The organism is Mesorhizobium sp. B2-4-17 (assembly GCF_006441275.1).
Lineage (GTDB): Bacteria > Pseudomonadota > Alphaproteobacteria > Rhizobiales > Rhizobiaceae > Mesorhizobium.
Genome location: NZ_VFUX01000032.1, coordinates 1 through 56595 on the forward strand (window position 1 = coordinate 1; position 56595 = coordinate 56595).

56 protein-coding genes and 1 pseudogene (1 of these 57 only partly in view) are annotated in these 56595 nt (G+C 63.4%); 29 read left to right on the forward strand and 28 right to left on the reverse strand.

Features of this window, described 5'->3' with window-relative positions; genetic code table 11:
• The 4 genes from FJ548_RS23285 to FJ548_RS23300 form a co-directional block, all read left to right on the forward strand.
• Positions 1–861 (forward strand): alpha/beta hydrolase (locus FJ548_RS23285; RefSeq protein ID WP_140779058.1); only part of this gene is annotated, 861 nt, incomplete at its 5' end.
• Between the two features lie 179 nt (positions 862–1040).
• Entirely contained in the window at positions 1041–1571 is a 531-nt protein-coding gene (locus tag FJ548_RS23290) for a DUF1003 domain-containing protein (protein WP_140759602.1), read from the forward strand.
• Positions 1572–1847: 276 nt separating this feature from the next.
• The gene (locus FJ548_RS23295) at positions 1848–2147 is read left to right on the forward strand and encodes a DUF982 domain-containing protein (RefSeq protein WP_140759599.1); all 300 of its coding nucleotides are present in this window, start codon (positions 1848–1850) and stop codon (positions 2145–2147) included.
• An 18-nt stretch (positions 2148–2165) separates the two neighbouring features.
• The gene (locus FJ548_RS23300; protein WP_348640947.1) at positions 2166–2450 is read left to right on the forward strand and encodes a DUF982 domain-containing protein; all 285 of its coding nucleotides are present in this window, start codon (positions 2166–2168) and stop codon (positions 2448–2450) included.
• Positions 2451–2932: 482 nt separating this feature from the next.
• Here the strand turns inward: FJ548_RS23300 and FJ548_RS23305 are convergent, their stop codons facing one another.
• Both FJ548_RS23305 and FJ548_RS23310 read right to left on the reverse strand, forming a co-directional pair.
• Entirely contained in the window at positions 2933–3151 is a 219-nt protein-coding gene (locus FJ548_RS23305; protein WP_140607161.1) for a hypothetical protein, read from the reverse strand.
• 704 nt (positions 3152–3855) lie between these two features.
• On the reverse strand, positions 3856–4350 hold the full coding sequence (locus FJ548_RS23310; protein WP_246678743.1) for an inorganic diphosphatase: 495 nt from the start codon (positions 4348–4350) through the stop codon (positions 3856–3858).
• A gap of 147 nt (positions 4351–4497) precedes the next feature.
• Between FJ548_RS23310 and FJ548_RS23315 the strand changes: the two genes are divergently transcribed.
• From FJ548_RS23315 to FJ548_RS23325, 3 genes are all read left to right on the forward strand, one after another.
• Positions 4498–4764 carry a hypothetical protein gene (locus FJ548_RS23315; protein ID WP_140779059.1) on the forward strand — a complete coding sequence of 89 codons (267 nt, stop codon included), beginning with the start codon at positions 4498–4500 and terminating at the stop codon, positions 4762–4764.
• Positions 4765–4982: 218 nt separating this feature from the next.
• Positions 4983–5201 carry a hypothetical protein gene (locus FJ548_RS23320; protein WP_140607163.1) on the forward strand — a complete coding sequence of 73 codons (219 nt, stop codon included), beginning with the start codon at positions 4983–4985 and terminating at the stop codon, positions 5199–5201.
• Positions 5202–5917: 716 nt separating this feature from the next.
• On the forward strand, positions 5918–6214 hold the full coding sequence (locus tag FJ548_RS23325) for a DUF1236 domain-containing protein (protein WP_140607164.1): 297 nt from the start codon (positions 5918–5920) through the stop codon (positions 6212–6214).
• Positions 6215–6957: 743 nt separating this feature from the next.
• Here FJ548_RS23325 and FJ548_RS23335 read toward each other — a convergent pair.
• Complete coding sequence (locus FJ548_RS23335; RefSeq protein ID WP_246678745.1) at positions 6958–7446, reverse strand: invasion associated locus B family protein; 489 nt, start codon at positions 7444–7446, stop codon at positions 6958–6960.
• A gap of 118 nt (positions 7447–7564) precedes the next feature.
• Positions 7565–8016, reverse strand: a pseudogene (locus FJ548_RS23340) (YadA-like family protein); the annotation flags it as partial.
• A gap of 198 nt (positions 8017–8214) precedes the next feature.
• On the opposite strand from FJ548_RS23340, the gene FJ548_RS23345 reads away from it, so the two are divergent.
• The 5 genes from FJ548_RS23345 (at position 8215) to FJ548_RS29990 (ending at position 12291) form a co-directional block, all read left to right on the forward strand.
• A complete protein-coding gene (locus tag FJ548_RS23345) occupies positions 8215–9663 on the forward strand; it encodes a phosphatidylserine/phosphatidylglycerophosphate/cardiolipin synthase family protein (protein ID WP_140779061.1) in 1449 nt (482 codons plus the stop codon).
• A gap of 97 nt (positions 9664–9760) precedes the next feature.
• The gene (locus tag FJ548_RS23350; RefSeq protein WP_140607168.1) at positions 9761–10561 is read left to right on the forward strand and encodes an endonuclease/exonuclease/phosphatase family protein; all 801 of its coding nucleotides are present in this window, start codon (positions 9761–9763) and stop codon (positions 10559–10561) included.
• 117 nt (positions 10562–10678) lie between these two features.
• Positions 10679–10996 carry a hypothetical protein gene (locus FJ548_RS23355; protein WP_140607169.1) on the forward strand — a complete coding sequence of 106 codons (318 nt, stop codon included), beginning with the start codon at positions 10679–10681 and terminating at the stop codon, positions 10994–10996.
• 176 nt (positions 10997–11172) lie between these two features.
• A complete protein-coding gene (locus FJ548_RS23360) occupies positions 11173–12021 on the forward strand; it encodes a hypothetical protein (RefSeq protein WP_181168882.1) in 849 nt (282 codons plus the stop codon).
• Between the two features lie 75 nt (positions 12022–12096).
• Positions 12097–12291, forward strand: a complete 195-nt coding sequence (locus FJ548_RS29990; RefSeq protein WP_181168884.1) for a hypothetical protein — start codon at positions 12097–12099, stop codon at positions 12289–12291.
• Positions 12292–12307: 16 nt separating this feature from the next.
• Here FJ548_RS29990 and FJ548_RS23365 read toward each other — a convergent pair whose 3' ends face one another.
• The 9 genes from FJ548_RS23365 to FJ548_RS23405 all read right to left on the reverse strand — a co-directional run bounded on the left by FJ548_RS23365 (position 12308) and on the right by FJ548_RS23405 (position 26250).
• The gene (locus tag FJ548_RS23365) at positions 12308–13822 is read right to left on the reverse strand and encodes an aldehyde dehydrogenase family protein (RefSeq protein ID WP_140779062.1); all 1515 of its coding nucleotides are present in this window, start codon (positions 13820–13822) and stop codon (positions 12308–12310) included.
• A 183-nt stretch (positions 13823–14005) separates the two neighbouring features.
• On the reverse strand, positions 14006–15280 hold the full coding sequence (locus FJ548_RS23370) for an RNA polymerase sigma factor (RefSeq protein WP_140779063.1): 1275 nt from the start codon (positions 15278–15280) through the stop codon (positions 14006–14008).
• The gene (locus FJ548_RS23375; protein WP_140607173.1) at positions 15277–15651 is read right to left on the reverse strand and encodes a YciI family protein; all 375 of its coding nucleotides are present in this window, start codon (positions 15649–15651) and stop codon (positions 15277–15279) included. The genes FJ548_RS23370 and FJ548_RS23375 overlap by 4 nt, the downstream gene beginning before the upstream one ends.
• Positions 15652–15749: 98 nt before the next feature.
• The gene (locus FJ548_RS23380; protein WP_140779064.1) at positions 15750–16841 is read right to left on the reverse strand and encodes a DNA topoisomerase IB; all 1092 of its coding nucleotides are present in this window, start codon (positions 16839–16841) and stop codon (positions 15750–15752) included.
• Between the two features lie 102 nt (positions 16842–16943).
• Positions 16944–17882, reverse strand: a complete 939-nt coding sequence (locus tag FJ548_RS23385) for a glycosyltransferase family A protein (protein WP_140779065.1) — start codon at positions 17880–17882, stop codon at positions 16944–16946.
• Between the two features lie 146 nt (positions 17883–18028).
• The gene (locus tag FJ548_RS23390) at positions 18029–18913 is read right to left on the reverse strand and encodes a transglutaminase family protein (RefSeq protein WP_140779066.1); all 885 of its coding nucleotides are present in this window, start codon (positions 18911–18913) and stop codon (positions 18029–18031) included.
• Positions 18914–18972: 59 nt separating this feature from the next.
• Entirely contained in the window at positions 18973–21378 is a 2406-nt protein-coding gene (locus FJ548_RS23395; protein ID WP_140779067.1) for a circularly permuted type 2 ATP-grasp protein, read from the reverse strand.
• 6 nt (positions 21379–21384) lie between these two features.
• Complete coding sequence (locus tag FJ548_RS23400; RefSeq protein WP_140779068.1) at positions 21385–24744, reverse strand: transglutaminase family protein; 3360 nt, start codon at positions 24742–24744, stop codon at positions 21385–21387.
• Between the two features lie 309 nt (positions 24745–25053).
• Entirely contained in the window at positions 25054–26250 is a 1197-nt protein-coding gene (locus tag FJ548_RS23405; RefSeq protein WP_140779069.1) for an acyl-CoA dehydrogenase, read from the reverse strand.
• Between the two features lie 102 nt (positions 26251–26352).
• Between FJ548_RS23405 and FJ548_RS23410 the strand changes: the two genes are divergently transcribed.
• Entirely contained in the window at positions 26353–27264 is a 912-nt protein-coding gene (locus FJ548_RS23410) for a LysR family transcriptional regulator (RefSeq protein WP_140779070.1), read from the forward strand.
• On the opposite strand, the gene FJ548_RS23415 is transcribed toward FJ548_RS23410, so the two are convergent.
• The 8 genes from FJ548_RS23415 to FJ548_RS23450 all read right to left on the reverse strand — a co-directional run bounded on the left by FJ548_RS23415 (position 27265) and on the right by FJ548_RS23450 (position 37881).
• Entirely contained in the window at positions 27265–29589 is a 2325-nt protein-coding gene (locus tag FJ548_RS23415; RefSeq protein ID WP_140779071.1) for a Tex family protein, read from the reverse strand. It abuts the gene before it with no gap.
• A 128-nt stretch (positions 29590–29717) separates the two neighbouring features.
• A complete protein-coding gene (locus FJ548_RS23420; RefSeq protein WP_140779072.1) occupies positions 29718–30899 on the reverse strand; it encodes a serine hydrolase in 1182 nt (393 codons plus the stop codon).
• Positions 30900–30933: 34 nt separating this feature from the next.
• The gene (locus FJ548_RS23425; protein WP_140779073.1) at positions 30934–32130 is read right to left on the reverse strand and encodes a serine hydrolase; all 1197 of its coding nucleotides are present in this window, start codon (positions 32128–32130) and stop codon (positions 30934–30936) included.
• 63 nt (positions 32131–32193) lie between these two features.
• On the reverse strand, positions 32194–33228 hold the full coding sequence (locus FJ548_RS23430; protein WP_140759556.1) for an extracellular solute-binding protein: 1035 nt from the start codon (positions 33226–33228) through the stop codon (positions 32194–32196).
• A 23-nt stretch (positions 33229–33251) separates the two neighbouring features.
• Positions 33252–34052: an ABC transporter permease gene (locus FJ548_RS23435; RefSeq protein WP_140607184.1), complete on the reverse strand. Its 801-nt coding sequence runs from the start codon at positions 34050–34052 to the stop codon at positions 33252–33254.
• A complete protein-coding gene (locus FJ548_RS23440) occupies positions 34045–34965 on the reverse strand; it encodes an ABC transporter permease (protein ID WP_140607185.1) in 921 nt (306 codons plus the stop codon). Before FJ548_RS23440 ends, FJ548_RS23435 begins: the two co-directional genes overlap by 8 nt.
• Positions 34965–36059: an ABC transporter ATP-binding protein gene (locus tag FJ548_RS23445; RefSeq protein WP_140690299.1), complete on the reverse strand. Its 1095-nt coding sequence runs from the start codon at positions 36057–36059 to the stop codon at positions 34965–34967. The genes FJ548_RS23440 and FJ548_RS23445 overlap by 1 nt, the downstream gene beginning before the upstream one ends.
• A gap of 142 nt (positions 36060–36201) precedes the next feature.
• Positions 36202–37881: an amidohydrolase gene (locus FJ548_RS23450; protein WP_140779074.1), complete on the reverse strand. Its 1680-nt coding sequence runs from the start codon at positions 37879–37881 to the stop codon at positions 36202–36204.
• Positions 37882–38141: 260 nt separating this feature from the next.
• On the opposite strand from FJ548_RS23450, the gene FJ548_RS23455 reads away from it, so the two are divergent.
• Positions 38142–38795, forward strand: coding sequence for a TetR/AcrR family transcriptional regulator (locus FJ548_RS23455; RefSeq protein ID WP_140779075.1), 654 nt, complete (start codon positions 38142–38144; stop codon positions 38793–38795).
• A gap of 24 nt (positions 38796–38819) precedes the next feature.
• Positions 38820–39851, forward strand: coding sequence for a histone deacetylase family protein (locus tag FJ548_RS23460; protein ID WP_140779076.1), 1032 nt, complete (start codon positions 38820–38822; stop codon positions 39849–39851).
• A 72-nt stretch (positions 39852–39923) separates the two neighbouring features.
• Here FJ548_RS23460 and FJ548_RS23465 read toward each other — a convergent pair whose 3' ends face one another.
• Positions 39924–41117 carry a TMEM43 family protein gene (locus FJ548_RS23465; RefSeq protein WP_246678744.1) on the reverse strand — a complete coding sequence of 398 codons (1194 nt, stop codon included), beginning with the start codon at positions 41115–41117 and terminating at the stop codon, positions 39924–39926.
• Between the two features lie 504 nt (positions 41118–41621).
• Between FJ548_RS23465 and FJ548_RS23470 the strand changes: the two genes are divergently transcribed.
• Both FJ548_RS23470 and FJ548_RS23475 read left to right on the forward strand, forming a co-directional pair.
• A complete protein-coding gene (locus FJ548_RS23470; RefSeq protein ID WP_140607191.1) occupies positions 41622–42332 on the forward strand; it encodes a helix-turn-helix transcriptional regulator in 711 nt (236 codons plus the stop codon).
• A complete protein-coding gene (locus FJ548_RS23475; RefSeq protein ID WP_140779078.1) occupies positions 42329–43099 on the forward strand; it encodes a helix-turn-helix transcriptional regulator in 771 nt (256 codons plus the stop codon). Before FJ548_RS23470 ends, FJ548_RS23475 begins: the two co-directional genes overlap by 4 nt.
• A gap of 24 nt (positions 43100–43123) precedes the next feature.
• Here the strand turns inward: FJ548_RS23475 and FJ548_RS23480 are convergent, their stop codons facing one another.
• From FJ548_RS23480 to motA, 6 genes are read right to left on the reverse strand one after another with little or no spacing between them, the layout of a single operon-like run.
• Positions 43124–43558, reverse strand: coding sequence for a hypothetical protein (locus FJ548_RS23480; RefSeq protein ID WP_140607193.1), 435 nt, complete (start codon positions 43556–43558; stop codon positions 43124–43126).
• The gene (gene flhB, locus FJ548_RS23485) at positions 43555–44637 is read right to left on the reverse strand and encodes a flagellar biosynthesis protein FlhB (RefSeq protein ID WP_140779079.1); all 1083 of its coding nucleotides are present in this window, start codon (positions 44635–44637) and stop codon (positions 43555–43557) included. The genes FJ548_RS23480 and flhB overlap by 4 nt, the downstream gene beginning before the upstream one ends.
• Positions 44638–44640: 3 nt before the next feature.
• On the reverse strand, positions 44641–45651 hold the full coding sequence (locus FJ548_RS23490; RefSeq protein WP_140607195.1) for a flagellar motor switch protein FliG: 1011 nt from the start codon (positions 45649–45651) through the stop codon (positions 44641–44643).
• Between the two features lie 46 nt (positions 45652–45697).
• The gene (gene fliN, locus FJ548_RS23495) at positions 45698–46084 is read right to left on the reverse strand and encodes a flagellar motor switch protein FliN (protein WP_140607196.1); all 387 of its coding nucleotides are present in this window, start codon (positions 46082–46084) and stop codon (positions 45698–45700) included.
• A 17-nt stretch (positions 46085–46101) separates the two neighbouring features.
• Positions 46102–47049, reverse strand: coding sequence for a FliM/FliN family flagellar motor switch protein (locus FJ548_RS23500; RefSeq protein WP_140607279.1), 948 nt, complete (start codon positions 47047–47049; stop codon positions 46102–46104).
• A 32-nt stretch (positions 47050–47081) separates the two neighbouring features.
• Positions 47082–47957 (reverse strand): flagellar motor stator protein MotA, encoded by an 876-nt coding sequence (motA, locus tag FJ548_RS23505; RefSeq protein ID WP_140607197.1) that lies wholly within the window; start codon positions 47955–47957, stop codon positions 47082–47084.
• Positions 47958–48104: 147 nt separating this feature from the next.
• On the opposite strand from motA, the gene FJ548_RS23510 reads away from it, so the two are divergent.
• The 12 genes from FJ548_RS23510 to flgH form a co-directional block, all read left to right on the forward strand.
• Positions 48105–49226 (forward strand): DUF1217 domain-containing protein, encoded by a 1122-nt coding sequence (locus FJ548_RS23510; protein ID WP_140607280.1) that lies wholly within the window; start codon positions 48105–48107, stop codon positions 49224–49226.
• Positions 49227–49228: 2 nt separating this feature from the next.
• Complete coding sequence (gene flgF / locus FJ548_RS23515) at positions 49229–49954, forward strand: flagellar basal-body rod protein FlgF (RefSeq protein ID WP_140607198.1); 726 nt, start codon at positions 49229–49231, stop codon at positions 49952–49954.
• A 1-nt stretch (position 49955) separates the two neighbouring features.
• Entirely contained in the window at positions 49956–51356 is a 1401-nt protein-coding gene (gene fliI / locus FJ548_RS23520) for a flagellar protein export ATPase FliI (protein WP_140779080.1), read from the forward strand.
• A complete protein-coding gene (locus FJ548_RS23525; protein WP_140779081.1) occupies positions 51337–52119 on the forward strand; it encodes a hypothetical protein in 783 nt (260 codons plus the stop codon). Before fliI ends, FJ548_RS23525 begins: the two co-directional genes overlap by 20 nt.
• 145 nt (positions 52120–52264) lie before the next feature.
• On the forward strand, positions 52265–52645 hold the full coding sequence (gene flgB, locus FJ548_RS23530; RefSeq protein ID WP_140690327.1) for a flagellar basal body rod protein FlgB: 381 nt from the start codon (positions 52265–52267) through the stop codon (positions 52643–52645).
• A 1-nt stretch (position 52646) separates the two neighbouring features.
• Positions 52647–53063, forward strand: coding sequence for a flagellar basal body rod protein FlgC (flgC, locus tag FJ548_RS23535; RefSeq protein ID WP_140607202.1), 417 nt, complete (start codon positions 52647–52649; stop codon positions 53061–53063).
• Positions 53060–53383: a flagellar hook-basal body complex protein FliE gene (locus tag FJ548_RS23540; protein ID WP_181168881.1), complete on the forward strand. Its 324-nt coding sequence runs from the start codon at positions 53060–53062 to the stop codon at positions 53381–53383. Before flgC ends, FJ548_RS23540 begins: the two co-directional genes overlap by 4 nt.
• 11 nt (positions 53384–53394) lie before the next feature.
• Positions 53395–54183, forward strand: a complete 789-nt coding sequence (gene flgG, locus FJ548_RS23545) for a flagellar basal-body rod protein FlgG (RefSeq protein ID WP_140607203.1) — start codon at positions 53395–53397, stop codon at positions 54181–54183.
• A gap of 6 nt (positions 54184–54189) precedes the next feature.
• The gene (gene flgA / locus FJ548_RS23550) at positions 54190–54726 is read left to right on the forward strand and encodes a flagellar basal body P-ring formation chaperone FlgA (protein ID WP_140779082.1); all 537 of its coding nucleotides are present in this window, start codon (positions 54190–54192) and stop codon (positions 54724–54726) included.
• 149 nt (positions 54727–54875) lie between these two features.
• Positions 54876–55964 (forward strand): flagellar basal body P-ring protein FlgI, encoded by a 1089-nt coding sequence (locus FJ548_RS23555; protein WP_226890705.1) that lies wholly within the window; start codon positions 54876–54878, stop codon positions 55962–55964.
• Between the two features lie 3 nt (positions 55965–55967).
• Positions 55968–56552 carry a MotE family protein gene (locus FJ548_RS23560; protein WP_140759523.1) on the forward strand — a complete coding sequence of 195 codons (585 nt, stop codon included), beginning with the start codon at positions 55968–55970 and terminating at the stop codon, positions 56550–56552.
• Positions 56549–56595: the 5' end (the start) of a flagellar basal body L-ring protein FlgH gene (gene flgH / locus FJ548_RS23565; protein WP_140779083.1), read on the forward strand. Its footprint extends 661 nt past the window's final position; only the first 47 of its 708 coding nucleotides appear in the window; it begins with the start codon at positions 56549–56551; its stop codon lies off the right edge, out of view. Before FJ548_RS23560 ends, flgH begins: the two co-directional genes overlap by 4 nt.

Sequence of the window (56595 nt, forward strand, 5' to 3'; positions counted from 1 at the left end):
CATGTGGTGGAGATCGATGGTGCACGCCTGCATTTTTTGGAAGCCGGCACTGGCGTGCCGTTGCTTCTGCTGCATGGCAACGGGTCGATAGCGGAGGATTTCACGTCGAGCGGCATCTTCGAGCAGGCGGCAAGGACCTACCGGGTGCTGGCATTCGATCGTCCGGGATTTGGCAGAAGCTCACGATCGCGGGGCCGGCGCTGGTCGGCTTGCGATCAGGCCGACCTCATACATGCCGCCGCCGCCAAGCTTGGCATCGAGGAATATCTGGTGATCGGGCATTCCTGGGGAGCATGGATCGCAATCGAACTGGCGCGCAGGCATTCCGCATCGGTCGCCGGTATCATTCTGGTGTCCGGCTACTACTACCCGCAGCCACGGCTGGATCTTGCACTGGCTGCACTCCCGGCCCTACCGTTGGTCGGCACCGCGTTTCGGCACACCCTGCTGCCATTGCTTGTGAGATCGGCCTGGCCTTGGGCGATGAAGGAGATCTTCCTCCCGGCGGTGGTCGCCAGCGAGTTTGCCGCACTCGCCAAAGAAGTCGCCAGCCGCCCTTCACAGCTACGCGCAGTCTGTTCGGAGACGGCTTTCATGTTGGCCGCGGCCCTGTTTGCGAAAGCCGCCTACGAGGACATTGCCGTTCCCACCGGGATCGTGGCGGGCGCGGCTGACCGGCTGTTCGATGCGGAACGAAATGCGCGACAACTGCACGCGGAGATCGGCGGCTCTCTCCTCGATATCGTTCCGGGCGCCGGCCACATGGTTCATCAAAGTGCGCCGCAGTCAGTCCTCGCCATGGTCGACAGGATTGCGCAAATGCATTCCTGGTCGCGACCAGGTCCCTCCTGCGAGGCTTGAGTAGGCGACGAGATCAGGCAGTTCGGCGGGTATTGCCGATCGGACCTGGGCCGACAGCATCGGGCGCGGTGCCGTCCAGATGGTCCGAACCTTGGGAACTGATGGGAACCGTCGATGGAACCTAAGCTAGCGCCGGACGTATCAAGCGGGGGGCGAGCAACGTCGCCGGGGGTGGCACCATGACCGCTCGACACTTTGCCGACATGCAGCCGATCCTTCATCAGAACATACAGGCCTTGGTCGACCACAGGCAGCAACAGGAGGAGCATCGCGGAATCCAGATGCGGATTGCTGGCGCCATTTCGCGTTTCGCGGGAAGCATGACCTTTGTGTATTTGCATCTTGCGGCGCTGGTTGGCTGGATCCTCGCGAACGTGGGAGCAATCCCAGGCATCCCGGCCTGGGACCCGACTTTCGTGATCCTGGCCATGGTCGCGTCAGTCGAGGCGATTTTCCTGTCCACTTTCGTGCTGATCAATCAGAACAGGATGACTGAACAGAGCGAACGCCGAGCCGAACTGGATTTGCAGATCAGCCTTCTAAACGAGCATGAAACCACGCGGCTGATTGAAATGGTGGCTGCTTTGACGGCGCGCTTGAACGTCGCGACGCCGGCCGACGAGGAGCTGCCGCAACTGGCCGAGAACGTCGATCCGCGAAAGGTAATGACCCAAATCCAGGAAGCCTCTCGAGATCGGCGGAAACCTTGAACAAATGTTTCGCATCCAAATGGCAATTCGAGCTTGTCCGTCGGCCGAACTCTGCGGTTAGCTGTTCGAGCCTTGCTCCGCTGAAACGAGCGGCAACAACAGCCGCGCATCGGAGCCGTCTGAGAAGTCCGCGTGTCCCGCCCCCTTCATCAGTCCTGCCAGATGTCCGGCTGTCTTGACACCTGAAAAGCTCGAACACATATCGTTCTGCGGTGCGAGCCAGCCCGGCCTGCACCAACCCGAAAAACTCAAAACTCGTTCAACTTGGAGGATCTGATGAACGATCGGATGTTCGATAGCCCCGTATTCGTGAAGGGCGGGGAAAACACCATTCAAGAGATTGCGTGCCTCGAAGACGCCCTGGAATTTATGTACGAGTGGCCGAAGAATAGACGCGGCCCGATTTACGACACAGCGCTTCGCGCCTGCCAGCGAGCGTTTGATCGGGACTATCCGCTGTCTGCCGCGCGCAACGCTTTCGCGGGTTTTGCCAAGTCGGCCAAAGTTATCGAAGAGGTCAGCGCGCCTCTGGCGTGGATGACCGGCAAGGCCAGCCAAGGCGGCGTGGCGGCTTAGCAGTGCTGATGGGAGGTTATGATGCTTTCGAAGCCTTTCAAAAAGCCAATCCGTGTATGGGTTGGTCTCGGCTTTCCTCGTCAACTCAACACCGTTGTCGATGCCTACCAGTTCGCCATGGACTATTGCGGCAACAGTCCTGAACAGAGAGCTGCAATTCGAGCCTGCAACGCGGCACTAACCGGTGATATCGATGCGGAGACGGCGCGCGGCGTTTTCGTGGCGTTTGCCGAGAAAAAAGGCTTGGTGGCCGACGAGTGGGTGCCGCTGCCCGTCAAGAACGAAAGGCGCAACCACGCCTGATAATTGGGGCGGTCGTTCTCACGCGGCCGCCTCGCCTGCTTCGGGGCACCGCGGCCCCGGCACAGGACACGGGCCAGGAGGGGACTAGTCCTCGCGCTCGCCCAGCGACGCCGTTGCGCGTCTATTCGACCTCGAGGTTGCTAGCTCCCCAGAAGACTGAGCCGCCCAAGTAAACCTTACGTTGAATATTGTTGATCATTGACCGCGGATTTGGGGAGAAGAGTGCGAGGAAGCGCAGATGGCAAAGCGCAAATCAAAGCGAATCAGGGTTCTATCCCTGCCTTCGCCCGAGCTCATCGTCGAAGCCACATTTTTTGCTCGAAAGTGTGGGATCACCACCGACGAGGCGTCGGCTCTCATCGCCCGAGCTAACAAAGCCGAGAAGATTCGGGACCCTGAGCGCTAATCCGTGGCCCTTGATCAGCCTCATCGCTCGCGGAATCGCCAATTTCAATCTCCAGTGGAATCCAGCGTGCCGGCGCCTAATCGAGGCGCTTGATGCGGCCCTTCTCGAGGCGGAATACTCCGGCATTGCCGCCTTGTTTCTCAAAATCGGTCTGCAATTCATCCCAGGTGCCAAGGTGCTCCCCACAGTCGGCACACAGGATCCGTGTCTCGGGTCGCGCATCACGCGGTATTCTCAGCCGGATGGTGAGGCAATAAGGGCACTCCAGCCGGTGATCGAGAAATTCTTGCGACATCGCTCAGCCCTCCTCGCTATCGGACCCCGCGTATCAACGCTTTCGGGAAGATCCGCTAAATTGGGGTCGTGGAATGGAAAGGTTGACCAGCATCTCAACAGATCGGTGCGTCTGATGCAACTCACTCCTGCCAGGCCTTGCCTTGCGGTCGTCTTCAGCGCTGTCGCCTTCTCGATTTCCCGCTGGATATGCGGGCGATAAGACCAAGTGCCGGCGCCGCCGCCGCAGGGACGCCTTTCGCAGTCTCGGCATATCCGTGCTCCTAGCTGGCCTGGTTCTTTCGAACCGCTGGGCGACAACAGCAGGGGCACGGGATCTGGAAGTTATTCGCTGTAACGTCAGGTACCGTATCTGACTTCAAGAGCGTCAGCTATTCGCTCGCAAAGCAACTCCCCCGTTGCTACATTTAGGTGAAGGCGCAGGCGCTCTCCTCGATTGTCAACGACAATTATCGCGATGCCTTCATCGGTGTAGTCGGCACCCGATTCAACATCCACCAGCCTGAAATTGCGAGGGACCGTATGCGGATCGGTGGACATATTCGTACCCCATCGGCGGCTATTCGGCAGCTGACTGTCGGATTATCCCACGTCAAGCCCTGCCATTGCAATGAGACGGACAATCACGGGACTGAACGCTTGAATTGTGCCGTATCCGATCCGGCAAAAACACCTCGGAATGACCGACGCGTCATGACCCAGGGATCACTTCAATACCTTTTGTTTTCGCTGAAAGGCCTTGGCACCCTTGATGAGTGATTTGGCCGCCTCGCCGGCGTCCTGCCAGCCCTTCAGCTTGACTATCTTGCCCGTGCCCAGCACGGACGACAAGAAGAACTGCTCTATCTCCTTGCGCAAATCCTGCGGCACGTGGTCGGCGGCGATGGGCTCGTCAAGGGCGTCCTCCCTGCGCGGGCAGAAAATATAGCGATCGTTCCTGAGCACGGTTCCGTGCGGATCCTTCTGCTGCACCCGCAGCGCACCGAGCAGGTCGCATTGAATGACCACGCCTGGGGCCGTCGCCGCCTGGTGGATCACCATGCCGTCAAGCGGATCACCGTCATCGCCGAGGGTGGAGGGTACGAAACCCCAATCATACGGGTATGTGTTGCCGACCGGCAGCGGCCTTGAATATTGAAAGACACCCATCTTCGGCTCGTAGGCGAGCTTTGCCGCAGCTCCCCTTGGCGTTTCGATCACGACGCGAAACAGGTTCCGGGACTTCGTCGGTAGTTTCAAGAAGTTTGTCATAGCCATACATCCGAAAGCGCCATCGCAGTAGCACGCGCGACGAAGCAAAAGGTTCCCGTTTTGCCAGCCGACAAATGGAACCAGCTTTGGAAGCGAATGTTCAACATTGCAGCGAAAAGGGAGAGTTTGATGGCTAAGGTTTCACCGCATGCGCTGAAAGGCGCCGGCTACGGGATTTCAACCATAAGCGTCATATTGCTGGCGGTGGTCAGCTGGAAAAGTGCCTCGCAGGATCCGATGCTTGCCGCATGCCTGTTTGGTGGTGCCGTAACCTCGATAGCTGGCATGTGTTGCCGCTGGACTTCCTATGCGATCGAAAAGCGCCACAAGCGCATGCAAAGGGATGCTTTGGGGAGCGTATGACTGTTGGTCGACCTCAATGACTCCCCGCGCCGGCGCAGCCAGTTGCCGCTGCCGTGCCCGTGATCCAAAGATGCCAAAGCGCCTGAAAATACCTCGCCGACAACGGCATGAATGGTTTGATTGATTGCCAGGGCGCCCGCCGACGATAGGCCCCACGACGCCCTTGTGTTTGCATCTCGCCCGCCCGATAGTCTCTTCGGGACGCTCTGAAAGTAGCCATGGCCAGCGAATATCTGAACCACCTTTTGGAGTGCCCCTTTTGCGGCACTATCCGGTTGCGGATTCCCAGCGACGCCCAGCCGTTGACGCCGATCACTTGCGCCGATTGCGGCAAATATCTCGGCACATGGGATGAGTTGCAAACCGATTTCGAGCTGCAAGGCGGCACCGATGGGGTGTTCCGTCTCGACAAGGGGCGCATCAAGAAGCTCGACTAAAGCGCGTCGCGTCGAAACGGATTCATGCGACGTCTTAGGTCTTTGTTTTTACGCACGTCGTTCGCCCAGAACCGAGGTCACTTTTGGGCGACATGCATTAACCCAGAAAGAGCAATCTCCGCTCGCTCGTGTGAGTGAGCGCTCATCCATTTTCAGCCTGCCGTAAGGCTTACGAGCAACACGGCCACCAAGATCGATAACGGCACCGCCATGAACAGTGCTGCCTCCAGAAAACGGGTTTCCTTGTCTCTGAACATTAGGCCAAACCTCACATCTCGGTGCCGTACGCCCGGGGGATTGAGGGTTCGCTCGCCGCCGCATCGGAGCGGCGTGCGAACCCTATCGGCGCAGGAAGGGACGTTAGCTGCGCCAATCTGCATAACCTTCGTGGTCGATTCTCCTGGAGGGTCAACTGAGGACAATGCCAACCACCAAGAAGGTGATGGCCACCGCGAATATTGGTGCGAGCAACCAGCGCGCTTGTCCGACACTCCTATCCATCACCTTCCTCCCACAAACTTGCAGCGAACAACGACCGCAAAAGGCGGCTGTTCCCGGTAAGGGGTTTGGCAGGACTTTTGCGTTTCGCGATCGGACCTAAGTCCGGTATCCGCCCGACCGAAGCCCTAATTCGGGAACGTTTGACCTCGGGCCAAGTTCGGTCCGGGCGCGGCAATGGAAGTCGTACCGCGCTTATTTTTGCGAAGGAGGAACTCATGAGAATGCATCTTGCCGCCGCCGCTGCGGCTCTGTTGCTTGCGGGTATTGGCGCAGCCGCGGCGGAGGACGTCGTCATCCAGCCCGAGCAGGAAACAGTCATCAAGGAATACGTGAAGAAGCAGCCGCTGGCTTCAGTGAAGGTTCCCGGTGTGGAACTCAACGTCGGCACGGCTTTGCCCGATACCGTCGAACTCCACGAAGTTCCCAATGTCAAATATCGCTACACCGTGATCGACAATCGGACGGTTGTCGTGGATCCGGGCACCCGCAAGATCGTCAAGGTCATCCAGTAGGGGCGATCGCAGCATTTGGCCCGCCGCCCGGCGAGGCGGCGGACCAGATCCACAAAAATCTTTAACATGGTGTGAGAACTTGGATGCCGCTCTCCGCAGCATTGTTGACTTGCAAAATGACATTCCAATGTCCCGAATGCGGTTTCGCATTCGTAAAGCACGGTAGCTGGTTTCAGAGTGTTTCGTGGTATGAGTGCGAGGGTTGTCGACGCCGGATCCGGATCACCTATCCCGACAAGCTCAAACTCTTCGCCAGGTATCAGCAGGCGCCGGGCCCGACGACAGAGCGTCCCCGGCTGCGGCACAGAATGGACGTGGCAACTACCCGATGAAGTGAATGACGAACCGGCTTTTGCGCAATTTGCATCGCAAACCGACGCCTGGGGGTGCGTCGAGGTTTCGCCCAACCTTGGCAGGACGCTTTGACTTCTGAAAATGCCGTCAATCTCGGTCCCCGCTCCGTCGAAGTTACCGGAAACATGGGCGAATGATTTGTCCGCCTTGTACGCGGCGGCAAAAGTTACATCCTGGTTTTCGAATTCGAGTCTTGTGCCCGCGCCTATGCGGAAGGCCAGCGAGCGGCTCTGGTCCGCCATCGAAGGCCGCCTCGCGCCAATGACGCGCGGCCACCGCCGCGGCGCGCGCACGGGCTCGATCACCCTTCGCCGATCCGCCTCGACATTCGGACTGCCGTGTGTCGCGGATATGAACGAATCCTGTTGCTGGCTCATGGCGATGCCTCGTTACTTGATTGGCGCAAGGGCTTCCGACAGCCCTTTGAGCGTTGCGGTCACGGTGATGGTCTGGCCGTCGACGGTTGCATAGGAGATCGCCGGCGTTGCCTTCTGCGCTATCTGCTGGCGCATCAGCGGCCCCACCGGCAACATGCCGACACAGACCATTTCGTTGCAGCCGTCGAGATGCACGTCGATCGGCTGTTTGCCATCGAACTTCAGCGACACCGGGCCGTCGCTCCTGGCGTTCGGCGCGGTGCGCACGATCATGTACGGCTTGCCGTCCTGGGTGGCGGCAAGCGACCAGTTGAAGGCCATCTTGCCGGCTCGGTCTTCGATCACCTGCGAGATATTGCACACCTTCTTGCGGGCCTTCAGGTTCTCGTCGCAGATCGGCGTCCAGTTCTCGAAGGGACGGATGGTGCGCTGGTATTGCCCGAGCTTCACGTCGGGAGGCACGACCACATCTGAAGGCTTGATCCTGTAGGGCGGAGCCATCTGCGCGGCAACCGGCGCCGGCCCGCCGGCAAGCGCCAGGCAGGTCAGCACGGCCATGGCAATTGCATCTAGGCCGGCATGGCCTGTTCGCCTGTCCATTCCCGCCTCAAATCCCCCTTCAGTTCAGCGTGAAGCTCAGGCCGGCGCCGACGCCGACGTTTCCACCGGCGGCCGTGCCCAACACATTGCCGCGGATGCGGCCATCCTCGCTGCTGTAGCCCGCGCCGAAGGCGAAGGCGCTCGAATCCCGCCAGAAACCGCCGCCACGCTCAGCTTGCCGGGATGATCGTCGTAGCGCAGCGAGGCCGCAGCAAGGCCGATTGCCGCCGCCTGCCGTGCCTCGTCCCTGATGCCGCTAATGTCCGAATTGAGCTGGCTGAACTTCTGGTCGGTATAGTTGTTAGCCTGCTGCAGGGTCGTGACCGCCACCTGGTCGGTGTAGCTCTGGGATTGGGCCAGGTTCAACTGGTTGACGTTGACCGCGTCGGTGCCGGTAACGCCGGGGCCGACATTGGAGATAACGACAGGCGCATTCGGGTCGCCGCCTTGCAGCGTCATCTTATTGGTCTTGGTTGTCGATCCGTCGGCCCTATGCTTGACCTGAGGTCACGCTCCGCTCTCCTGGATGGAGTTCTATCGGCGCTTGATTCGCTCAATCTGTCTCAGGAAACGGAATTCTTCGCTGAGCGTCGCGACCGTCATCCGGCAGAAGCCCAGGCATAAGCGCCTGCATTGCCTTCTGCGACCACCCGCTGGATAGTCCGCAAAATGTTCGAGACCCTGGCGACTCACTGGCCCCGAATCCTGGCGATCATCTCGGTGATCATGGCGACCGTCGGCATTGCCCACGCCGTCATGACCAAGGAGGACGTTCGTGCCGCCACCGGCTGGGTCGGCGTCATGCTGCTGTCGCCGATCATCGGTGTGCTGATCTATGCCGTGGCCGGCATAAACCGCATTCGCCGCGCCTCGATCAGCGCGCAGCGGCCACTTGCCGGTGACGCTTCCGTTCGCGACGCCGCCGTCGAGGAGTTGATCGGCAAGCAATATGGCCAGCGCTTCACCGGCCTGAAGACGCTGGGCGACCGGGTGGCACGGCGCGCGCTCACCTCCGGCAACACGATCACCCTGCTTAGAACCGGCGACGAGGCCTATGCGGCGATGTGTCTGGCCATAGACAGGGCCAGGCACAGCATCCTTCTGGAAACCTATATCTTCGACAATGACGCCGTCGGCCTGCTCTTCGTCGAGTCGCTGGCACAAGCCGTGAAGCGCGGCGTCACCGTCCGCGTGCTGATCGATGCCGTCGGCGCCCGTTATTCCGTGCCCAGTATCCTTGGCCATCTGCGCCGCGCCAACATCACCGCCGATCTCTTCAACGGCAACATCGTCATGGGCCTGCGCCTGCCCTACGCCAATCTGAGGACCCACAGGAAGATCCTGGTCATCGACGGCGCGATCGCCTTTACCGGCGGCATGAACATACGCAAGGGATTCTCGGCCGAGTTCGCCGGCCTTGGCAGCGCCAGGGACACGCATTTTCAGGTCAGCGGGCCTGTTGTGACCGACCTGTTCTCGGTCGCTGCCGAGGATTGGCGTTTCGCCGGCAATGAGAGGCTGAAGGGCGATGCCTGGCGGATCACACCCTTTTCGTCCACCGCCGGCCAGTCGATGATGGTGCGCGCGGTCGCCTCGGGGCCCGATGCAAGCAACGAAACCAACCACAAATTGCTGATCGGCGCCTTCTCCATCGCCCGCAAGTCGATCCGCATCATGTCGCCCTATTTCCTGCCGGACCGCGAGTTGATCAGTGCGCTGATCACCGCTGCCAGGCGCGGCGTCGAGATCGACATCGTGGTGCCGGCGAAGAACAATCTCTTCCTCGTCGATCGCGCCATGACCGCGCAATTCGACCAGATGCTCAAGAATTATTGCCGGATCTGGCGTACCGCAGGGCCGTTCGATCATTCCAAGCTGCTTTCGATCGACGGGCTGTGGGCCTATGTCGGGTCGTCCAACCTGGACGCCCGCTCGTTGCGGCTGAATTTCGAGATCGATCTCGAGATTCTCGATGCCGGCTTTGCCGAGGAGATCGAGGCTCGCATTGAAGCAGCGATCGAAACGGCCACACCCGTGACGCTGGAAGCGTTGCAGGCCCGCCCGTTCATCATCCGCCTCTTCGATCGTATATTGTGGCTCGGTTCACCCTATCTTTAACAAAACGACGTGTTTGGCGGATAGCGTGCACCCATGGAACATCGGCCGGAAGACTCTATTTGAGGTGCATGGTGAGAAAAGCAGGGACAGGCATGCCATGCGGATGAACGGGCGCAGCCTGCCGGCGAGCATGCTTTTGTCCATCCGTGACCGGCGCATGCGCAAGGCCAATGCCGCGTCGCCCAAAAAGGCCGGCGCCACCGGGACGCTGGTCGCTTCCTACAACGTCCACAAATGCATCGGCGTCGACCGCAGGTTCGATCCCGACCGCACCAGCCGCGTCATTCGCGAAATCGACCCCGACGTCATTGCGCTGCAGGAGGCGGACAACCGTTTCGGCGACCGTGACGGCCTCCTCGACCTGCCCCACCTCGAACGGGAAACAGGCCTGGTGCCGGTGCCGATCGCAGCCAATGGCAAAGGTCATGGCTGGCATGGCAACGTCCTGCTTTTCAAGAAGGGCGTCGTTCGCGACGTGCATCAGATCAGGCTTCCGGGCCTGGAGCCGCGCGGCGCGGTGGTGGCCGAGATCGATCTCGACGGAAACCGGACATTGCGCGTCATCGCCGCCCATCTCGGCCTGCTGCGCCGCTCACGTTCGCAGCAGGCCCAGGTCGTGCTGGATATCATGAACAGCCCCGACGAAACGCCGACGCTGCTGCTCGGCGACCTAAACGAATGGCGGCTCGGCAACCGCTCCGCGCTGAACACGCTGCACTTGACCTTTGGACCGCTGCCGCCGGCCGTTCCCACCTTCCCGTCGAACCTGCCGCTCTTGGCACTCGATCGCATCATGGGTAACCGGCACGGCATGATCTCGGCTGTGGAAGCGCATGACACGCCGCTTTCGCGTGTGGCCTCCGACCACCTGCCGTTGACGGCCTTTGTTCGGCTGTAAGGTCCCGGCCGCTCCGACCGGCTTGGCGTCCGCTGCGACGAGTAGCTTACCGATTGGTATTGGAACGCTAAGTCTTTCCACGAGTTGATATGGCTTAGAACCGCAGGAGGACGAAACATGAAAAAATTCATTTTGGCTTCCGTGCTGACTTTGGCCGCAACAGCCGCAGTCATCGCGCCGACGCAAGCCGCAAGTCTGGTTATCCAATCCGACGACGACAACCAATATTCGGATGACCAATCCGATAGTGGAATCGTCATTCGCCGCCACCATCACCGGCACTATAATCAGTATGGTGACGAGAATGTGCAATATGACGACTATGGCAATGGCGATTATCGCCGCTATCATCGGCGCCACCGCTGCCATATCGAAACGGTCGTGCACTGGCGCCACCATCACAAGGTGATCGAAGACGTTCGCGTCTGCGGCTGACCGCTTAGGAACTCATCTCGAAGATCACATAAGGCCTATCCCGTATCAGTCGGGATAGGCCTTATGTGCTTGACTGGCCCTGTACGCCGCTTTTGCTATGTCTGGACACAAATGTTGAAGGCTGGAAAATAGGGAACGCAACCTCGCCATCCGAGGTGGTTCAAAGCATCGGGAGAATAGCCCTGCATCTGGAAGACATAGCCGCCCATCCGGCCTTGCACCGCTACGTTCAGGAACAGTCGCAGTCCCTGATCCGAATCTATGAGGAAAGCCCCCGACTGGCTTCCATCTTTGCCACGCAGCAGCGCTGGCTGATGGGTCATGTCGGCCTTGCCATGCATTTCAGGCGCGACCCGAACGACCGCCGCAAGGAACTGACGGTATCGCGTTTCATCGAGGTCGTGCACCGCAACGCGGTGGCCAGCCGCAATACGGCCGACGCCTTCATCAAGGAGATGCTGCACTACAATATCGCCGAGTATGTGGCGGGCGGGGATGGCCGCACGCATCCGCTGCAACCGACGGCGGCCACCATCGAGAGGTTCATCGGCTGGGTCATCGCCCATCTGCGCACGCTTGACCATATCGACGGCGGCGACCGGTTGGCCAGATACCTGGAGCGGCCCGACATGCTTGCCACGCTGCAGCCCCTGGTCGCCGACGGCCTGCTCGCTTCAAAGCCGGTGCGCGAGCCCAACCAGACCTTTTCCCTGTTCATCTGGCTCAACAATGGCGGCATCGTCATGGACTGGCTGATGTCGGGCATCGATCCCGATCATGCTGGCCTCGAGCGGATTCCGACCAGCGTGGTTTCGATCGGCGACTTCGCCAAATGGCTCAAACTGTCGCGGACCCATCTCGGCCGCAAACTGCGCATGGCCGAGGAACTCGGCAGCATTGGCTGGCTTGGTCAGCGCGGCCATTCAGTGATGTGGGTATCGCACCGGTTCTATGAGGAATACATGATCGTCCAGGCGGCCAAGCTTGCCGTCGTCGACAGCGCCTTCGAAGCCTGCTTTGGCTGATATCGGGCGTCGATCCCGAGCATGCCGGCCTCGACCCAATCCCGACCGGCATCGCCTCGAAAAGTGATTCGCCAGATGACTGAAGCTGTCGCGGTCCCGCTGGCACGCAAGCTGCGCGATGCCGGCGATCTCGGCTGCGTTGGCTGGCTCGGCCAGCGTCGCAAAGCCGACGCTGGACCAACGTCAGAAGCTGTCCAGTGTTACAGCGGCGTGTACGCCTTCCACCTGTGTCGATTGATGCTCGCCGAGCCTGAACGACACTGGCTTTAGCTAAGCCCCGGCGCTCTCAATCGATGTCGAACGAGACACCCTGGGCAAGCGGCAGCGCCTTGGAATAGTTCACCGTGTTGGTGGCGCGCCGCATGTAGGCCTTCCACGCGTCGGAGCCGCTCTCGCGGCCGCCGCCGGTTTCCTTTTCGCCGCCGAAAGCACCGCCGATCTCGGCTCCCGATGTGCCGATGTTGACGTTGGCGATGCCGCAGTCCGAACCGTCGACGCCGAGGAAGCGCTCGGATTCCTGCAGGTCGCGGGTGAAGATCGATGACGACAGGCCGGCGCCGACCGCATTGTGTTCGTCGAGCACGGCGTCGAAATCCGAGTATTTCATCACATAGAGGATCGGCGCGAAGGTTTCTTCGGTCACCGGCGAAACCTGCTTCGGCATCTCGACCAGCGCCGGATGGACATAATAGGCATCCGGGTGGCCGTTCTCGACCCGCGTGCCGCCGGTCACCTTGCCGCCATGGGCGGTGGCTTCCTGCAGCGCCTTCTGCATGGCGTCGAAGGCGGCCTTGTCGATCAGCGGACCGACCAGCGACGTGGTCTCCAGTGGATTGCCGACCGAAACGCTCTGATAGGCCTTCTTCAGGCGCGGAACCAAGGCGTCGTAGACGCTGTCATGCACGAACAGGCGCCGCAGCGTCGTGCAGCGCTGCCCGGCCGTGCCCATGGCGCCAAACGCGATGGCGCGCAGCGCCATGTCGAGGTCGGCGGTCGGGCAGACGATGCCGGCATTGTTGCCGCCGAGTTCCAGCACAGCGCGCGCGAAGCGCTTGGCCAGGCGCGGCCCGACATCCCTGCCCATACGGGTCGAGCCGGTGGCCGAAACCAGCGGCACCTTGGGATGGTCGACCAGGATTTCGCCGACGGCGCGGTCGCCGATCAGCACCGGCGCCAGCCCTTCCGGCGCGTCAGTGCCGAACCGCTTGGCGGCACGCTTGAAGATCGCCTCGCAGGCAAGTGCTGTCAGCGGCGTCTTTTCCGACGGCTTCCACACCACCGCGTCGCCGCAGACCAAGGCAAGGGCTGCGTTCCACGACCACACCGCGACCGGGAAGTTGAAGGCCGAGATGACGCCGACCACGCCGAGCGGATGCCAGGTTTCCATCATGCGGTGGCCCGGACGCTCGGTGGCGATGGTCAGGCCGTACAATTGCCGGGACAGACCGACGGCGAAATCGCAGATGTCGATCATCTCCTGCACTTCGCCCAGCCCTTCGGAGGGGATCTTGCCGACCTCGATCGATACCAGCCGGCCAAGCTCGGCTTTGTGAGCGCGCAATTCTTCGCCGAGCAGACGCACCAGTTCGCCGCGCTTCGGGCCTGGCACCAGCCGCCAGGACTGGAATGCCTTGTGCGCGGCACCGATGGTCTTGGCCGCATCGGCCGGCGAGATCGTCTTCAGCGCCGCGATCTGCTCACCAGTCACCGGACTGCGCACGATGAGATCGCCGCCGGCAAACGCGTCCTTGGCCACGCCCAGTTTCGCCAGCAGTTCGGCCGTTTCCTTCGCTATGGTCATATTTATCCCTTTCAGATCCGATCGCTCATATGGCGTCGGCCACGGCCTGCCGCCATGCCTTCCCGGTGCCGTCAGGCACAGGAGGCGCTGTCATGGCGTGCCATTACCTGTTTCAGGGGAAAATCGCCACCCCGGCATGGTCCAAGCCCAAGCTGCACGATTGAGCCAGCCAGGCGATGGTGGTCAGTTGGCCTTTTTCGCCAGCGTCCGCACGGCGCCATCCTTCATCAGCCGGTCGATATGCATGCGGATATGGGCCGCTTCCGCCGCCGTGTTGGCAAGCGCGATGGCGCGGTCAAAGGCGATCCGCGCCTCCTCACCCCGGTCGAGTTGCATCAACAGCCCACCCTTGAGGCCAAAGAAGTGGAAATAGCCGGAAAGCCTCGACTCCAACGGTTCGATCATGGCAAGCGCCGCTTCAGGCCCGCGCACCTTGGAGACCGCCACCGCGCGGTTGAGCGTGATCACCGGCGACGGCTGCATCTGCTCGAGCAGGCCATAAAGCAGGTCGATCTCCACCCAGTCTGTGTCCTCGGCCTTGTCGGCTCGGGCATGCAGGGCGGCGATGGCCGCCTGCACCTGGTAGGGGCCGGGTTTGCGATGGCGCAACGCCTTATCGACCAGAGCCAACCCCTCGTCGATCATCTTGCGCCTCCAAAGGCTGCGGTCCTGATCCTCGAGCAGCACGATCTCGCCCTCTGCGTCAAAACGGGCCGGTGCGCGCGCATGCTGCAGCAAAAGCAGCGCCGTCAGCCCCATGATTTCCGGCTCGGTCTGGAACAGCCTGAGCAGCAGCCGGGCCAGCCGGATCGCCTCCTCGCACAGCGGCGCACGGGCGGGTGCCTCGCCGCTGTTGGTCGAGTATCCCTCGTTGAAGATCAGGTAGACCATGGCCGCCACAGCGGCGAGCCGTTCCGAGCGCTCGACCGCGCCTGGCGTCTCGAACGGCACGCCGGCATCCGCGATGCGCGCCTTGGCGCGTGTGATGCGCTGCTCCATGGCGCTTTCGCCAACCAGGAAGGCGCGGGCGATCTGCCTGACGGTGAGGCCGGAGACAATGCGCAGCGCGACCGCGATCTGCTGCGTTGCAGGCAGATCAGGATGACAGCAGATGAACAGCAGCCGCAATATGTCGTCACGGTAATGCGCCCCGTCCAGCCGCTCGACGATATCGCTTTCAGCATCTTCCAGATCGGAGATCTGGTCTTCTTCCGGCATCGGCGCCTGCTTGGCGCGCTTGCGCACCGCATCGATGCCGCTGTTGCGGCCGACGAAGATCAGCCAGGCCGCCGGATCGCGTGGCGGCCCGTTCTGAGGCCAGTTCTTCAGCGCCCTGAGACACGCATCCTGGAAAGCTTCCTCCGCCGTGTCGAGATCGCGGAAATAGCGCAGCAGCGCGCCCATCGCCTGCGGGCGGGCGGCGCTGATGGCGGAGCTGATCCAGGCGAGTTCGGTCATGCGGGAATCCGGGCAGGATTGAAGATGGAGACCGGCCGGATCTCGTAAGAGCCGCCGCTCGGGTTGACCTCGGAAAGCTCGCGGGCGAACTCGACCGCCTCATCGAGGTCTGCGCATTCGAGCGTGTAGAAGCCGAGGAATTGTTCCTTGGTCTCGGCGAACGGCCCGTCGATGACGACCGGCTCGCCCTTGACTTTCCTCAGCGTCGTCGCCGCTGTCGTGGGCAAGAGACGCGCCACCGGACCAAGCCGCCCAGCCTGGGCGTATTTCTCCTGAACGTTGAGGAGATTGGCCATGACTTCATCGTCCTGCGCCTTGCTCCAGGAGCTGACGACGTCTTCGGAGGCATAGCAGAGGATGGCGTAGAGCATGGTCGGTCCTTTCTGTATCAAAGGACGAAACAGTAGGACCGATCCCGACACGGCGTCGATAAAAAAATCCCGACGCCGCTTCCGCCAGCCGCCACGAGTCAACCTTCGTGGATTTTCAACCATCTCAACACGAGCGCCTCCTCGTCGTCGAGACCGTCTATTGACCGCTTGCGCTTGTTGGCCTCCGTCATTTCGGCAAGCAGCCGCCCCTGCGACCAGGCTTCGAAAACCTGCGGGTGGATATAGCATTTGCGGCAGACGGCGCGCGTGTTGCCCAGCCGCTTGGCCACCTCGTCGATGACGCTGTTCATCACCCGCTTCTGCTGAGCCTGGCTTTCGGGCAGCTCCGTTTGCGCAAACAGCGACGCGGCATGAATGGTACCGCCCCAGGTGCGGAAATGCTTCGAACTGAACGCATCGCCGGCTGCGTCCCGGATATAGCGGTTGACGTCCTCGGAGCGGACCGGGCGCCTGTTGTCCTGCTCGTCGAGATACTGGAACAGTTTCTGACCCGGCAGGTCCTGCGCGCCCCGCACGATCCTGGCGATGCGCCGATCGACCAGCTTTAGGCTCCACTCCTTGCCGGACTTGCCCTTGAAGGCGAACCGCAAGCTCGATCCTCTGATGTCGACATGGCGGTCGCGCAATGTCGTCAGGCCGAAGCTCTTGTTGTCGCGTGCATAGGCGGTATTGCCGACACGGATCATCGTGTTGTCGAGCAGCCAGACGACCGCGGCGACGACACGCTCGAACGGCAGGCCGTGACGGCGCAGGTCGCTGTCTATCGTGCGCCGCAGGTCCGGCAGGCTTTCGGCAAAGGCAACGAGGCTCGAATATTTGGCGCTGTCGCGTTCTTGCGCCCATTGCGGATGGTAGCGGTATTGCTTGCGTCCCCGCTGATCCCTACCGGTCGCCTGGATGTGGCCATCGGCGTCGGGCGAAATCCAGACGTCCGTCCAGGCTGGCGGAATGGCGATCGCCTCGATACGCGCCCTGGTGGTATCCGAGACAGGCCGCCCCTCCGGTCCCTTGTAGGAAAATCGCTTGCCTGCCCTCAGCCGGCGGATACCGGGCTCGGCATCGCTGACATAGGTCAGCGCGGTGTGGTCGGCCGAGCTTTGCCCACTCTTCCTTGGGACAGCCTCACCCTCAGCAGGCCGGCTGGGCGACGATACGGATCTTTGCAGCATGAGGGCTCCACGGAGGTATCCGTAAATAAGCCGCTGGTTGACAGCTGGTTCCACTGCTGCCCGAAAGCTGCGCGATATCGTCCGCCGATGATGGGATATTGCCTAAAGGGCGCCTTGCAGTTCTATCTGCGGAGCCGACAGGCGGCGCCTTGCAGCAAGCTTGAGCCTGTAGCGCAGGCAGCGCCAAGCCTCCGACCGCCGCTTTGGTGCGGCGGCGGCCACCGCCAGGAAGCGCGCGGCGGTGTTCAGGTCGCCGCGTGCATAGTGGACGCGGGCAATCTTGAGGGCGACGAGCCCTTCCCTGGTCTTGAGTGCCGATATCGGGATGTCGCAATCGGCGAGCGTGCGCAATTCCCGGCGCCACTCGAGGAAGCGCCGCGCCGGGTTGATCGTAAAGCGGTCGTCGGAACGGGCCGGCGAAACCTCGTAAACCATCACGGGTTGCGGAATCATGGCCAGCGATGCCTTGCTCATCAGCCTTGCCCAGAACAGCGTGTCCTCGTCATAGGCCAGCCCGACCGGGAACCGCGTCTCCCCGATCAGGCGCCGGGATGCCAGCACGCTGCCCACCGCGACCGAGCGTATATCGCCCTTCACATAGGCCGAAGCGTTTGCCAGGCACGCGGCCTGGTAGCCGTTCGGCACCTTGATCTGCCGATCCTGGCCGTTCACGCGTCGCCGGTAGGCGCCAACCACCATGTCGGCTTTCGGCTGGTTGTCCGCCTGCCGCAGCAGCGCGCGCAATCCGCCCTGAAGATGCAGATCGTCGGCGTCGATCAGGTACACCCAGGGATGGAGCGCCTGAGCCAGGGCGACATTGCGCGCAGCACCGGCGTCGCCGCAAACGGCCGGCAGCACACGCAACGGCACAGACAGTTGTGCCGCCGCCTGCCGTGCCACATCAGCCGTGTCGTCCGTCGAGGCATCGTCGACCAGCAGTATCTGGCCGATGACTTCGGCCTCACTGCTGAGCGACGCCAGCGTTGTCGCGATAGTTGCGGCCGCATTGTGGGCAGGGATGACGATGCTGACTGCTCTCAATTACAAACCCCGCGCCTGCGCGCTTTAGCAATACAATGACTGTCGCCTCAAAACGAGCATAGAGTAACGGCCTCGTCGATGTTTGAGAAGTCGCCTTGTTCACCTTGAATGCAGCAACGGGGCGCCTTGCACATTCAGGCCCGCTTTCACGCCTTTTCGAGCGCGACCGGGATGACGTCGACGGCCTGCTCGCCGACCTGCCCGCCGGTGGTCTTCAGCACGCCGACGATCGGTGCGACGTCGGAATAGTCGCGGCCGTAGCCGACGGTGATGTGGTCGTTGCTGGCCCGCATGCCGTTGGTCGGGTCGAACTCCTGCCAGCCGGCATCGCGTCCGCACCAGACCTTGACCCAGGCATGCATGGCATCGGCGCCTTCCAGCCGGGGTTTGCCCTTCGGCGGGATGGTGCGCAGGAAGCCGCTGACATAGCCGGCCGGTATGCCGAGCCCGCGCAGCCCGGCGATCATGATGTGCGAAAAATCCTGGCAGACACCGCGCTTCAGACTGAAAGCATCGCTGGCTCGGGTCCGCACCGTGGTCGCCTCGCCATCATAGGTGAAATCGCGGTGAATGCGGTTGCACAGGTTCATGGCCGTGCCGGCGGCCGAGTTGCCGACGCTATCGTGCGCATATGAAGTGATCGCCGCGTCGATGCCGGCATGGCTGCTGGCGGACAGAAAGTGATGCGGTGCATCCGGCGCCAGCGACCGCACCGCCGCCAGTTCCTGCCTCAGCCGCCCGATATCCGGCGACACGTCGAGCCCCGGCTCAGGCCGCGACACCGACACACGCGCGCTCATCCTGATGTCGAGCGCGTCATGCGCATCGCGAAATGCGATCGAGGTGACGTTGTTGCCGAAAAAGTCCGAAAAATCGGAACGCTCGTTGGGCGCCGGCGCAAAGGACAGGGATGCCGCGATGACGCGCTGCACACCGGAAATCGTCGACGGCAGGACGCGGATCTGGTGGCGGCCGCCGCCGGCCGCGGCTGCATAGTCGTAGTGGAGATGAAGCCTGATGTCGTAAAGCATGCGCTATTTTTCTTGTCCTGGAGCAGGTTTCTGACCGCGCGAGGCTTTGCGGAACCTGCCTAGCCGAAATAGGCCTTGGCGAGGCTGTTGTAGAGACCGCCTATCTCGTTGGCGAGATCGTCAAGTGCGGCGGCAGTCATGTCCGAAGGCTCCTTGATGGCGATGGCCGTATTGAGCTGCAGGATCTCCTTCGCCGCCGGCGACATGTGCCCCTCACCGCCGATCGACGGCAAGAGGCCGATCTCGGCTTTCAGCCTTTCGAGCTGGAACAGGATGGAGCGCGGATTGAGCGGATCCAGCGCCAGCAGATCGATCACCGTGCGCCGGCCGGCCTGCACCGGATATTGCCGGCGGTGGGTCATCACGCTGTCGCCGATCTCCAGCATCATGTCCAGCGCCCCTTCCGGCGCCTGGGCGCCGGTCAGCCGCGCGAGCGTGCGGGCGATCTGGATGCCGCGCTCCAGCCGCCGGCCGATCTCGAGGAACCGCCACCCGGCAAAACGATACATGTTCTCGTGCAGCAGGCCCGAGAATCCGGCGAGCTTGCGCAGGATGACGGTCATTGCCCGTGTCGCGTCATCCCCCGGCGCCACCGTCGTGGCGAACTGGTGGATGGTCTTCGATAGGTCCTTGAGCGCGAGCCAACCGTCGGGCGAGAAACGGTCGCGGATCTGCCCCGCGCTGTAAACCGCGCTGTCCAGCGTACCGATCAGCCCCAACGGGATCGCCGTGCCGACATCGATGCCGAACGGTTCGAGATAGTCCCTGACGTCGGCCAGCAGCGGCATATCCGGGTCCGACGTTTCGGCCAGCCGCACGTGATAGGCGCGCAATATACGCACCGTGTCTTCCGAGCGTTCGATGTAGCGGCCGAGCCATGTCAGGTTTTCGGCCGCGCGGCTGGGCAGGCTGCCCGGCCTGGTGCGGCTGAAGCTGTCGCCCTCTTGCGGCAGCAGCGTCTCGCGCTCCACCGGCCTGTCACTGACCACCCAGACGTCAGCCGCCTGGCCGCCGCGCTGCATGGCGAGCGCGGTCGGGTCGAGTGACAGTCCGACGCGGGCGAACCCGCCCGGCATCACCGTCCAGCCCTCAGGCGTGCGCGCCAGGTAGACGCGCAGGCTCGCTGGCCGTGGTTCCAGCCAGCCATCGACATAGACGGGCGTCGTCGACAACGTCACCGCTTCCTGGCCGACGAAGGCGTCGCCATCGCGCTCGATGCGCGCCGCCAGCTCCGCCCGCTCCCCGGCCGACAGTGCCGAGCCGAGCTTGGTCTGGCCGTCATCCTCGAAGGCGAGCCTGGTCGACAGCGCCGGGCCGATCACCATACGGTCAATGTTGGCAAGCACATGGGCGCGCTCGGCCTCCTGCCCGCACCACCATGTCGCGACGCTCGGCAGCAACAATTCCTCGGCGCGCAGCTCGCGCGCGATCTTGGGCAGGAAGGCGAGCAGCGCCCGCGTTTCCATCAGGCCGGACCCCAGCGCATTGACGGTGGACACGGAGCCCTGCCGGATCGCCTCGACCAGACCCGGCGTGCCGATCTGCGAATCCGAGCGCAGTTCGAGCGGATCGGCGAAGGCGGCATCGAGGCGCCGCCAGAGCACGCTGATCGGCATCAGGCCGGAAACGGTCCGCACCATCAGCCTGCCGCCGGAAACGGTCAGATCCTCGCCCTCCAGCAGCATGATGCCGAGATAGCGGGCGATGTAGGCGTGCTCGTAATAGGTCTCGTTGAGCGGTCCCGGCGTCAGGATCGCGACGCGGCCGTCGGTGGCCATGCCGAGCAGCGCATCGCGGAAGCGGCGGAAGAAGCCGGCGAGCCGGTGCACATGCATCTCGCCATAGATGTCCGACAGCGCGCGCGTGGTGGCGACGCGGTTCTCCAGCGCGAAGCCGGCGCCGGACGGCGCCTGCGTGCGGTCACCCAGCACCCACCAGCGGCCGTCGGGCCCGCGGCCAAGCTCGAAGGCGCAGAAATGCAGGAAATGTCCCTCGGCCGGCCTGGTGCCGACGACGGGCCGCAAATATTCAGGGCTGGCGGCGATCAGCCCTGCCGGCAGGACGCCCTTTTCGATCAGCCGGTTGCGGCCATAGATATCGGCGACGGTTTCCTCGAACAGCTCGGCGCGCTGGACGAGGCCGGCGCTGATCGCGGCCCATTCGGTATCTTCGATGAGCAGGGGCACATGCGCCAGCGGCCATTCGCGCTCGTTGGCGCCTGCCTTGTCGTAGACGCGGTAGTAGACGCCTGCGTCGCGCAGATACTGGTCGGCGCGGGCAAAGCGCTGACCGAGCTTTTCAGGCCCCAATTCGTCGAGCGCCTCGATGAAATCCTTCCAGGCCGGGCGGGGATTGCCTGACGCGTCGACCATCTCGTCGACAACGCCGTCGATCGGCTGGTAGTGCTCCAGCAGGCTGTGGGTCTGCGGCTTGCCGCGCACCCTCTTGTGATTCCCCTTTGCCATATCGGATCACAGTCTTGGCGGGCGCCGAAGGTCAAGGGTCATCGGGAAATCTTGTGCCGGTTGTTCGTCGCGCAGCACATAGCCGGATGGCGTGTGGCCGCGCGGTTCGAAGCGGGCGAGCCGCCGGGTCTCGGCCTCGTTGCCGTTGACCGGGAACGTATCGTAGTTGCGCCCGCCCGGATGCGCGACATGGTAGACGCAGCCGCCAACCGCCCTGCCCGACCAGCGGTCGTAAATGTCGAATACCAGCGGCGTGTTGACCGGCAGCGCCGGATGCAGGCCGGAAGCCGGCTGCCAGGCCTTGAAGCGCACGCCGGCCACCGCGACCTCTCTGTTGTCGGTGACCTTCATCGGCACGAGGCGGCTGTTGCAGACGATCGCATGACGCTCGGGGTTCAGCCCTTCGGTCTTGACCTGTAGCCGCTCGACCGAGGAATCGACGAAGCGTACGGTGCCGCCGATCGCGCCCTGTTCGCCCATGACATGCCAAGGCTCCAGCGCCTGGCGCAGTTCCAGCTTGATGCCGGCATGCCGGACCTCGCCGCAGAACGGAAAACGGAATTCGAGCTGTGCGTCGAACCATTCGGGCCGGAACTCGAAACCCTTGAGCTTGAGGTCGTCGAGCACGTCGAGGAAATCGGCCCAGACATAGTGCGGCAGCATGAAGCGGTCATGCAGCGACGTGCCCCAGCGCACGAAACGGCCTTCGAGCGGGTTCTTCCAGGCCCGGGCGATGATGGCGCGCACCAGCAATTGCTGCGCCAGCGACATGCGCGCATTGGGCGGCATCTCGAAGCCGCGGAACTCCACCAGCCCCAGCCGGCCGGTCGGTCCATCCGGCGAGAACAGCTTGTCGATGCAAATTTCCGAGCGGTGCGTGTTGCCGGTGACATCGGTCAGAAGATTGCGGAACAACCGGTCGACCAGCCACGGCAAGGGTGCCGCACCCTGGTCCGGATTCGGCACCTGCGCCAACGCGATCTCGAGCTCGTAGAGAGAGTCATGGCGCGCTTCGTCGAAGCGCGGCGCCTGGCTGGTCGGACCGATGAACAGGCCCGAGAACAGGTAGGACAGCGAGGGGTGCCGCTGCCATTGCAGAACCAGGCTCTTCAACAGGTCTGGCCGGCGCAGGAACGGGCTGTCATTCGGCGTCGCGCCGCCGACAACGACATGGTTGCCGCCGCCAGTGCCGGTGTGGCGGCCATCGATCATGAACTTGTCGGCGCCAAGCCGCGTCTGCCGCGCCTCCTCATAGATCGCCGTCGTCGTCGCCACGCAATCCTGCCAGTTGGAAGCAGGGTGGATATTGACCTCTATGACTCCCGGATCGGGCGCGACGCGGATGACGTTGAGGCGCGGATCATGAGGCGGGCCATAGCCTTCGATATGCACGGGAAGCCCTATTGCCTTTGCCGCATTCTCGGCCGCCGCAACCAGTTCCAGATAGTCTTCCAGCGCCTCGACGGGCGGCATGAACACGCACAGACGCCCGTCGCGCGGTTCGACCGAAAGCGCGGTGCGCACCGCGCCGCCAATCTCGGTGATCTCCTGCTCGACCCGGTCCTGCTGGCCCGTTGCAGCAGTGAAGGAAGCCGTTTGCTGGCGACGGGCCATTTCGTCGGCGCCCTCCAACTCGGCCGGGGCCGACGCGGGCAGAATGGTCTCGCGCGCCGGCAGCGGCCCGCGCGGCAGTGACGGATCGACCGGCACGATGTAGGGAAACTCTGCCGGCGGCACATAGGGCAGCGTGCCCAGCGGCAAGCGATAGCCGACCGGTGAATCGCCCGGCACCAGGAACAGGCGGCCGCGCCGCGTCTTCCATCTCTCAGAACGCCAGCGCGGTTCCGATGCCTGGCTGTTCCAGCGCTGCACCGGCAGCACATAGCCCGACGGTTTGGTCAACCCGCGCTCGAACACGCGCGCCATGCGGCTGCGTTCCTCCGGATCTTCCAGCCTTGAGTTGGACGGGTCGACATTATCGGGCAGCTTGCCTTCCTTGAGCAGCCATTCGGCCGGGTCCTCATAGGCTTCGCTGACCATCGACCTGTCGATACCGAGTTCATCGGCGATTGCCGTGAGCAGGCTTTCCGCCTGCTGCGGCCCGACCTCGGCGTTGCTCGTCTCGCGCGCGATCAGCGACGGATCGCTCCACACCGGTTGGCCATCGGCGCGCCAGTAGAGCGAAAAGGTCCAGCGCGGCAGGCTCTCGCCGGGATACCACTTGCCCTGGCCGTAGTGGAGAAAGCCACCCGGCGCGTAACGTTCGCGCAAGCGTCGGATCAGCGCATCGGCCTTTTCGCGCTTGGTCGGACCGACGGCGGCGGTGTTCCACTCGGCCGCCTCGAAATCGTCGATGGACACGAAGGTCGGCTCGCCCCCCATGGTCAGCCGCACATCCCCGGCCTCGAGTGCCGCATCGACCTGGTTGCCTAGCGCGTCGAGCGCCTGCCAGCTTTCGTCCGAGAACGGCTTGGTGATGCGAGGATGTTCGGCGATGCGGTCGACCCGCATGTCGAAGCCGAACTCGACATTGGCGAAGCTCGCCATGCCCGAAATCGGGGCGGCGTTGCGGAAATGCGGTGTTGCCGCCAGCGGCACATGGCTTTCGCCGGTCAGCAGGCCGGAGGTCGGGTCGAAGCCGATCCAGCCGGCGCCCGGAAGATAGACCTCGCACCAGGCGTGCAGATCGGTGAAGTCGACGGCGGTTCCGGCCGGACCGTCAAGCGCGACAAGATCTGGCTTGAGCTGGATCAGGTAGCCGGAGACGAAACGTGCGGCGATGCCCAGGTTCCTGAAGATCTGCACCAGCAGCCAACTTGAATCGCGGCAGGAGCCCTTGGCGGGGGCCAACGTTTCCTCCGGCGAGAACACGCCGGTTTCCATGCGCACGATGTAGGCGATCTCGCGCTGCAGGCGGGCGTTGAGGTCGACGAGGAAATTGACCGTATTGGGCGCACTGCGATCGACGGTTTTCAGGAAGGCCGAGAGCAGCGGCCCCGCCGGCTCCGGTGTCCGGTAGATGGCGAGGTCGTCCCTGATCTCTTCCGGATACTCGAACGGAAATGCCTCGGCCGAAGGCTCGACGAAGAAATCGAACGGATTGTAGACCGTCATGTCGGCGACGAGGTCGACCTCGATCTTCAGTTCGCTCACCGGCTCGGGGACGACGAAGCGGGCGAGGAAGTTGCCGTAGGGATCCTGCTGCAGATTGACGAAATGGTTCGCCGGCTCGACCTTGAGCGAATGGCTGAGCACCTTGGTGCGGGAATGCGGCGCCGGCTGCAGCCTGATGATTTGAGGGCCGAGAACCACCGGCCGGTCGTATTTGTAGTGGGTCAGGTGGTAGACGGCTGCCAGAATTGCCATGGGGCCCCGGAGGTCGGCGTTTTAGCTGGCCGAACCCTGACACATCTGGGCGCCGATCTCCAAGCGGATGTTGCGACAATCTCGTCATCCCAGGGCGGAGCGACGCAAAGCGGCGCGCAGACCCTGGGATCCATGCCGCGACTCTAGCCAAGCAATACAGCGGCGCGGAATGAAGCTATCTTGTTGGCGGCAGACACAGGGATGATCTCCACCGCGGCAGCGCTCATAGGTCGCGGCATGGATCCCAGGGTCTTCGCGACGTCGCTTCGCGACTGCTCCGCCCTGGGATGACGAAGAGTGCATTGGGTCTCAGAAAAAGGCCTGTATCCCCGTCTGCGCCCGCCCGAGGATCAGCGCGTGCACGTCATGCGTGCCTTCATAGGTGTTGACCGTCTCCAGGTTCTGCGCGTGGCGCATGACGTGATAGCCGATCTGGATGCCGTTGCCGCCATGCATGTCGCGGGCCTGGCGGGCGATGTCGAGGGCCTTGCCGCAATTGTTGCGCTTGACGATCGAGATCATCTCCGGCGCCATCTTGCCTTCGTCCAGCAGCCGCCCGACGCGCAAGGATGCCTGCAGCCCGAGCGCGATCTCGGTCTGCATGTCGGCGAGCTTCTTCTGGAAAAGCTGCGTGCCGGCGAGCGGCTTGCCGAACTGCTTGCGGTCGAGGCCATACTGGCGGGCACGGTGCCAGCAATCTTCAGCGGCACCCATCGAGCCCCAGGAAATGCCGAAGCGGGCCCGGTTGAGGCAGCCGAACGGGCCCTTCAGCCCGGAGACATTGGGCAGCAGCGCGTCTTCGCCGACCTCGACGCCCTCCATCACCACCTCGCCGGTGATCGAAGCGCGCAGCGACAGCTTGCCGCCGATCTTCGGCGCCGAAAGCCCCTTGATGCCCTTTTCCAGCACGAAGCCACGGATCTCGTCCTTGCCGTTCTCGCCCTTCAACTTCGCCCAGACGACGAACACGTCGGCGACCGGCGCGTTGGAAATCCACATCTTGGAGCCGGAAATCCTGTAGCCGCTGGCGGTCTTCTCGGCGCGGGTCTTCATGCCGCCAGGATCGGAGCCGGCATCCGGCTCGGTCAGGCCGAAACAGCCGATCCACTCGCCGCTGGCGAGCTTGGGCAGGTACTTCCTGCGCTGTGCGTCGGAGCCATAGGCATGGATCGGATACATCACCAGCGACGACTGCACCGACATCATCGAGCGATAGCCGGAATCGACACGCTCGACTTCGCGCGCGACCAGTCCGTAGGTGACATAGTTGGCCCCGAGCCCGCCGAATTCCTCCGGAATGGTGATGCCAAGAAGGCCGGCCTCACCCATCTCGCGGAAGATCGCCGTGTCGAAGGTCTCGTTGAGGTAGGCGTCCTCGATGCGCGGCGCCAGCTTGTCGGCGGCGAAGGCCGCCGCGCCGTCGCGCACCATGCGCTCGTCTTCCGAAAGCTGGTCCTCGATCAGGAACGGGTCTTCCCAGACGAATGCATTCTTGTCGGCGGCCATGGCTCTCGATCCTCAAAACGGCTGTAGCCCGGCTTATCGGCCCGCGGTATGAAAAAATCAAACGAAATTGCTTCTCCGATCAATTAGCATTAGGAATGGATCATGAGTGTCCAGCGCCGCCTTTTGCCCAACATCAGCGCCCTTGCCGCCTTCGAAGCTGTGGCCCGTCTTGGCAGTTTCACCGCCGCCGCTCAGGAGCTCGATCTGACCCAGGGCGCGGTCAGCCGGCAGATCAAGTTGTTGGAGGATCAGTTTGGACGCCGGCTGTTCGAACGCGACAGCCGCAATGTCCGGCTGTCGACGGCGGGAGAAATCTACGCCGAGGCGGTGCGTGCCGCGCTTGGCCAATTGCGGGATGCCGCGCTTGGATTGATGAGCAATCGGCATAGCGGCATCCTGAACCTTGCCATATTGCCGACCTTCGGCACGCGCTGGCTGATGCCGATGATCCCCGATTTCGTGGAAAACAATCCCGACATCACCATCAACTTCGTCACCCGTGTCGGCCGCTTCGACTTCGCCCGGGAAAGGCTGGATGCCGCCATCCACTACGGCCTGCCGGACTGGCCGGAGGCCGACTCCACGCTCCTGGTGTGCGAGCCAGTGGCGCCGGTGGTATCGCCCGAATTCCTCGCCGGCCGCGCCGTCTCCACGCCGGCCGATATCGGCCGCCTGCCGCTGCTGCACATGGCGACGCGCCCCGGCGCCTGGACCGAATGGTTCGAGCACCAGGGCCTGAGCGCGCCGACCGGACCAGGCATGCAGTTCGAGCAGTTCGGCACCGCCGCCCAGGCCTGCATGGCGGGGCTCGGCGTGGCGCTGTTGCCCCTACTGCTCATCGCCGGCGAATTGCAGCGCGGCCAGCTTGTGACGGCGCCCGGCCAACCGATGCAAAGCCGCAGCGCCTATTACCTCGTCGTTCCCCATGACAAGCGCGGCTATCCACCGGCTGCCAGTTTTCGAGACTGGCTGCTGGGCCAGATCGAGAAGGAGCCGGCTGTCCTGGCGTGGTAGCTACTTGCGCCTCAGCGCGTCCGCCAGCGCCGCGCCGAATGCGCCTTGCTGGGCCGGCCGCTCCGGCTGGCGCTGGGGTGCTGGCGAGCGTGGCGCCGGCCTGCCGCCGCCATTGTCGCGCGGCCCGCCTTTCGATCCGCCGCCCTCGCCGCCGTCCTTGCGCATGGAGAGCCCGATGCGCTTGCGCTTGATGTCGACGTCGACGACGCGCACCTTGACCACGTCGCCGGCCTTGACCACCTCATGCGCGTCCTTGATGAACCGGTCGGCCAGCTGCGAGACATGCACCAGCCCGTCCTGGTGCACGCCGATATCGACGAAGGCCCCGAAGGCCGCGACATTGGTGACGGTCCCCTCCAGCAGCATGCCGGGCTTCAAATCCTTGATGTCGTCGATGCCGTCGGCGAAGGTCGCCGTCTTAAAGCCGGGGCGCGGGTCGCGGCCGGGCTTTTCCAGCTCCGCCAGGATGTCGCGGACCGTCGGCAAGCCGAAGCGCTCATCGACGAACACGCGCGGATCGAGCGCCTTGAGTGCGGCGCTGTCGCCCATCAGCGCGCGCACATCGCGCCCGCAGGCTGCGACGATCTTTTTCGCCACGCCATACGCCTCGGGATGCACCGCCGAGGCATCGAGCGGCTCGGTGCCATTTGGAATGCGCAGGAAGCCGGCGGACTGCTCGAAGGCGCGCGGTCCCAGGCGGGGCACCTTGAGCAGATCCTTGCGGCTGGCGAACGGTCCCGTCGCGTCGCGGTGCGCGACGATAGCATCGGCGAGTGACGCGCCAAGACCTGAAACGCGCGCCAGGAGCGGCGCCGAGGCAGTGTTGAGATCGACGCCGACGGCATTGACCGCGTCCTCGACCACCGCTTCCAGCGAGCGGCCAAGCCGGTACTGGTCGACATCGTGCTGGTACTGGCCGACGCCGATCGACTTCGGTTCGATCTTGACCAGTTCGGCCAGCGGATCCTGCAGCCGCCGCGCGATCGACACCGCACCGCGCAACGATACGTCAAGGCCGGGGAATTCGGCCGCCGCCGTCGCCGAGGCCGAATAGACCGAGGCACCTGCCTCGCTGACGATCACCTTGAGCGGCTTGGGGCCTGAACCGGCGGGCATGTCGGACAGCATGTCCGCCACCAGCTTTTCCGTCTCGCGGCTGCCGGTGCCGTTGCCGATCGAAATCAGCTCCACCTTGTGCTGGCGGACCAACGCCGCGAGTTCCGTCTGCGTGCCACGCACATCGTTCCTCGGCGGGAACGGATACACCGTCGTCGTCGCTACCAGCTTGCCGGTGCCGTCCACCACGGCGACCTTGACGCCGGTGCGGATGCCGGGATCGAGCCCCATCGTCGGCCGCGAGCCGGCCGGAGCTGCCAGCAGCAAATCCTTGAGATTGCGGGCAAAGACATGGATCGCCTCTTCCTCGGCCCGCTCGCGCAGGTCACGCATCAAATCGAGCGTCAGGTGCAGCAACAGTTTTATGCGCCATGTCCAACCGGCCACCTCCATCAGCCAGCGGTCGCCCGGCAGGCTGCCGCCGATCGCGTAGGCATTGGCGATCATCCGTTCGACCGGCTTTACAGGCGAGGCGTCGTCGGCATCGACCTCGATGTCGAGCGACAGCACCTCTTCGTTGCGGCCGCGCAGCATGGCCAGCGCGCGGTGGCTGGGCACCGTCGCCCAGCGCTCGACATGGTCGAAATAGTCGGAGAACTTGGCGCCGGCCTCCTGCTTGCCGTCGACCACCCTGGCCCGCAGGAAGGCGCGTTCCTTCATGTAGCCGCGCAGCTTGCCGACCAGATCGGCATTCTCGGCGAACTGCTCCGAGAGGATATCGCGGGCGCCTTCGAGCGCCGCCTTGGCGTCGGCCACGTCCTCGGAGATGTAGGCCAGCGCCGCCTCGGCGGGCACCAGCGAGCGGTCCGCCAGGATCGCCGCGGCCAGCGGTCCCAATCCGCGCTCGCGGGCGATCTCGGCCTTGGTGCGGCGCTTGGGCTTGTAGGGCAGGTACATGTCCTCGAGCTCCGCCTTGGTGGTGGCGGCGGCGATCTTGGTCTCAAGCTCCTCCGTCAGCTTGCCCTGTTCGCGGATCGAGCCGAGGATGGTGTCGCGGCGGGCGTCCAGCTCGCGCAGGTAGGCGAGCCGCTCGGCAAGGTCGCGCAGTTGCGTGTCGTCCAGCCCGCCCGTCGCCTCCTTGCGGTAGCGCGCCACGAACGGCACCGTCGCGCCCTCGTCGAGCAGTTCGATCGCCGCGGCCGCCTGTTCGGGCCGCGCCTTGATCTCGGCCGCGATGATGGCTGCGATGCGCTTGATGTCGGATGCCATGTCGTTCCTGCTGTCGTCGAAAAGAGCGGCGACCATAGGCGCAGACGTTCACTCCGCCAACCGCGACGTTTTCAACCGTCACAGGCGGTCCACAAGAAACCATGCGGCAGCTGACCGCGCCTGACGGCTCAGACCAGTCGCGTCAGCGCCTCGAAGAAAGCGACGATTTCGAGATCAAGCGAGTCATCGACCGGTTCCGGCTGCGACGACATCTTGGCAATGACCACTTCCGCCTTCGGGTCGACATAGAGCCACTGGCCATGGATGCCGATGCCGCAATAGGCGCTGCTCGGCTTGCCCGACTGGTACCATTTGTTCCGATAACGGCCCTGTGGAAACAGCGGAAGCATCGCGCCGCGCTGCCAGGCCTCCGAACTGCCTCCGGTCGCAACCGTATCGCGCACCCACGCCTCCGGCACGACCTGCCGGCCATTGGCCATGCCGCCCTGCCGCATCATCTCGCCGATGCGCGCGAGGTCGCGCGGCGTCACCGAAATGCCGCCGGCGGTGCGCGCCGTGCCTTCCATGTCGACGCCGATCGAAGCCTCGCTGACGGCCCCCAGCGGCAACCACAGTCTGTCGCGCATCAGGTCGGCGAAGCGCTGGCCGGAAGCGCGTTCGAGCAACAGGCCGAGCAGGTCGGAATTGGGCGAACGGTAGCGGAAGGTCTGGCCATGCGGCTCGGCAAGCCGCTGCAGGGTCAGGATGAATTCGCGCAGGCTTTCCGTGCCGCCGCCCGGGTTCCACAGCGTGGCGCGGCGATAGCGTGCGAAGGCGCTTTCCGGATCGAGATAGGCCTCCTCGAAATCGAGGCTGACGCTCATGTCGAGCACATGCCGCACGCTGGCCTCGCCATAGGCCGTGCCCACCGCCTCCGGGATGTATTGCGTCACCGGCGCCTCCGGATCGAACACGCCCTCGCCTTCCAGTATGCCGGCAATGATCGCCGTCACCGATTTGCTGATCGAGAAGATGATGTGGCGGGCGCCGAAATCCATATGCGGCGCGAACCAGTCGCCGATGATCTTGCCGCCTTTCATGACCGTCAGCGCGTCGGTGCTGGAACGCACGAGGAATTCGGCCACGGTCTCGGGCGCACTGGCAAGCGAAACCTTTTCGCCGAGCAGGCCACCCAGGTCTCGCACGGGCTCTTCGCCGCCGCCCGGCGCTGCCATCACCCGCGCTGTCGGCACCAGTTCGCCGAGGTTCTGGAAGGACCATCGGTTGAATGGATTTTCGCGCCAGTTGGCGAGCAGCACCTCATTGCGGCGGAAGCCGTAGCGGGTCTCGAACGCGGTCTTGCCGGTCATGGCGTTTTTCCTTCCAGGTCGTCTCTTGAGGGGCTCAGCGCAGGGCGGCGGCGATGGCGTGCACGGCCTTCAGCGTTGCCACCGAATAGGCGAGATTGCTGAAATCCGGCCACGTCGAAAGCTTCACCACGACCATTCCTGTGTTCCAGTCGATGTGGATGATCTGCCCGAACACGCCCCGGCACATCAGCGCGCGCGAGCTGGGATTCTCGATCCAGAACTGGTTGCGGTAACTGCCCTCGGGCATGCTGGCGGAGAAATCCGGGCCGTGCCTGCCGTTGCGTGTCGCCTCGATCCAGGCCGCCGGCACGATGCCGCCGCCATTGTCGAGGATCATCTGGCCAAATCGGCCATAGTCGCGGAGCGTCGCGTTGAAGCCGCCGTCGGCGAGCGCATAGCCGGCGCTGTCGACGGTGAAGCAGGCGCTTTCGTCGGCACCGAGCTTCTGCCAGAGCTCTTCGGAAACCAGTTGCGCCAGCCGCTTGCCGGTCACCCGTTCCATGATGAAGGCGAGCACGTCGGTCTCTATCGAGCGGTACTCGAACTTTACTCCGTGCGGACGGACCGTGTCTTTCAACCCGAGGATCAGCTCGAACAAATGCGAGGGCCAGCGGAAGTCCGGATCGCTGCCCGGCGGCACCGGCTTCCAGCCCGTGGCGACATCGACCTGGCCGATATCGGAATAGCGGTCGGTATATTCCTCGGAAAAGCGCACGCCCGTCGTCATGTCGAGCACATGCTGGACGCTAGCGCCGGCCCAGCCTGTGGCGCCGAGTTCCGGCAGGTAATCGGTGACCGGCCGGGTGGGATCGATCAGCCCGCGCCCGGCCAATATGCCGAACACCGCACCAGTGATCGATTTGGCCATCGACTGCGAGAGATGCAGCGTGCGCTCGTCCATGCCGTTGAAATAGCGCTCATAGGCGATCTTGCCGTCCTTGAGCACCAGGAACCCGTCCGTATAGGTCTCGTCGAGCAACCCCGCGAGCGTCGAAGGCCTGCCCTCGCTGTCCTTGACCGGCAGTCCGTCGAGATCGACCTCGGCGCGTTCGAGACGATGGCGATGGCCATTGCCACGCCAGACTTCGGCGGTCGGCAGGATTTCCCTGATGTGCTGAAACGCCCAGCGGTTCCATGGCGGCCGATCCCAGTCGAGCCTTGGCGGCACCATGGCGGGCGGCGAGCCCTGCATGACCGGCGGCCGCGGATCGCTGCTGCGGTAGGAATTCATGAAAGGCCATTCCCGGAAAGAAAAGACCCGGCGGCGTGTGCCGCCGGGTCCGTCATGCAGCGATTACTTCTGCAGTTCGGTCCAGATCTTGGTGTAGATGTCCTGGATTTCAGGCGCACACATCTTCTGGAATTCGCCCTGTGGCTTCGCGGCGGCCGGAATGACGACTTCCGGCGCATCCTTCATGTCGGCCGGCATGTATTTGTCCGAGCCGGTGATGGCATTGGCGTAGCGGTGGAAGGCCGAGAGGCCGGCTGCGTTTTCCGGATCCATGATGAAGTTCTGGAACAGCTTGGCGTTGTCGACATTCTTGGCTTCCTTGAGAACGACGACGTTGTCGCTCCACAGGCCGTAGCCTTCCTTCGGATAATTGTAGTGGATGGCCGGATTGGCCAGTCGCTGGCGCAGCGCAGAGCCGTTCCAGTCGCTGGTGGCCTTGAAGTCGCCGGCGCCCATCTTCTCGATGGTGTTGTATTCCATGGCGATCCAGTTCGGCTTGGCCGCGACGAGCGTGTCACGCACCTTCTTCAGCACCGCCTTGTCGTCGGTGCACTGCTGGCCACCGACATATTTGATCGCGGCGAAGATGACGTCATTCATCTCGGGAACGACGTTGACCTTGCCCTTCAGCTCGTCGGGCGTGTTGAAGATGATGCCCCAGCTGTCGGCCGGTCCCTTGTAGGCATCGGTGTTAACGACGACGCCCACCGTGCCCAGCGCCCACGGCACCGAATATTTGCGGCCGGGATCGAAATCTGGATTGGCCCATTCCGGCGCCACATTCTTGAAGTTCTCCATCTTGCCCGGGTCGGTTTCGAGCACAAGCCCTTCCTTGATCCAGATCGGAACATAGGTCTGCGAGGGCACGGCGATGTCGAAGCCGGTGCCGCCCTGGCGAACCTTGGCGAGCGCGGTGTCGTTGGAATCGTAGTCGGTGATCGTGACCTTGATGTTGTACTTCTGCTCGAACTTCTTGATCACGTCAGGGCTGGTGTAGTTGCCCCAATTGTAGATGTTGAGCACGCCGTCGGCGCGGGCGAGGCCCGTCGAAGCGAGCAACGCCAACCCCATGGCGGTTGCTGTTGTCTTCCAGTTCATGGTTTTAACTCCCATTGTCGGTTTCAGTCTCGTTTCCTGCTGACGAAGAAAAACAACGTGACGATCGCGACCGAAAGCAGCAGGAAGGCGGTCGATATCGCGTTGATCTCGGGTGTGATGCCGCGGCGGATCTGGCCGAGCATGTAGGTCGGCAGCGTATCCTGGCCGCCGGATTTGACGAACTCGGTGATGACGACGTCGTCGAGCGAGATGACGAAGGCCAGCATCAGTCCAGCAAGGATGCCAGGCCACAACAGCGGCAGTGTGATGCGGCGGAAGGTCTTCCACGGCGTCGCGTAGAGATCGGCGGCGGCACGCTCCAGCGTCAGGTCCATATTCTCCAGCCGCGCCCGGATCGGCAGGTAGGCGAAGGGAATGCAGAACGCCGTATGCGCGGCGATCAGGTAGCCGAGGCCGGAATAGCCGGTGAAGATCTTGATGCGCGAGAAGAAGATCAGCAGCGCCACGCCGGTGACGATCTCGGGCACCATCAACGGCTGGTTGATCGCCGCATATTTGAAGGTGAGGCCGGGATAAGAGGCGGTGCGTGTGGTGGCAAGCGCCGCCATGGTGGCGAATATGGTCGACAGCACCGCAGCGATGGCGCCGATCTGGAAGGATCGCAGTGTCGCGTCGATGACCTGCGTGTTCTGGTATGCCGACTGGAACCACTTCAGCGAAAAGCCGCCCCATTCCGACGTCGAGCTTGCCGCATTGAAGGCATAGACCACCAGCACCGCGATCGGCAGGTAAAGCACGACGAAACAGGTCGCCGCGATCGCGGTGAAGCCAGGCTGGTGCTTGATGGAGAAGTTGCTAGCCATGACGCACCCCCGACTTGCCGGCATTGCGCACATAGGCAAGCAGCGCCACCATGACGATGATCATCACGGTGATCGACAGAGCCGAGCCGAGCGGCCAGTTTCGGCCCTGCCCGAACTGCAATTCGATCAGGTTGGACAGCATCATGTTCTTGCCGCCGCCAAGCACGCTCGGCGTCACATAGGCGCCAAGGGCCGGGATGAAGACCAGGATGGAACCGGCTATGACGCCCGGCTTGACCAGGGGGAAAATGATGCGCCGCAGCACCCGGAAACGCGTCGCGTAGAGGTCGTAGCCGGCTTCGACCAGCCGAAAATCGAGCTTCTCCATGCTGGCATAGATCGGCAGCACCATCAGTGGCAGGTAGACATAGGCCATGCCGATCAGGATCGCCGTGTCGGTGTAGAGGATCTGAATCGGCGCCGAGATGATGCCGAGCTTCAAAAGGATCGTGTTGACGATGCCTTCGTTGCGGATGATCTGCAGCACGGCGAAGGTGCGGATCAGAAGGTTGGTCCAGAACGGAATGGTGATCAGGAACAGCCAGAGGTCTCGGGTCTTTTCGCTACGTGTCGCCATGAAATAGGCGGTCGGGAACCCAAGCGCCAAGGTGGCGATCGTTGTCACGACGGCAAGCTTGATGGAGCGCAGGAAGATGGTGACATGCGCCGCCGCGAGCGAAAGCGTATCGTCGAAAATGTCGCGTTCCAGGAGCACCGACGTCCAGGCGTCGGACGAGAACTGCCATTTCACGTCGCCATAGGCGCCGGGCGTCAGGAAGGAATAGACGAGAACGATCAGCAACGGGCCGGTCGCGGCCAGGAAAATGACCAGCAGTGCTGGCGCTGACAAGAGCCAGCGGTCACGGACATCGCGCCGTTCCGCCGCCTTGGCGACTTCTTCCGCAGTGGCCATCAGTCCCTCAGCACTTGCGCGGCGTCGTTGCCGATCATGATGCCGACCTTGTCGCCGCGCTCGAAACCGCAGCCGGCGCTGCGCGTATTCTGCTGGCGCACGGTGAAGGCCTCGCCGCTGTCGAGCTGGACATGAATATGCGTATCGGTGCCGAAATAGACGATGTTTTCGACCATGCCCGACAACTCACCCTTGTCCTTCGTCAGCTTGGCGTGCTCGGGCCGTACCACCACGGTGGCATTGTCCTTGGGCTGGAAGCCTTCGGCAACGGTTGCTTCGATCGTCGTGCCCGATTTGAGCGTCGCGCGTGCCTTGCCATTGCCGATGCCCGATATGGCGGCGGTGAGGAAGTTGGTTTCACCGATGAAGTCGGCGACGAAACGTTCCGCCGGCTTGTCGTAAATGTCCCAGGGCGAGCCGACCTGCAGGATCTTGCCCGACGACATCACAGCGATGCGGTCCGACATCGTCAGCGCTTCTTCCTGGTCATGGGTGACGAAGATGAAGGTGATGCCGGTCTCATGCTGCAGCCGCTTCAACTCGATCTGCATCTCCTTGCGCAGCTTGTAGTCGAGTGCCGAGAGCGGTTCGTCGAGCAACAGCACTTTCGGCTGCGGCGCAAGCGCCCGGGCCAGCGCCACGCGCTGCTGCTGGCCGCCGGAAATCTGGCCTGTGCGGCGGCCCGCCAGGGCCTCCATCTTGACCAGCTTGAGCATCTCGGCGACGCGCGCCTTGATCTCGGCCCTGGGCTTGCCCAGCATCTCCAGGCCGAAGCCGATATTGTCGGCCACCGTCATGTGCGGGAACAACGCATAGGACTGGAAGACGGTATTGACCGGCCGCTTGAAGGGCGGCAACGGCGCGATGTCCTGGCCGTAGAGCAGAATCTCGCCGGCGGTTGGAAAGTCGAAGCCGGCGATCAGACGCAGCAACGTTGTCTTGCCGCAGCCGGACGGTCCCAGAAGCGTGAAAAACTCGTTCTCGCGGATGGATACCGAGACCTTGTCGAGGGCCGCGACCTGCCCCTCACCCGATCCGAAAATTTTGCTGACGTTTACTACTTCAATCGCATTCCGATCCGGTTTGTCCGGCACGATTACGCCTCACTGTTGACCCCGCTCTTGCTGGCGGAGCTTTCCCCTGTTGGATGTGAACACATGGCCGGTAGGTTGGCAAGCCCGGCATTGAATCACAGTTCAGTCAGTCATTTCTGGCTTGGCAGGCCCCATGCCAATGTCAGGCTTGATAGGTAACCTTCCCGCCGCAGATCGTCGTTGCCGGCCGCACCTTGTGCAGGTCTGCCGGCGCGGCCTTCTCGATATCGGCCGACAGGACGACCAGATCCGCCATGTAGCCGGGCTTGAGCATGCCCTTGCGATGCTCGGCGAATTCGGCATAGGCGCCTTCTACCGTGTAGGCGGCGAGCGCTTCGTGCAGCGAGAAGCTCTGGTCCGGGTCGCTTTCTGCCCATGGTTTGCGCAGCACTGCCGCCTGAATGCCCAGGATCGGGTCGACCGGCGACACCGGCCAGTCCGAGGCGAAGACGACATGCGCGCCGGCGTTCTTCAAGGTACGCCAGGCATAGCTCAGCGGCCAGCGAGCCGGGCCGATACGCGACACGGTCGGCTCCAGCGGGAAATCCATGGCGCCGGGCGGATGCGGCGGCTGCATGGAAGCGATGACGCCGAGTTCGGCGAAGCGCGGCACGTCCGATGTGGTGGTGACCTCGATGTGTTCGATGCGATGCCGGCTATCGCGCTTGCCATTGGCCTTTTGCGCCGCCTCGTAGCCGTCGAGCACGGCACGCACCGCGCCATCGCCGATCGAATGTACCGCGATCTGCAGCCCGCGCTTGTCGATGGCGGCGGCGAGGTCAATAAACTGTTGCGGCGTGAACAGCGGCTCGCCGATCCAGTCGGGACGGTCGGCATAAGGCTCGATCATGACAGCCGTCCAGGAATCCAGCACCCCGTCGTAGAACACTTTGACCATGCCCGACGACAGCCACTCGCTGTCGAAGCGTTCGGCCATCTCGGATGCCTTGTCGAGCATGTCGAGCGTCATGAAATTCTTGTAGTGGAACGGTATCTGCACACGGCAGGGCAAGCCTTCCTCGGCCTCGATCTCGGCCAGCAGTTCGAGCTGGTAGAGATTGCCGTCCATGTTCTGGATCGAGGTGATGCCGTGGCGCGCGCACCAGGCAAGCCCTCGCCGCATCATGTCACGGTCGAAGGCGCGCTCTTCCGCCGACGGCATCGGGTCCGGCTCGCCGCCGGTCGCCAGCCCCAGCCTCACGCGGCTTTCGCCGGCAAGGTCGAGCACCGGGCCGAAAGCTTCGCCCTCGCGCAATTCGCCATTGGCCAGGCCGTCCTTGCCCATGACGATCTCGTTGCCCGGGCCAAGCGCGCGTCCATGCAGAATGCCGGCCATGTCCAGCGCCTTGGTGTTGGCCCACATCGTGTGGTGGTCGGGCGCGGCCATGACGAAGGGCCGGTCCGGCAGGATAGTGTCGAGATGATGGCGCGTCACCCGCTCGTCGCCGAGCACGGTATAGTCGACGCCCTGCCCGACCAGCATTTTCGCGTCGGGATGTGTCGATGCGTAGTCGCGGATCGCCTTTTGCAGCGCCTCGAAGCCGTGGACGCCCGAAAGCTGCAGATGGGCAATCTCGGCCGCACCCGAGAAAAGATGCATATGGGCTTCGATGAAACCCGGGAGCACCGAACCGCCCTTGGCGTCGACAACCCTGGTGCCCGGTCCCTTGAACTCTTCGACGGAGGCGCGGCTACCGATGGCGATTATGGCACCGTCCTTGACGGCAACAGCCTCGGCGGCGGGATTGTCATCGTCCATGGTTAGCACATGACCATTGATGACGATCAGATCCGCATTGTGACCCGCATCCGTGACAGACATCGCGACTCCGCGCTTTTGACGACTGACTGAGACCGGCAACTCCGCGTCCAACCACCTGCCGCTCCGTTGGAGCGGTGCCATGGGACAAAGAATGATGCCAGCGCGCTGTCCTCGAAATTCCCCTTGTTATCCCTGAAGACAGCGTGGATAAAAGAATGCGACTAATTATTCGCGTTTGTCAACATGCGGAATTTGGAATGTATTGTGGACAGCATGCTCCGCTTGTGTTGAGACCGGGCGGGGAACGGGGATATCAAGCAGTGAAGCGCAGTCTCGACCGCAAAACCAGGATAGCGCTCGAACCACGCAAGCAGCCGCGGCAACAACGGTCTAGCAAGGTGGTCGACCGGATTCTCGACGCGGCGCTGATCTTGACGCGGGAGCAAGGAACCAAGACGCCGACGACGCTCGCCATTGCGCAGCGCGCGGGCTTGTCGGTCGGTTCGGTCTACCAATACTTTCCCAACAAGGAAGCCATTCTTCTGGACCTCGCGCGGCGCTGGCTATCCTCTTTTCCCGAGGTGATCGCGAAACGCATCAAGGTCCCCCCGCCCACCAACCGCGAAGAGTTTCGGCGCGAAGTGCGCAAGCTCTTCGCCGACACGTCCAGGCTCTATCTCGACAACGCCACCCTGATGCCAGTGATCGAGGCGATCTCGGGCAATGCCGACCTCAGGCCGATCCAGAACGAATATGACGACCAGATCATCGCCCTCTACGCCGCATGGCTGCAGCATGTGAACCCGGCTCTCGAAGGCAAGATCGCCAGCCGGCTCGGCGTGGTGATGATGGAGGTCGGGCACGTCTGCCGGCTCGTCGGGCTGAAAAAGGATCGCCGGACATTCGACCTCATCGAGGACGATGTGGAAACCATGTGGCTCGCTTTGGTGAACCCCTATCTCAACCTTGACTGAATTTCGCACTTCGAGAGGAATTTTATGAAGACTATCTATTCGCCGCTTCATGCCGGCCACGCTGGCCAGATGGAACTAGTCACCTCAGCCATCGTGCCGGGTTTCGAAAAGCCTTCGCGTGCCGAGTTCATCAAGGCGCGGGTCGAAAGCGAGAAACTCGGCCCGATCATCGCGCCAGTCGAGCACGATCTTGCCGCCGCCAAGCGCGTCCACAGGGCCGACTACATCGATTTCCTGCCAACGGTCTGGCCGCAATGGACGGCTGAGGGCCACACAGGCACCGCCATGCCCTTCACATGGCCGACGCGCGGCCTGCGCGGCGACGTGCCGCCAAAGCGCATCGACGCCCTGCTCGGCTACTATTCCTTCGACGGCGGCGCCACCTTCGTCGCGGGGACCTGGGCCGCGATCAAATCCTCCTACGACGTGGCGTTGACCGCCGCCGGTCTGGTCAAGGACGGCGAGAGGTCGGCCTTCGCGCTTTGCCGCCCGCCCGGTCACCATGCCGGCGCCGGCTTCATGGGCGGCTACTGCTACATCAACAACGCCGCCGTCGCCGCGCAATGGTTCCTTGATCAGGGCGCCAAGCGCGTCTCCATCCTCGACGTCGACTACCACCATGGCAACGGCACCCAGGAGATCTTCTATGACCGGGCTGACGTGCAGGTTCTCAACCTGCATGGCGATCCGATGGTCGAATATCCGTTCTTCCTCGGCCATGCCGACGAACGCGGCGCAGGCGCGGGCGAAGGCTTCAACATCAACTATCCCATGCCCTTCGGCACCGGCTGGGACGCCTGGAACGCATCGCTGGAGGACGCCTGCGCCAGGCTTGCCGCCCATGCGCCGGATGTCGTCGTCGTCTCGCTCGGCGTCGACACGTTCGAGAAGGACCCGATCAGCCAGTTCAAGCTGACATCCGCCGACTATCCCAAGATCGGCCAGCGCATCGCCAAACTCGGCCTGCCGACGCTGTTCGTCATGGAAGGCGGCTATGCGGTCGAGGAGATCGGAATCAACGCCGTCGGCGTGCTGACCGGCTTCGAGGACCGGTAAGCCTGCCGGCTGATCGGCTGACAATGACGGGTGAGGCAGGAAAGGGCGGTGGGTCCGCCCTTTTTTCGCGAGCTACATTGCGATGCCGGCGCTCGGCTTCGCCATCTGCGCGGCCGCCTTGCGCGACCGTCCGAGATAATAGACCGCCGCCGCCGCGATGACGCCGGCGGCCAGGATGCCCGCCGCCAGAAGCGGCCGGTACCAGAACCAGGCGATCGCGATCGTCGTCGCGCCGACCAGGATCGCCAGGAAGAAGGCGATGATACCGGTTCCCATCCGCGCCATGCTGCCGAGGAACGGAATGACGTCGAGGATCACGCCGATCGGGCCGAAGAACAGGGCAAAGCCGATGGTCAGCAGCAGCAGGCCGGCACCACGCAGCAGCCAGGTGATCAGCGTGTTGACGCTGACCGCTTCGGCGAACATCTTGTCGGCCGGCACCGTCCCGGTGTCGACCATCAGCAACGCATCGCCCGCCTGCGTCTGGTACGGCTCGAACCGGCTGCCGGCCTGACGCGCCACGATGCTGACCGCGCCAAGCGACGCCAATTGATAGCCGATGCGGTAATCGCCCAGCGCTGGCGATGTGTTGTCGCTGCCGAGATAGATCTTGCCATCGACGATGCTGAGCGGCTTCGTCCCGGTATAGGCGGCCTTGATCGCCGCCGCCTGATTGGCCGACAGCGAATAGTCCTTGTCACCTTCGATACGATCGAGCACCGGCTTGTCCAGATCGAAGGCGACGAGCTTGCCCTGTGGAATCTGGAAGGCGCGGCTGTGGATCGCCATCGGCGGATTCTGGTGGCCGTCCGGCTTCTTGAAATCCGACGAATCGATCTGGCTGTGGTCCCACACCCGCGAATAGCTGTAGGTGGTTTGCGTCTCCTCGCCACCGCCAAGCTTCTTGGTGGTCTCGGATTTGGACTGTTCCTTCCACTGATACATCTGGACGGTGCGCGACAGGCGTAGCCCCTGCGCGGCAATGCCGAAATCCGGGTCCGCCAGACCGCCGTCCGCGGTCACCGGACCACTGACATGCACAAGCTTGCCGTCATTACCGGCATCGACGCTGTCGGCGTTCACCGAGACGACGGCGCCGGCGCCTTCGGCCAGCGAGCGCGCCGTCTGCACCGCGCGGCCCTCGTTCCAGAACAACCCGACCACCATCAGCACGATCAGCAGCAGGCCGACGATGACCCCGCCGACCGCGCGCTTGATCCGCCCGAACCACGAGACGGATGTAACTTCCCGAAATGAATCGCTCATCGTTTCCCCCGAAACAAACCTCGCCAGGAGCCGAACGGAACCGTCACGGATAACCATATCCGTCCTGCCGATTGCACGCGCGACAGTCGAGGGTGCCCTCCCCTTCGACAGTCGCGAATTTATCGCAACGGAGCCGCCGCCGATATGGCCGGCTTGCACGGTTCCGGCGATTTTCGCACATTGAGAGCCGGGAAAATCCCCCCTGAGTCGCAGGCAGAGTCCGCCGGATTCGATTTTGTCAAATCGCGTTTGATGTCGGATTCATCTGCGGGTAGATTAGACCCGAATCAGCCGGTCCTCGGGGGGCGCGGCGACCACCCAAAGTCTCAAGTTCCGGAATTTTCCGGCGCCAGACGCGGACGGCTTCGCGTTCCCTGAATGGATTCCGTCTGGTTGGGCGCGGCCCCGCGCCTCGTGTGCCTCGTAAAAGTAACGCGCTTTAGGGTTCGGCGGCTGGCTCTCCAGCATCCGGACATCAGAATCGATTCCGGCCAAAAGCAACAGATGAGCAGTCCCGCCGCGCCTCTTCAATCCGACACATTGGGCTCGCGCCTGACGTCGCGCGGTGATCTCACCAGTTTCTTCATGGAGCTGACCGCCGAGATCGGCGCCGACAGCTACATGCTGGTCGCCATCGTCCACGACCAGGACCGCAACGATGCGCGCATCGTCTCTTCGAACTGGATCTTCGATGCCATCGAGCTGATCGGCAAGCGGCTGATCGCCAGCCTCGCCCAGGGTGCCCTCACCGTCGCGCCCGGTTTCCGTCCGAAGCCGCTGGTGGCGGCCAAAGCGCCGGATGCCGACGGACTGGTCTCCGGCGAAGAGGCCCGCCTTCTCGACGTGCTCGGCCATGCCGAGATCTATTCGCTGCGGCTGAATGTCGGCCGCCAGCGCCTGTTCGCCTTGTTCTCGGCGGCGACGGTCGGCCAGATCGACGAGCCGGCGCTGATGAAGGCGCAGCTGAAATGCTGCTATGCGCTCTCGCATATTCCGCAACTGATCGCCGCCGCGGCGATGCAGGATCCCCTGTCGGACCGCGAGCGCGAATGCCTCTTCTGGGTCTCGGAAGGCAAGACCACCGACGAGGTGGCCGTCATCCTTGGCGTCTCCTCCAACACCGTCAACAGCTACATCACCCATGCCATCCAGAAATTCGCGGCCAGCAACCGTGCGATGGCCATCGCCACGGCGATCAGGAGTGGCATCATTTGAAACACGCCGACATCAAGGATGCCGCTGAAGCCCTTTTCAACGAGCAGCACAGCCCGTTCGGCGCCTTCACGCTCGGCTCCGAAACGCATCACGCCGTCACCATTCCCGATGCCGTGCGCCGCTGCCGCTGGATATCAGTCGACATCAACGCCTCGGCCTTCGGCCTGTTCTTCGTCAGCCCGTCGCCGGAACGGGCGCGGTTGGTCCCTTGTTTTGATTCCGACTATCCCGGCATCGCGGTGGCTACGAAGTTCATTTCAGGGGCCAATGGCGAGGAGATCGTGCGCCACACCCGCCTCTCGACGGAACCGCGCTGGTGGTCGGATGACGGTGTCGCGGCGATGGCCGACATGTTCGGCAATTTCGCCTGGACCGGACAAATGGCGCCGCTGACGCCCGGCACAAGCGGCATCGCGTTCCCCGTCCACGCCGATCGCGGCCAATGCGGCCTCGTCGTCTTCCTGGGATCGGAGATCGCGATGACGCAGGATACGCTCTACGATATCCACGCCCGCTGCTTCTCGCTGTTCGCAGCCGTTGCCCGCATTCGCCCGGGCGCCGCCGGCAGGATGCGCGCCATCTCCAAGCGCGAACTCGAATGCCTGAAGCTGACCGCCAACGGCAATACCAGCGAGGAGATCGCGCGGCTCCTGAAACTGTCGGTGCACACCGCCAACCAGTATCTGACCCAGTCAACCCAGAAGCTCAACGCCGTCAACCGCAATCAGGCCGTCGCCAAGGCACTGCGGCTTGGCCTGATCGAATAGCGTTTGCTGTCTGATAGAGCCGGTTCAGAAGGCCAGCGGCTCGACCCTGCGGATACGGGCCTGTTCGATCACAGCCTCCAGCAGCGCCGTATTGTGCTCGGGGTCCTCGCCAGGTTTTTCGAACGACACGTAGTTGACCGCGACCGAGTTGCCGGTCTCGCTCAGCGTCAGCTGGAAATAGACGGTTACCCCCGGTGGCCTGAGTTCCAGATCGAGCACGATGCGCGGGCTGCCGCTCCAGTCGACATGCGCCTCGCCGCCATGGCCTAGCCTGAGCGTGCGCGGATTGAAGAACAACTCCGCTGCTGAATCGACCAGATCCGACAGGCAGGCGAAGTGCTCCAGCCGGATGAAGGCGATATAGTCGGCGACATCGATCAGGCGCAACTCGGCCACGACTTGCTCGATAGCGTTGGCGACGATGATCTCGCGGGATTTTGCGTGCGGTTGGCGGTTCATGAAATCTGTCTGCGCTCAGCCTTTTTCGAGTAGACGATCCGCACCAGTTCGGCGACGGCCTGGTAGAATTGCGACGGGATCACATTATCGACCGAAACTTGCTTGTACATGGAGCGGGCGAGCGCTACGTCCTCGAAGATCGGGATGTTGTTTTCCCTTGCGATCTCGCGGATTTTCAGAGCCACCAGATCCTGCCCCTTGGCCACCACAAGCGGCGCCGAATCCTCGTCGCGCACATATTTCAGCGCGATCGAATAGTGTGTCGGATTGGCGATGATCAGCGTCGCGCGCGGCACCGCCGTCATCATCCGCTTGCGCGCCCGGTCGCGCGCCAGTGAGCGCAGCCGCGACTTTACGATCGGATCGCCCTCGGACTGTTTGAATTCGTCCTTGACCTCCTGCTTGCTCATGCGCAGGTCCTGTTTCCAATGGAAGCGCGACCAGACGAGGTCGATCGCCGCGATCAGACCCATGACGAAGACGATCGCAACCAGGATGTCGACCGCGATGCCGCGGATGACGAGACCGAAGGCGATGGGATTGGTGATCATCCCGTCGAGCAGTTTGCGGTGATCCTCCGACAGCGTGAAGACGAGCACCGCGATGGCGAAGCCCACCTTGGCGAGGGATTTCAGGAACTCGACCCAGCCCTGGGCGCCGAACATCCGGTTCCAGCCCTTGACGATCGAGATGCGCGACATCTGCGGCCTGATCCGCTCGCCGACGAATTGCGGCATGTTCTGGAGCACCGAGGCGCCGATGCCGGCGACGGTCAAAAGCACCAGAAGGCTGACGAGGGCGCGGCCCACTTCCAGCAAGACGATCTTGTAGAGCGCGATGATGTCGGTCTCGGTGTCCATCGGCCAGGCCTCGGGCTTCTCAAGGAACATCGACAGAAACATGCCGAGATTGATGACCGCGTCCTTGGCATAGAAGACGGTGAACACCAGTATCGCGACGTAAGAGGCGAGGAGCGCGGTTTCCCGCGAATGGGGCAGCTTGCCCTGTTCGATCGTGTCGCGGATCTTCTTTTCCGTCGCCTCTTCGGTTTTCGAGTCCTTGTCGGTGGCGTCGGACATGCCTTACGCGGCGTTCTGCGTCGAGGGAAGTTCGAACGCACCTTCGCGCGACAGCCGGATGGTGGTCGTCACGATGGTCTTGCGCGCCGCCATGATGTCGGCGGCAGGGACGCCGTCCGAACCCTGTCCGAGCTCGGCTTCGATCATGCGCCGCGACCGCGCGCCGATCGCCGACAGCACCGCTTCGGCGAGCGCCGCCGAGGTTCCGCGCAGCGCCAGCGTGACAAGCTCGGTCGACAATCCGTCGAACAAAAGCACACGCGCTTTCTGGGTCAGCAGCGGCAGGTCGTCGAAAGCGAAAAGCCGTGCCCGCACACCGTCGAGATCGGGCGTGCCGGCGGCCTCCAGATCCTGCATGACCTCCTCGAGCTGCGGCTTTTCCAGCTCATTGAGCACGCTGGCGACGCGCGCCTGCCCTGCCGAAGTGTCCTTGGTCGAGGTGTCCGACAGCACGCCGGCGCGCAGCCGGTTCTCGACGATCCTGGTGGCGGCGGGCGGAACATTGGCCATGGTCACCATGCGCTTGATGATTTCGCCGCGCATCGGCTTCGTCAGCGTCAAAAGCACGCCTGCGGCCGCTTGCGGCGCCAGCTTCGACAGCACCATGGCCGCCGTCTGCGGATGTTCGCCGGCCAGGAAGGTGCCCAGCCGCGAAGGTTCGAGTTTTTCGAGATCGGGCCAGATCGGCGGCGGCCCTTCGGGTGCCGCCTCCGGTTTCTTGTTGCCCATGATGGCGCTCATCTCTTCGGGCGACAGCGACTCGTTGAGGATGGTGTCCATCCTGTCGGCGGAATCGAGCAGTCCCGCGCCTTCCGTGAACTCCGCCTCGAACTCGGCGACAATGCGCTCGAGATCGCTCTGCGGAATGGTCCTGAGCAGCCGGGCGCCCTCGATCAGCGCCTTCAGCTCTTCCTGCTTGAAGAATTTCAGCAGGCGGCTGGCGGATGGCTTGCCCATCGCCACCAATATGGCGGCCGCCTTCTGCGCGCGCGTGAGCGTGGTCAGCGGCGTCATGCTGCCCCTCGCCTCAGCCGCAACCGGCAAGTGCCGCGATCCACGTCTAGGCGCCCTTCGTGCCGGCGATGATTTCGGTCAGCCTGATGCCGAAGCGCGAGGGATCGCTTTCGAGCACCGTGATTTCGCCGCGCGCGATCTTGCGGCCGTTGACGACGACGTCGACGGGTTCGCCGATGCGGCGGTTGAGCGCGACCGTGGAGCCCTTCTGCAAGGCCATCAGATCGGCTACAGCCATTTCAGTGCTGCCAAGGATGATCTGGACATCGACGGGGATGTTCATGATGACGCTCGAATTGGCTCCCGCGGCGGCCCTGAACGCCGCATCGGGACGCTGCTCTTCTTCGTGCAGGACCCCGCGCAATTCCTCGATGGCGCGGTCGAGCTGCTCGTCCGGCTGGTCGAGCTCTGCTTCTACCTTAGTCTTGCGCATGCGTCGTCTCCAAAAGCTCAGGCGCGCCCGGCACCAGCCGGCATGAGCCCATCGATGAAATCCTGCCCGGCATCGAAGGGATGCGTGATTCGGACGGTGTAATTCTGCCCCAGTTTGCCGAACTCGCATACGAACAGCGTCTTGCCGCGCGCGCTGAGGCGGGCCCGTGACTGCGCTGTCTCGTCGAAGTCGATGACCTGCCCCTTTTCGAGACCGGCGAGGTCGCCAAGCGTCAGCCGCGCCAGCGGCATGGTGGCTTCCAGCGCCACTGTCGAGCGCATCACCTCTTCCGAAAAGCGTGCACGCCAACTGCCGCCGTGATCGTCCTCGGCGACGGGGGCGGTGCCGTCGCGGCCGACCAGCACGACGCGCTGCGGCATCGTCACCGTGATGGAGCCGCTGTCGACTGGCGTCGAAATGCCAAGGACGATGCGGATCGCGGCGCCGTCGCGCAGCACATGCTTTCTGGCCTCGATACCGGACATGGCACGCGGCGCGGGCAGCCGCAGGTCGAGCGAACGCCGCCCCGAACCGTTCAGCGCCTGCGCCACCTCCTGGAACACCATGGTCGAGACATCGGCCTCGATCGGCGACAGGTCGCGCTCGATCGACGATGCCGGCATATCCGGATCGCCGCCAAACAGCATGGACACCATGATCGCGATCGCGGGAGCATCGATGACGAGCGTCATCGCGTCCGAGGATGCAGGCGATCCGACGACGGTCATGGCGAAGTTTTCGCCGGCGCGTGAGCGCGCCTCCGGGACGCGACTGACCTCGACGGCCCTGAGGTCGACGATCACCGGAATGCCGAGTTCGCCCGAGAGGCCCTTTTGCAAGAGCGGTACGGCGCGTTCGGCCATGGCGCGGCCGGCATCGATCACCTGATCGGCCTCGCCGCTATCGCCGACCAGACGCTCGATGATCAGCGAGCGCGCTTGCACGGGGCTGCCTGGGCTGGTCATGACCGTATCGGCACCGATCTGTCGTGCATTGCTCAAGCGGCTTTCTTCTCGGCGGCGCCGGTGGCCATCGTGCTCTGTTCGACCGCGTCGATGGTCGGCCGCTCATAGGACGAGATGGTCTTGCGGCCGAACTCGATCGCCACCTGCGGCAGCGCGCCGTTCATGTAGGCGAGCAGCGTCTGCTTGACGATGATGTAGAGGCGGTTCTTCTTCTCGCGCACCGTCTTGATCTTGGTGGCGACAGGCCCCACCACGGCATAGGACAGGAAGATGCCGAGGAAGGTGCCGACCAGGGCGGCACCGATCAGGCCGCCGAGGATTTCCGGCGATTGATCAAGGGCACCCATCGCCTTGACCACGCCGAGCACTGCGGCGACGATGCCGAGCGCCGGCAGGCCGTCGCCGACCGCGACCAGCGCATGATAGGCCTTCATCTTGTCGGACTTGATGGTCTGGATTTCCTCGTCCATCAGCGCCTCGATCTCATGCGAGCGGGCATTGCCGATGATGATGATGCGGCAGTAGTCGCAGATGAAATTCATCAGGTCATGGTTCTTGAGCACGGTCGGAAAGGCCTGGAAGATCGCCGATTCTTCCGGATTGTCGATATGCGCCTCGACCTCGCTGCGCGATTTCGAGCGCAATTCGCGCATCAGGCTGTGCAGCACGCCGAGCGTCTCCAGGTAATCCTGTTCCTTCGGCACGGCCTGCTTGAAGGCTTCGAGGATGCCCTTGCCGGTATCCTTGACCGTCTTCATCGGGTTGGCGACCAGGAAGGTGCCCAAGGCAGCGCCGCAGATGACCACCGCTTCCCATGGCTGGACCAGCACGTGCAGATGTCCGCCCATGGCCATGAAGCCGCCAAGGACGCAGCCGAGCGTCACCACCAGTCCAATCAGAATGCCCACGGCAGGTCCTTCCGCATTTCACGTCAGCGCAAGGGATAGTCCCCGTGCCTTGTGTGAGGCTTGAATCCGAACGGCCGGACCGATTCAGTTTCGCGCAAGGAAGCGAGATTATTGTCGCGATATTAAGCTTCGGCCGGAGGCATGACGTTGCTCAATACCTTTACCAGCTACCAGTTGATCACCAAGGACATCGGCAAATCCATCGCCCGCATCGAGCAACAGCCGACGGTTGACCGCGATACGCAATATTATCTCGCCAACATCACCAAGGTGAAATCGATCGACGATTTCGTCAACAATGACCGGCTGTTCAAATATGCCATGAAGGCCTACGGACTGGAGGACATGGACTACGCCAAGGCCTTCATGGTCAAGGCGCTCAAGGAAGGCGTTTCCGACCCCGACAGTTTCGCCAACAAGCTGACCGACAAGCGCTACGCCGAGTTCGTCAGCGCCTTCAACTTCGCCGCCAATGGCGCCGATGCGACCATCTACAACAAGGCGCAGCAGCTGGTGACGAAGAACTACGCCATACAGGCGCAAATCGCCGGTCTCGACCCGAATTCGGACTATGTGAAAGGCGAGACGACCTACTATCTCGCCAACATCACCAAGGTGAAGTCGGTCGACGATTTGATGTCGAACAGCCGGCTCTACACCTACGCGCTGGCCGCGTTCGGCCTCGATTCGGCGACGGAGGACAAGGACCTTATCAAGCAGGTTCTGCAGGGTGGCGTGCGCGACCCCAACAGCGTCGCCAACAAGCAGACGAACCCGGTTTACGCGGCATTGGCCTCGGCCTTCAACTTCGAACAGTACGGCGAAAACGCCACCACCATCAATCCGGCGCAGCAGCCGACCGTCGACAAATACATGCGCCAGACGCTGGAGGAGGATGCCGGCCAGACCAATCAAGGCGTGCGGCTGGCGCTCTATTTCCAGCGCAAGGCGCCCACCATCACCAGCTGGTACGACGTGCTGGCCGACACGGCGCTTGCGAGCGTGGTGCGCACCGCGCTCGGGCTGCCCGATTCCTTCGCCGCCGCCGATATCGACAAGCAGGCGCAGCTCTTCGAACAGAAGCTCAGCATCTCGGATTTCTCCGACCCCGAGAAACTCGGCAAGTTCCTGACCCGCTTCACCAGCATGTACGAGATCAACAACCCGACCTCGCCGGCCGTGACGTCGGTCAGCGTGTTGTTTGCACAGCCGGTCACGGCTGGCATCTCCACCGACCTGATGATGGCCATGCAGAAACTGAAGTTCTGATCATGCGGGACAGTCTCTACGTCGCCCTTTCTTCGCAGATGGCGCTCGAGCGCCGGCTCGACACGATAGCCGACAATGTCGCCAATGCCGGGACCGTCGGCTTTCGTGCCACCGGTGTGAAATTCGAGGACGTGGTGTCGGGCACCGGCCAGAAATCGGTGTCCTTCGCCTCGTCGGGCAAGACCTATCTTTCAGGCGCCCATGGCTCCTTGACCGAGACCGGCAATCCGTTCGATTTCGCGATCCAGGGCGATGCCTGGTTCGCCATCGATACGCCGGCCGGCACCGTCATGACCCGCGACGGCCGCTTCTCGATGAACGAGAATGGCGAGCTGATGTCGATCGAAGGCCACCCGGTGCTCGACGCAGGCGGCGCGCCGATCCAGCTCGATCCCCGCAACGGTCCGCCCAAGGCCGGCGCCGACGGGTCGCTGCGCCAGAACGACCAGCTTGTCGGCTCGATCGGCCTCTACAATTTCGACCCCGGCGAGAACTTCGTACGCTACGGCAATTCAGGCATCGTGCCGGCGCGCACGCCCGAGCCGGTCACCGACCGCTCCGACGTCGGCGTCGCGCAGGGTTTCGTCGAGGAATCCAACGTCAATCCGGTGCTGGAGATGACCCGGCTGATCATGGTCCAGCGTGCCTTCGAGAACACCGCCGCGCTGATGCGGCAGACAGATTCCTCCACCGACGAGGCGATCAAGACACTCGGCTCGAAGTCGTAGCATGTCGTCAGGCCAGCCATCGATCCGCGCACCCGAAAGACAGTTCCAGCCGGCGCCGCAGGATCGGCTTGCCGCGTTGGAGAGAATATGGCGGCGCTTCGGCAACGCCGATGGACTGGTCAAGCGTGGCGGTCTCGTCACCGAAGTCACGCCCACGCATTACAAAGTGCGCGGCCTTTCCGATTTCGCCAGGCTGGGTGACATCGTCGAACAGCGCGGCCAGACCGGCGCGCGCCGCGGCGAGATCGTCAAGATCAGCCGCGACGAGGTTGTCGTTGCTCCCTTCGAACGCAGTGCCGATGCCGGTATCGGCGATGCCGTGTTCCGCAGGGGGCCGCTCGCGGTGCAGCCGCACGGCTCATGGCGCGGCCGCGCCATCGATGCGCTCACCCGGGCGATCGATGGCGGTCCGCCGCTGATCAGGGGCGACGACACTGCGGGCAGCGCCACGACGCCCGGTGCCATGGCGCGGCAGCGCGTCGGCACCGCCTTCATGACCGGCGTCAAGGTCATCGACATCTTCACGCCGCTGTGTTTCGGCCAGCGCATGGGCGTCTTCGCGGGTTCCGGCGTCGGCAAGTCGACGCTGCTCGCCATGCTCGCCGGCGCCGACGCGTTCGACACCGTCGTCGTGGCGCTGATCGGCGAACGCGGCCGCGAGGTGCGCGAATTCCTCGAGGACACGATCGGCGACAGCATGGCCAAGACCGTGGCCGTCGTCGCCACCAGCGACGAGAGTGCCATGATGCGCCGGCGTGCGCCCGACACCGCCATGCGCGTCGCGGAACACTTTCGCGACCAGGGCCACCGAGTGCTTCTGGTGCTGGATTCGATCACCCGCTTCGCCCATGCACTGCGCGAGGTGGCGACGGGAACCGGCGAGCCGCCGGTCGCGCGCGGCTATCCCGCCTCGGTTTTCACCGAACTGCCCAAGCTGCTCGAGCGCGCTGGACCGGGGGCGGAAGGTAAAGGCTCGATCACCGCCATCATTTCCGTGCTGGTCGACGGCGACGATCACAACGATCCGGTCGCCGATTCCGTACGCGGCATCCTCGACGGCCATGTCGTGCTCGACCGTGCGATCGCAGAGCAAGGCCGCTATCCGCCGGTCAACCCGCTGTCGTCCATTTCGCGACTGGCGGGCAAGGCCTGGAGCGCCGAACAGCGCGCTTTGGTGGCACGGCTGAAGTCGATGATCTCCCGCTTCGAGGACACGCGCGACATCCGCCTGCTCGGCGCCTACCAGGGCGGCGTTGACGCCGAACTCGACATGGCCGTGCGCCAGGTACCCCTGATCTACGAGGCGTTGACGCAATCGCCCAGGGACCGCCCGTCGGCCGATCCGTTCTCCGATCTCGCCCGCCATCTCAAGGGAAAGCAGAATGCCGAACCAGGAGACTGAAGGCCAGTACGCCGAGCGCCTCCTGCGCGAGATGATCGCCGAGGCGAACGCCGCCGAGCAAGCCAGGGCTGAAGAAGCCAGAGCCGTCAAAACAGAGGCCGACCGCGCCAAAGCCGAGGCCGTTCTGGCAAGGGCTGCCAAGCCGCCCTTGCCCAGGACCTCCCGGGCCGAGACCGCCGACCTGACGCAGGCCAGCCGGGACTCGCTCATCGACGGCCTGTTCCCGGTCACCGAATGGCCGCAGCCTCCAAAACCGCAATTTCCCAAGCTGGGCAGGAAGGCGGACCGGCGCAGCGACTTCGTCATCGCCGCGCTCGGCATCACGCTTGGCCTGATCTGCGCGCTGTTTCCCTGGTACATCTTCTTCAACCAGGAACAGTTCGGCGTCCAGGCGATCAAGTTTGGCGGAACCGGCACCAATCCAGGGCGCGAAGGCGGCGGCGTGGTCGCCCAGCGCAGTGCACCACTGACGGCCAAGGACGTTCCCAACGCCGATATCGACCTGCTTGCCACCGGAACGGTGCAGGACGACGCCACGCCGGCCCGGGCGCCCGGCGAGCAGCCCTTTCCGGCCGACGTGGCGAAATTCCGCATGGTCCATGTCGCCAATGGTCGCGCCATGATCGAGGACGACACTGGCCTGTGGATCGTCCAGCGTGGCTCGACCCTGCCCGATTCCAGCAAGGTGTCCTCGATCGAGCAGCGCAACGGCAAATGGGTCATGCTCACCAGCACCAACCAGGTGATCGAGCTTTCCAGATAGGCCGCCGTGGTTCTGCCCATCCGGCTCCGATCAAGAAACGGGGCATGATGTCGTGCGAAAACCGCTTCACACCTTTCTGGCGGCCGTCCGCAAGGTCCGCGCAAGACTGACGGCCTAGTCTTTGGGCACATGCCCGGAGATTCCCATGGAGCCCGTTTCCCTTTTCGATCTCGCCGCCAAGCAAGCGCAGTGGCTTTCCGTGCGTCAGTCGGCGATCGCCGGCAACATCGCCAACGCCAACACGCCAGGCTACATGGCAAACGATGTCGAGCCGTTCGAAAAGGTGCTCGACCGCACGGCGGTGTCGCTGCAGGCCACCGAGGCCGGCCATCTCGGCAACGCCGCGACCAATGCCGGCTTCACCATCAAGCCGCAGGAAGACGACGGCGTGGTCATGCCGTCCAAGAACAGCGTCGTGCTTGAAGACCAGCTTCTCAAGGCCGGCGAAGTGCGCCGCTCCTTCGAGCTCAACACGGCCATCGTCAAGGCGTTCCACTCGATGATGATGATGGCGGTCAAGAGCTGACATGGACGCGTTGACCTCAGCCCTGAAAGTCGCAGCATCCGGCCTCGGCGCCCAGTCCGAGCGCCTGCGCGTGGTTTCCGAGAACCTCGCCAATGCCCAGTCGACCGGCACGACGCCCGGCGCCGACCCCTATCGCCGCAAGACCATCAGCTTCGTCTCGGAGCTCGACCGGGCTTCCGGCAGCTCGACGGTCGCAGTGAACTCGATCGACCGCGATCCGAGTGACTTTCCCGTCGAATTCCAACCCGGCAACGAGGCCGCCGACGCGAAGGGCTACGTCAAGTTGCCCAATGTCAACGTGTTGATCGAAATGGCCGACATGACCGAGGCCAACCGCTCCTACGAGGCCAACCTGCAAGTCGTGAAGCAGGCGCGCGACCTCATCTCAATGACCATCGACCTGATGAGGAACCAATGATCGTGAACGGCATCGGCGCGCTTAACCTGAAGCCTGGGCTGGGCGACACGGCAACCGACCTGCTTCAAGGCGGTGTCGCGCCCGCGACACCGGGCAATCTTGGCACCTCCTTCACCGAGGCGCTGAGCCAGGCGGCGTCGAAGACCGTCAACACGCTGCAGAATGCCGAACAGGTGTCGCTGCAGGCGCTCAAGGGCGATGCCGACACCCGCCAGGTCGTCGATGCCGTGATGAGCGCGCAGCAGGCGCTCCAGACCGCCGTCGCCATCCGCGACAAGGTCGTTTCGGCCTATCTCGAAGTCAGTCGCATGGGTATCTGAGGAGTTAGGCCATGAAAGCACTCGCCATTGCCGCCACCGGCATGAATGCCCAGCAGACAAATCTGGAAGTCATCGCCAACAACATCGCCAACATCAACACCACCGGCTACAAGCGGGCGCGGGCCGAATTCTCCGATCTGCTCTACCAGGTCGACCGCACGCAAGGCGTGCCCAACCGCTCCAACGCCTCGCTGGTGCCGGAGGGCGTTTCGATCGGCCTCGGCGTCAAGACGACCGCGGTGCGCAACGTCCACACACAGGGCGAACTGACCAGCACCGGCAACAGTTTCGACATGGCGCTCACCGGCCGCGGTTGGTTTCAGATCGAGGGCGCAGATGGCGGCACGCTCTATACCCGCGCCGGCGCCTTCAACACCAACGCCACCGGTCAGCTGGTGACCGCGGACGGCGCCAGTGTCATCCCGGCCATCACCGTGCCGGTCAACGCCGTCGAAGTCATCGTCAACAAGACCGGCCAGGTCTTCGCCCGTATCGACGGCCAGACGAACCTGCAGACGCTCGGCCAGCTCCAGATCGTCAACTTCGCCAACGAGGCGGGGCTGGCGCCGCTCGGCGACAATCTGTTCCAGGAAACGACGGCGTCAGGCCCGGCCAATGTCGGCGTGCCCGGCGACCCCGGCTTCGCCACCGTCCAGCAAGGTTATCTCGAGGCTTCCAACGTCGACCCGGTCAAGGAAATCACCGAACTGATCTCGGCGCAGCGTGCCTATGAAATGAACTCCAAGGTCATCCAGGCCGCCGACGACATGGCCTCGGTTGTCTCCAAGAACATCAGGTAACGGACGATGGCCATGCCGATCTCCTGCTCCGCACTCCGCCGCGCCGCGCTTGCCTTTGCGTTGGTGGTCGGTGGTTTGCCGGCTTTCGCCCAGGAGTCGAAAGGCCAGTCGACAGACCAATCGGCAACGCAGATCGCCAGAAGTCAGCCTGCCGGCGAGGTCGTGCTGATTCCCAACCGGGTCATCTATCCCGGCGAGACCATCGAGATCACCGCGCTGAAGCAGGTGACGCTAATCCCGGGCAAGCACAAGCCCGATGCGGTGGCGACCCGCGCGGAGGAGCTGCAGGGCAAGATCGCCAAGCGCACGCTGCTGCCCGGCCGCTACATTCCTTCGACCGCCATCCGCGAGGCCTGGCTGGTCGAACAGGGCGCCGCCGTGCAGGTCTTCTTCATCGCCGGCGGACTGACGATATCGGCGACAGCCGTGACTTTGCAGCCAGGTTCGGCCGGCGACCTCATCAAGGTTCGCAACACCGACAGCGGCAAGATCCTTTCCGGCACTGTGATGGCCGACGGAACCATCCAGGTCAGCGCTTCATGATGCGCGCATTTACCCTTCTGCTTGCGGCCGCGCTCGGCCTGCAGCCGGCGCTGGCCGACGGCCTGACGCCCAAGGCCAAGCGCGAACTCGCCGCCAGGAATGGCGGCGTCTACGACGATCCGGAATATGATCCGGCCACCACCACCCGCATGTTCCGCGTGTCGTCCGGGCCAAGCTCGCTGCCGCCGGGCCAGGTCGCCTCGCGCATCAAGGACATCGCCCAGCTGCAGAGTTCGCGCGACAACCAGCTCGTCGGCTACGGCCTCGTCATCGGGCTCGCCGGGTCTGGCGACAGCCTGCGCAATTCGCCGTTCACCGAGCAGTCGATCCGCGCCATGCTCGAAAATCTCGGCATCGCCACCGAGGGCGGCAGCGCGCGCGCCAAGAACGTCGCCGCCGTCATCGTCACCGCCAATATGCCCCCCTATGTGCAATCGGGCGCCCGCATCGACATCGACGTCTCCTCGATGGGCGACGCCACCTCGCTATCAGGCGGCACACTGATCATGACGCCGCTGAAGGCGGCGGACGGCGAGATCTATGCCGTCGGCCAGGGCGCGGTCATCGTTTCCGGGTTCACCGCCCAGGGTCAGGCCCAGCAAGTGACGCAGGGCGTGCCAACCGCCGGCCGGGTCCCGAACGGCGCAATTGTCGAGCGGTCGGTGAAGGCCGAATTCGATGACCAGCCGACGCTAACGCTGCAATTGCGCAATCCCGATTTTTCGACCGCCATCCGTATCGCCGACGCGATCAACGATTACACCAGCCAGCGCTTTGGCATGCGCGTGGCGGCCGAGCGCGACTCCCGCACCGTCCAGATCAGGAGGCCGAAGAGCATATCGGCGGCCCGCTTCTATGCCGAGATCGAGAATCTGGTGGTCGAGTCCGACACGCCGGCCCGCGTCGTCATCGACGAGCGCACCGGCACCATCGTCATCGGCAACGACGTCAAGATCTCGCGCGTCGCCATCAGTCACGGCACACTGACGGTGCGCATCACCGAGGCGCCGCGTGTCGTGCAGCCTGAACCCTTCTCCAAGGGCGAAACCGCCGTCGAGCCGTTCACCGCCATCGATGCCAGCCGGCCCAACGGCCGCGTCGCCGTGCTCGACGGGCCTGACCTGCAAACCCTCGTTTCCGGCCTCAACCGTCTCGGCGTCAAGCCGGACGGCATCATTGCCATCCTGCAAGGCATCAAGTCGGCCGGCGCCCTGCAAGCCGATCTGGTTCTCCAATAGGCGATGCCGATGATCCCTCCCCTCTCATCTCATGAAAGGCGCCGCTCCCGCACAATTCTGTTCGCGGCAGCAGCTGTCGCGGCCATGTCCTTTTCCGGCGGCGCGGACGCCGAGGACACCGTTCGCCAGGTTCTGCCCGGAGCGCAGCCCGCGATGGCGCCGCGGCAATTGACGCGGGAAAAGGCGCCTGACCAAAGCGAGATCGAGCGCTTCTGCTCCAACATCGCCGACGCCGCCCGCGACCGCCGCTATGCCTTGCAGGCGGAAGAACTGAAGCAGCTCCAGGCCGGCATCGACCAGCGCATGAAGGCGCTGGACGAGAAGAAGGCCGAATACGAGACGTGGCTCAAGCGGCGCGAGGTCTTCCTGGCCCGGGCAGAGGACGGCGTCGTCAAGATCTACGCCGGCATGAAGCCCGATGCCGCGGCCGAACGCCTGGCGATCGTCAACGCAGATCTGGCCGCGGCCATCCTGATGAAGCTCGATTCTCGCAAGGCCAGTGTCATTCTCAACGAAATGGACCAGAAGGCGGCGGCGACGCTCACCGGCATCATGGCCAGCGCAGCCCGAAGGGTAGATCCGTCATGATCCGCAGAATGCTCATCCTGTGCGCGGTTGCAGCGCTGTCCGG

What these genes read in the sequence shown, in the direction of transcription:
- FJ548_RS23290 (WP_140759602.1), top strand. Translation starts at nt 1,041, where the DNA reads ATGACCGCTCGACACTTTGCCGACATGCAGCCGATCCTTCATCAGAAC.
- FJ548_RS23295 (WP_140759599.1), top strand. Translation starts at nt 1,848, where the DNA reads ATGAACGATCGGATGTTCGATAGCCCCGTATTCGTGAAGGGCGGGGAA.
- FJ548_RS23300 (WP_348640947.1), top strand. Translation starts at nt 2,166, where the DNA reads ATGATGCTTTCGAAGCCTTTCAAAAAGCCAATCCGTGTATGGGTTGGT.
- FJ548_RS23305 (WP_140607161.1), bottom strand. Translation starts at nt 3,151, where the DNA reads ATGTCGCAAGAATTTCTCGATCACCGGCTGGAGTGCCCTTATTGCCTC.
- FJ548_RS23315 (WP_140779059.1), top strand. Translation starts at nt 4,498, where the DNA reads ATGTTCAACATTGCAGCGAAAAGGGAGAGTTTGATGGCTAAGGTTTCA.
- FJ548_RS23320 (WP_140607163.1), top strand. Translation starts at nt 4,983, where the DNA reads ATGGCCAGCGAATATCTGAACCACCTTTTGGAGTGCCCCTTTTGCGGC.
- FJ548_RS23325 (WP_140607164.1), top strand. Translation starts at nt 5,918, where the DNA reads ATGAGAATGCATCTTGCCGCCGCCGCTGCGGCTCTGTTGCTTGCGGGT.
- FJ548_RS23335 (WP_246678745.1), bottom strand. Translation starts at nt 7,446, where the DNA reads ATGGCTCCGCCCTACAGGATCAAGCCTTCAGATGTGGTCGTGCCTCCC.
- FJ548_RS23345 (WP_140779061.1), top strand. Translation starts at nt 8,215, where the DNA reads ATGTTCGAGACCCTGGCGACTCACTGGCCCCGAATCCTGGCGATCATC.
- FJ548_RS23350 (WP_140607168.1), top strand. Translation starts at nt 9,761, where the DNA reads ATGCGGATGAACGGGCGCAGCCTGCCGGCGAGCATGCTTTTGTCCATC.
- FJ548_RS23355 (WP_140607169.1), top strand. Translation starts at nt 10,679, where the DNA reads ATGAAAAAATTCATTTTGGCTTCCGTGCTGACTTTGGCCGCAACAGCC.
- FJ548_RS29990 (WP_181168884.1), top strand. Translation starts at nt 12,097, where the DNA reads ATGACTGAAGCTGTCGCGGTCCCGCTGGCACGCAAGCTGCGCGATGCC.
- FJ548_RS23365 (WP_140779062.1), bottom strand. Translation starts at nt 13,822, where the DNA reads ATGACCATAGCGAAGGAAACGGCCGAACTGCTGGCGAAACTGGGCGTG.
- FJ548_RS23370 (WP_140779063.1), bottom strand. Translation starts at nt 15,280, where the DNA reads ATGACCGAACTCGCCTGGATCAGCTCCGCCATCAGCGCCGCCCGCCCG.
- FJ548_RS23375 (WP_140607173.1), bottom strand. Translation starts at nt 15,651, where the DNA reads ATGCTCTACGCCATCCTCTGCTATGCCTCCGAAGACGTCGTCAGCTCC.
- FJ548_RS23380 (WP_140779064.1), bottom strand. Translation starts at nt 16,841, where the DNA reads ATGCTGCAAAGATCCGTATCGTCGCCCAGCCGGCCTGCTGAGGGTGAG.
- FJ548_RS23390 (WP_140779066.1), bottom strand. Translation starts at nt 18,913, where the DNA reads ATGCTTTACGACATCAGGCTTCATCTCCACTACGACTATGCAGCCGCG.
- FJ548_RS23395 (WP_140779067.1), bottom strand. Translation starts at nt 21,378, where the DNA reads ATGGCAAAGGGGAATCACAAGAGGGTGCGCGGCAAGCCGCAGACCCAC.
- FJ548_RS23400 (WP_140779068.1), bottom strand. Translation starts at nt 24,744, where the DNA reads ATGGCAATTCTGGCAGCCGTCTACCACCTGACCCACTACAAATACGAC.
- FJ548_RS23405 (WP_140779069.1), bottom strand. Translation starts at nt 26,250, where the DNA reads ATGGCCGCCGACAAGAATGCATTCGTCTGGGAAGACCCGTTCCTGATC.
- FJ548_RS23410 (WP_140779070.1), top strand. Translation starts at nt 26,353, where the DNA reads ATGAGTGTCCAGCGCCGCCTTTTGCCCAACATCAGCGCCCTTGCCGCC.
- FJ548_RS23415 (WP_140779071.1), bottom strand. Translation starts at nt 29,589, where the DNA reads ATGGCATCCGACATCAAGCGCATCGCAGCCATCATCGCGGCCGAGATC.
- FJ548_RS23420 (WP_140779072.1), bottom strand. Translation starts at nt 30,899, where the DNA reads ATGACCGGCAAGACCGCGTTCGAGACCCGCTACGGCTTCCGCCGCAAT.
- FJ548_RS23425 (WP_140779073.1), bottom strand. Translation starts at nt 32,130, where the DNA reads ATGAATTCCTACCGCAGCAGCGATCCGCGGCCGCCGGTCATGCAGGGC.
- FJ548_RS23430 (WP_140759556.1), bottom strand. Translation starts at nt 33,228, where the DNA reads ATGAACTGGAAGACAACAGCAACCGCCATGGGGTTGGCGTTGCTCGCT.
- FJ548_RS23435 (WP_140607184.1), bottom strand. Translation starts at nt 34,052, where the DNA reads ATGGCTAGCAACTTCTCCATCAAGCACCAGCCTGGCTTCACCGCGATC.
- FJ548_RS23440 (WP_140607185.1), bottom strand. Translation starts at nt 34,965, where the DNA reads ATGGCCACTGCGGAAGAAGTCGCCAAGGCGGCGGAACGGCGCGATGTC.
- FJ548_RS23450 (WP_140779074.1), bottom strand. Translation starts at nt 37,881, where the DNA reads ATGTCTGTCACGGATGCGGGTCACAATGCGGATCTGATCGTCATCAAT.
- FJ548_RS23460 (WP_140779076.1), top strand. Translation starts at nt 38,820, where the DNA reads ATGAAGACTATCTATTCGCCGCTTCATGCCGGCCACGCTGGCCAGATG.
- FJ548_RS23465 (WP_246678744.1), bottom strand. Translation starts at nt 41,117, where the DNA reads ATGAGCGATTCATTTCGGGAAGTTACATCCGTCTCGTGGTTCGGGCGG.
- FJ548_RS23470 (WP_140607191.1), top strand. Translation starts at nt 41,622, where the DNA reads ATGAGCAGTCCCGCCGCGCCTCTTCAATCCGACACATTGGGCTCGCGC.
- FJ548_RS23480 (WP_140607193.1), bottom strand. Translation starts at nt 43,558, where the DNA reads ATGAACCGCCAACCGCACGCAAAATCCCGCGAGATCATCGTCGCCAAC.
- flhB (WP_140779079.1), bottom strand. Translation starts at nt 44,637, where the DNA reads ATGTCCGACGCCACCGACAAGGACTCGAAAACCGAAGAGGCGACGGAA.
- FJ548_RS23490 (WP_140607195.1), bottom strand. Translation starts at nt 45,651, where the DNA reads ATGACGCCGCTGACCACGCTCACGCGCGCGCAGAAGGCGGCCGCCATA.
- fliN (WP_140607196.1), bottom strand. Translation starts at nt 46,084, where the DNA reads ATGCGCAAGACTAAGGTAGAAGCAGAGCTCGACCAGCCGGACGAGCAG.
- FJ548_RS23500 (WP_140607279.1), bottom strand. Translation starts at nt 47,049, where the DNA reads ATGACCAGCCCAGGCAGCCCCGTGCAAGCGCGCTCGCTGATCATCGAG.
- flgF (WP_140607198.1), top strand. Translation starts at nt 49,229, where the DNA reads ATGCGGGACAGTCTCTACGTCGCCCTTTCTTCGCAGATGGCGCTCGAG.
- fliI (WP_140779080.1), top strand. Translation starts at nt 49,956, where the DNA reads ATGTCGTCAGGCCAGCCATCGATCCGCGCACCCGAAAGACAGTTCCAG.
- FJ548_RS23525 (WP_140779081.1), top strand. Translation starts at nt 51,337, where the DNA reads ATGCCGAACCAGGAGACTGAAGGCCAGTACGCCGAGCGCCTCCTGCGC.
- flgB (WP_140690327.1), top strand. Translation starts at nt 52,265, where the DNA reads ATGGAGCCCGTTTCCCTTTTCGATCTCGCCGCCAAGCAAGCGCAGTGG.
- flgC (WP_140607202.1), top strand. Translation starts at nt 52,647, where the DNA reads ATGGACGCGTTGACCTCAGCCCTGAAAGTCGCAGCATCCGGCCTCGGC.
- FJ548_RS23540 (WP_181168881.1), top strand. Translation starts at nt 53,060, where the DNA reads ATGATCGTGAACGGCATCGGCGCGCTTAACCTGAAGCCTGGGCTGGGC.
- flgG (WP_140607203.1), top strand. Translation starts at nt 53,395, where the DNA reads ATGAAAGCACTCGCCATTGCCGCCACCGGCATGAATGCCCAGCAGACA.
- flgA (WP_140779082.1), top strand. Translation starts at nt 54,190, where the DNA reads ATGGCCATGCCGATCTCCTGCTCCGCACTCCGCCGCGCCGCGCTTGCC.
- FJ548_RS23555 (WP_226890705.1), top strand. Translation starts at nt 54,876, where the DNA reads ATGTTCCGCGTGTCGTCCGGGCCAAGCTCGCTGCCGCCGGGCCAGGTC.
- FJ548_RS23560 (WP_140759523.1), top strand. Translation starts at nt 55,968, where the DNA reads ATGCCGATGATCCCTCCCCTCTCATCTCATGAAAGGCGCCGCTCCCGC.